The following is a 57,671-nucleotide window of genomic DNA, read 5'->3' as shown; positions in this document are numbered from 1 at the left end:
CTGCTGTAAAACCGTTTTTGCCGACCTTTTATCCAACGCAAGACAAAATGATTTATTCGGTGGTGGATGACATTATTCACTGGATCGAAGAACACCTGTATGACGAAACGATTCGTGTCAGTACCATCACCGGCAAAAGTGGTTATGGTCACTGGCATTTTCAACGTATTTTCCGCGAGGTGACCGGCTATAACCTCGGTGAATATATGCGTCTGCGCCGGGTTATCAGAGCTACTTTCGCCATTATCCACAGCGACAAAACCTTGCTGGAGATTGCGGTGGAAAATGGCTTTACCAGCCAGCAAACCTTCACCCGCGTCTATAAAAAATATATGCATGCCACGCCGGGTGAAATCAGGCTTTTACATGCCAACGATAAGCATGCCTTTTTCAGGATCACCAGGAACCTGATGAAAAAATAACACTTTCATTCAACCTGCCAACACTCGCCGCCAGGCTGGTGTTTTTTTGCGCACAGAATGTGTGGGGCAAAGGCCGCAGTTGCGTTAATTTATTTGTCATCTTTCCCGGTTGTTATTGAATTCCTCTTCACCATTGGCAAGGACTTCTGTTATGAAAAAAATCGGTATTAACGGCTTTGGACGTATCGGTCGGCTGGTTCTGCGTCGCCTGCTGGAGCAAAAAGAACCCGTTGAAATTGTTGCCATTAACGATCTCACCTCACCAGAAATGCTGGCTTACCTGCTGAAGTATGACTCCAACTATGGCGCATTCCCGGCGACCGTGAGCGCGGAGGGGCAAAACCTGGTGGTCGGCGGTAACAACATCAAGGTGTTTGCCGAAAAAGAAGCGAAGAACATTCCCTGGGGCGATCTCGGTGTGGATGTGGTGATTGAATGTACCGGCTTCTACACCTCGGCGGAAAAAGCCCAGGCGCACCTGGATGCCGGGGCCAAAAAAGTGCTGATCTCAGCCCCGGCCGGGGAGATGAAAACCATCGTCTTCAACGTCAATGACGACACCCTGACCGCCGATGACACCATTATCTCGGTGGCATCCTGCACCACCAACTGCCTGGCTCCGATGGCGAAAGCGTTGAACGACAGTTTTGGTATTAAGGTTGGCACCATGACCACCGTGCACGCCTATACCGGTACCCAGGCGCTGGTGGATGGGCCACGGGGTAAAGATTTCCGCGCTTCACGCGCAGCGGTGGAAAACGTGATTCCGCACACCACCGGGGCGGCTAAAGCCATTGGTCTGGTGATCCCGGCGCTGTCCGGCAAGCTAAAGGGCCATGCGCAGCGCGTACCGGTCAAAACCGGTTCTGTGACTGAGCTGGTGTCGGTGCTGGATAAAAAGGTGACGGTGGCGGAGATCAATGCCGCGCTGAAGCTGGCATGTGAAAACAACGAATCCTTTAATTACACCGAAGACCCGATTGTCTCTTCCGATGTGATTGGTCTGCCGTTTGGCTCGATTTTTGATGCCACCCAGACGGAAATCAGCGAAGCGGGCGATGTCCAGCTGGTGAAAACCGTGTCGTGGTACGACAACGAATACGGATTTGTCACCCAGTTGGTGCGGGTGCTGCATAAGTTCTCCAATCTGTAATTGCCTGACGCGCGATAAATCGCGCCGCTACAAACTGGCAGACTTTTAACGCGCGATGCATCGCGCCGCGACAGACTTGCGTAGCGGCGCGATTTTTCGCGCTTTTTTATCACATGATTGTCCACTAAATCGTTACACTGATTGCAGATTGACGTAATTGTTCGGCAAATTTGTTTACCTTAATCTGTGTTCAACGAAGGGAAACAACCCCTTTATCCGGTTAAACACAGAAGATTAAGGAGCAAATCATGATTGAACAACGCCTGTCAGAACAACGTGGTGTCGGTGCCCACGGCTGGTTGCATTCACACCATACCTTCTCATTCGCCAACTATTGGGACCCGAAACAGGTGGGCTTTTCTGACCTGCTGGTGATTAATGATGACCGGGTGGCAAAAGCCCGTGGATTTGGCGCTCACCCGCACAGCAATATGGAGATCATCTCCTATGTGCTGGCAGGGGCGCTGGAACATAAAGACTCAATGGGTACCGGCTCGGTGATTGTCCCCGGTGATGTGCAACTGATGAGCGCCGGAAGCGGCGTGACGCACAGCGAGTTCAACCACTCCAGCGAAGACGGGGTGCACTTCCTGCAAATCTGGGTGGTGCCGGATGAGAAAAATACCCCGCCGGGCTACCAGCAGATCTCGGTGCCAGAGAATGAAAAACGCGGCCATCTGCGGCTGATTGTGTCACCAGAGGGTGAGCAGGGCGCACTCAGCATCCGTCAGGACGTGCGGATTTATGCCGGGTTATTCGATGCCGGCGAGCAGCAAACCATCACGCTGGATGATGATCGTTACGCCTATATTCATGTGGCACGCGGTAACGTCACCGTTAATGGCGTGACCTTCAAAGCCGGAGATGGCGCGCGAGTACGTAATGAGAAGACACTGACGTTTAGCGAGGGTGAGGCCGCAGAAGTGTTGTTGTTTGATCTGCGCCCGCTGGAAGTGAACCATCCTTCCCGTTGATAATGTTCCGTAGCGGCGCGAGTTATCGCGCCGCTACGTATCAGACCTTAACGTTGCAGAAACGCCAGCAGGTCTTCATTCAACTGATCCTGATGAGTCACGGCGAAGCCATGTGGGCCATTGTCGTACACTTTCAGTTCAGCACCGGAAATCATCTCCGCCGCCACTTTACCGGTCGTCGCAAACGGCACAATCTGATCGTTACTGCCGTGGATCACCAGCGTCGGCACATCCACTTTGGCGATATCGGCGCGGAAATCGGTTTCAGAAAACGCCGTTACGCAATCCAGCGTGCCTTTCAGCGAGGCCAGCAGGGCGATATTCAGCGTCTGGGTCAGCACCCCTTCAGAGACAGTCTGGCCGGCATTGGTGCCATAGAAAGGTGCAGCAAAGTCTTTGATAAACTGAGCACGATCTTTACGCAAACCGTCGCGAATACCGGCAAACACCGACAAATCGACGCCTTCCTGGTAATCTGCCGCTTTACCGAAAATAGGGGTAACCGCGCCCAGCAGCACCAGGCTGGTGACGCGCGCGCTGCCGTAGTTGCCGATATAGCGGGTCACATCGCCACCGCCCATCGAGAAACCCACCAGTGTCACTTTATCCAGACCCAGATGGTTGATCAGATCGTTAATGTCGGAGGCAAAGGTATCGTAGTCGTAGCCCTGCCACGGTTGATCGGAACGACCAAAACCGCGACGGTCAAAAGCGATAACACGATAGCCACGTTCGGCCAGAAAATTCATCTGGCTGTCCCACATATCTGCATCCAGCGGCCAGCCGTGACTGAACAGCACCGGCTTACCCTTGCCCCAATCTTTAAAATAAATCTGCGTACCATCTGTGGTTTTAAACGTGCTCATTGCATGGACCTCTTATTGCTGTTGTGGGTTGATATGTCAGGGTTGCGGCGTCATGCCGGAGCAACCAGATAACGAACTTCGGGCAAACTTTCGCCCTGATGGAAGGCGTAAACCCGGCTCTGGATTTTGCGGTCGTTCATGGTGTAGCGCTCCTTTTCACGCAGGTGCTCCATCCACGAACCGACGACAAAGGTTTCCACGAAAATGCCCGGTTGCAGCACGTCTTCATAAATCGACCAGTTGATGGCCCCGCCTCGACGGCGTACCCGGCGCATATCCTGCATACACACCGTGAAATCATGGGCATCTTCATTGCGGATCACATATTCATAGCTGACCATCACCGGGCCACGGTTGTGGTGGATCTCGGGCGTAGGGTTGTTGTCGGTGTCATTAAGGATCTCCAGATTTAAATCCGGGTCCTGATCGAGCCGCCAACGCCAGACGGTCGCGCAGGAAAGAAACATGCCGACGGCGGCGAAGGTCAGCGACAGCGGAATGGAGAAATGAGCCGCCAGTTGTCCCCACACGGCACTGCCGATGGTCATTGAACCGAAAAACACCGTCAGGTAAACCGCCAGCGCCCGCGCTTTCACCCACTTTGCCGCGCTCCGCTGCGCGCCGAGGTTGAGGGTGGAAAGCACCGCAATCCAGGCAAAACCGGTAAAGAACTCACAGGCGTTGAGCCACCAGAAATGGCGGATAAAGGCCAGCGCCAGCATTGTCAGACCAAACAGCATGCTGGCGAGCACCATCAGGCGGTCGGCACTGAATTTTTTGCGTAAGCCGGGCAGCAGCACCGCGCCACAGATGGCACCAACGCCGATACAGGCCAGCATAATGCCGTAACCGCCAGGCCCCAGACCGAGTTCACGCCGGGCGACCAGCGGCAACAATGCCCATCCGGCGCTACCAAACAGGAAGAAGGCAAAGGTGCGTACCAGCACGTTACGAAACACCGGGGCAGCGTGGACGTAGCGCAATCCCACCCGCACCGCCGGGAAGAAGTGTTCTGGCGGCAGGCGTTGGATGCTGGCGGGCGCTTTCCAGCGATACAACACCCAGGCCACGCCCAGCACCGAGAGGGCATTGAGCAGGAACACCATCCACGGACCGGCAAAAGAGAGGATCAGACCACCCAGCGCCGGACCAATGGCGCGGCTGATATTAATGCCGAGCGAGTTAAGCGCGATGGCCGGTCCCAGTTCATGTTTCTCCACCAAATCCGGCACGATGGCCTGAAAGGGCGGTGAACTCATCGCGGCACCGGTACTGAGCAGGAAAGCCGCCACCAGCAACACCCACGGCGTCACCAGACCCAAAAAGGAGAGCAGCGTCAGACCGGCGGCAGCGATAAACACCCACAGTTGCGAAAACAGCAGATATTTACGGCGATCGACGATATCGGCCATCACCCCGGAGGGCAGCGCGAACAGGAACATCGGCAGGCTGCTGGCGGCCTGCACCAGCGCCACCGACAGCGGATCGGCGCTTAACGTCAACATGCTCCAGTTAACGCCGACATCGTTCATCCATGACCCGATGTTGGAAACCACTGTCGCCAGCCACAGCATACGGAAAACCGGCTGCTGCAACGGTTGCCACGGCGAGGCGGCTTGCGCCGGGAGTTCCGTTACCATCGCGCTGTGCATATCATTAACCTGAGCCATGACGCAGCTCCTGTTTTGCTTTGACGCCGATACGCCAGCCACCCGGCCCGGTGAGCGCCAGGGTAGTGAAGATGATCAGCAACAACCAGCCAAACTGGCCGTCAGCAATCGTCCAGTCCGGGTGCACCACCAGCATCGCCACCAGCAGCACGCCGATGATTGGCAGGCAGGCCAGTCGTGACCACCAACCCAGAATGATCAGGATCGGGCAGACAACCTCGGCGATGATCGCCGGGATCAGGCTCATATACGGCCCCATGCCGAACGGGTCTTCAATGCGCGTCAGTTCCTGCTGGAAATGAAACACCTTGGGCAGACCATGTACATGCAGCAGCAACAGGCTGCCGGTCAGGCGCAGGAAGAACAGCCCCAGATCGATCCGGGGCGGGAATGAGAAAACCGATGACGTTTTCATAAGTTTAAAACGCAAAGCAGCTGCAACCGAGCGCGCCCCAGAAGGCGTTGTCTTCGGCTACCGGAACGTTAGCGCCACGGGCGATATCATGCTGGTGGCTGTGCACACCGCAAGGGCCGCTGCAATGGTGCGCCTGCGGCATCATGCCAACGCGGGTGGTGGCACCGGGAGGCGCACTGCGGTAGTGGCCCGGTACCTTCACCACCGGCGACCACTCCGGCAGTACCGGCAGGGTCGGTGGCGCTTCGCTGCTGAACGTCCCGGCGGCATACACCACGTTGCCATCCACCACCGTCAGCACGGATTCGATCCCTTTGATCTCCTCCTCGGGCACGCTGAAGAAGTCTTTGCTCAGCACCGCCATATCCGCCAGTTGGCCGACTTTGATCTGGCCTTTTTTACCTTGCTCACTGGAGAACCAGGCACTGCCTTGCGTCCACAGCATCAGCGCGGTGTCACGGTCGAGACGCGCGTTGACGTCATACATCTGCATGCCACCCACGGTACGACCAGAAACCAGCCAGTACAGCGCGGTCCACGGGTTATAACTGGCGACGCGAGTCGCATCGGTACCCAGACCAACCGGTACGCCGGTTTCCAGCATGCGCGCCACCGGCGGGGTATGGCGGGTAGCTTCAATGCCATAACGTTCCGCAAAGTATTCCCCCTGGAACGCCATACGATGCTGCACCGCAATGCCGCCGCCGAGGGCTTTGATACGGTCGATATTTTTCTGCGTCACCGTTTCGGCATGGTCAAAGAACCAGTGCAGGCCGTTAAACGGAATCTCGCGATCCACCTTCTCAAACACATCCAGCATACGGCTGATGGATTCGTTGTAGGTGGCGTGCAGGCGGAACGGCCAGCGGTGTTCCACCAGATGACGCACCACGCGCTCCAGTTCATCTTCCATACCGGGGGCCAAATCCGGGCGCGGCTCAAGGAAATCTTCGAAGTCGGCGGCGGAGAACACCAACATTTCACCGGCACCGTTATGCCGGAAATAGTCGCTGCCCTGGCCTGGCGTCAGCATATCGGTCCATTTTTCAAAATCTTCCAGTTCATGACCGGGACGCTGGGTAAACAGGTTATAGGCGATACGCACCGTCATCTGCTTTTTGCTGTGCAGCTCGGCGATCACTTCATAATCGTCGGGGTAGTTCTGGAAACCGCCCCCGGCGTCGATGGCGCTGGTCAGGCCAAGACGGTTCAGTTCACGCATAAACTGACGGGTGGAGTTGATTTGCAGCTCCAGCGGCAATTTCGGCCCTTTCGCCAGCGTGGCGTAGAGGATCATCGCATTCGGGCGCGCAATCAGCATGCCGGTCGGGTTGCCGTTGCTGTCGCGCTGGATTTCGCCACCCGGTGGGTTGGGGGTGTCTTTGGTGTATCCCACCACGTTCAGGGCGGCGCGGTTGAGCAGGGCGCGATCGTACAGGTGCAGGATAAACACCGGCGTGTCGGGTGCAGCTTCGTTGATCTCTTCCAGCGTCGGCATGCGGCGTTCAGCAAACTGAAACTCGGTCCAGCCTCCCACTACGCGCACCCACTGCGGCGATGGCGTGCGCAGCGCCTGTTCTTTCAGCATACGCAGTGCATCGGCCAGTGAAGGCACGCCTTCCCAGCGCAGTTCGAGGTTGTAATTGAGACCGCCACGGATCAGGTGCAGATGCGAGTCATTCAGGCCAGGCACCGCAGTATGACCTTTAAGGTCGATCACCTTCGTACCTTCGCAGTGATGTTCCATCACTTCCGCCTGACTGCCCACCGCCAGAAATTTTCCTTCGCGAATCGCTACAGCGTCGGCTACCGGGTTGGCGCGGTCGACGGTGTGGAATTTGCCGTTGATTAAAATCAGCTCTGCCTTACCGAGCGTCACCATAGATCCTCCTGAACTGAGATGTCCGGGTTGGCCGGACGGGGAGTGCGCGGTCGCACCATCAGCTCAGGATTATGGTTAGCGGGGAGAAACACCGTCTAGTTATACAAAGGGATACCTATACGAACGTATACCTATACACAGAGATAATGGTCCGGCCCCCCCATGCCACCTAAACTCAGATCGGACAGTGACCAGCCGGTGACTGCCACTTTTGCTCCGTATCTTTGTTCGCGGAAATCCAGTTACTAACCTCAATGGGTAAATTCATGTCCAACTCAAAACTTGAAGTTCTGACCCCGCTTAACAGCCAGATTATCTTTATCGATCAGCAACCGCAGATGGCGTTTGGCGTACAGTCAATCGACCGTCAGGTGCTGAAAAATAACACCGTCGCGCTGGCGAAAGCGGCCAGGGTGTTTAACATCCCGACGATTATCACCACCGTCGAAACCGAAAGTTTCTCCGGCTATACCTACCCTGAGCTGCTGGACGTGTTCCCGGGGCTGGATATTCTGGAACGTACCTCGATGAACTCATGGGACGACCAGAAAGTACGTGATGCGCTGGCTGCAAACGGTAAGAAGAAAGTGGTGGTGTCTGGCCTGTGGACTGAAGTCTGTAACAACAGCTTTGCGCTGTGCGCCATGCTGGAAGGGGGTTACGAAATCTATATGGTGGCTGATGCGTCTGGCGGCACCTCAAAAGAAGCCCATGACTATGCCATGCAGCGCATGATCCAGGCGGGCGTGATCCCGGTAACCTGGCAACAGGTAATGCTGGAGTGGCAGCGTGACTGGGCACACCGTGATACCTACGACGCAGTGATGAAGATCGCCAAAGAGCATTCCGGCGCATACGGCATTGGCGTGGATTATGCCTACACGATGGTGCACAAAGCACCTTCACGTCAGGAGAGCGAGCACCGCACCCTGGCACCGGTTCCGGCACGCTAATTCCCTGCGGTTGACCGGCACCTGTTGTGCCGGTCACAGGAGGATCATGATGAATCCGTTGATCATTTCTCTGGGGGCGGGCGTGCTGGTGGGGCTGTTTTACGCGCTACTGCGGGTACGATCGCCAGCACCGCCTGCGATTGCGTTAGTCGGCCTGTTGGGCATGATTATTGGTGGGCAGATTATGGCGCATGTCAAGCCACAGCCGCAGGCCAGCACCATCACCACCCACGTTGATAAGGTCGGCTGAACATGTTGAAATCCTACGTTATCTCGTTGGGGGTAGGTGTTCTGGCCGGTGTGATCTACGGCCTGATCGATGTGAATTCCCCGGCGCCACCGGTGATTGCCTTGCTGGGATTGTTTGGCATGCTGGTGGGGGAGCAACTGGTGCCGCTGGCGCAACGGCTGATTCGCCGTCAGCCGGTGACTCTGGCCTGGTTCCGCCACGAATGTGTGCCAAAAATCAGTGGCACACCGCCGCCCGAAGGAGAGAAGGAACCCTAAGGAACATCCTCACGCTTGCGTGAGGATTATCGGAGGATTACAGCATGACGCTGCCACAGCATATCGTTATCGTTGACGACGAACGCTCAGTCCGTAATGGCCTGAGCAATTTACTGCATTCTGACGGATACACCACCAGCCTGTACGAATCAGGCGAAGAACTCCTCTGCGATGACAAAGCGTTAACCGGCGCGGCCATGTTGATCATCGACGTCAGACTGAAGGGGATGAGCGGTTTTGAGCTGTTCGCCATCCTGCAACAACAATCCGTGACCTTACCCGTGATTTTTATCTCCGCGGAGCAGGAAGAGGCGGTGCAATGGTATGCCATTGCGCTCGGCGCGGTGACCTTTTTGCGCAAGCCTATTGATGTTGATACGCTCCTGACCATCATACGTAACGAACTGTCTCACGGGGAAACACGCTAATGGGCATAATCTCGCTCCCGCAGGAAGGCAACGAAGAACAGAAAATCACCTTGCCGGACGAGATGGTGCTGACCCCACTGGCGCAGGATGGCAGCATCGCCTGGCTAATGGGACGAGAGACGACCGGTGAAGCTTTTATAATCGCTACCGCCGCCAGTGACGAACTGGCATTTCAGGGGACGCAGCTACTCAAAAATGAGCTGACGCTGGCCCCGCATCTGGCAACCCGCTGGGCGGTAAAACCCCTCGGCTACACCCGCTATCAGGGACACTATGCGCTGGTGTACCCGGCCTTTCCTTATCGCACGCTGGCGGGGATTATTGCGATGCCGCCCGAGCAGATTGCCGATTACCTGCGTAATGCCATCCAACTCTGTCTGCCATTAAGCCAGGCGCATCATCAGGGCATTGTGCATGGCGATATCAAACCGGCGCATCTGTTCCTGAACAACGATGGATCTTTTCGTCTCGGGGGCTTTGGCCTTGCCTCGGTGACGCTGGATTCGCAACTGAAAAATTCGCTGCGCGCCTCCGGTGGCACGCTGGCATACATGTCGCCAGAACATACCGGGCGCACCCCTTTTCCGGTCAGCAATCTGAGTGATCTCTACAGCCTCGGCGTGGTGCTGTATGAAATGCTGACCGGTAAGTTACCCTTTGGCTCTCCGCAGGCTGGCCAGGCGGAGTGGATCCATCACCATCTGGCCACCGCACCGCGCCCACCTGAAGCGATTCGCCCCGATGTACCGGCCATGCTGTCGGCCATTATCCTGCGTTTGCTGGCAAAATCGCCGCTGGATGGCTACCAAACCATCGATGGTTTAATGGCTGACCTGCGACGCTGCAAAGCGACCCTGACGCCACAAGGCACCATCGCTGCTTTTACCCTCGGACTTCAGGAGCGTTTCACCAGCAATTATCGTGTCGAAACGCTGTTTACCGGCCATGCCCAGGCTCGGGTGTTACTGGATGCGCTGGATGAAGTACAACGCAGCGGCACGCATCATCTGGTAATGATTGGGGGCGCGCCGGGAGCAGGGAAATCAGCAATTATCGCGTCGGCACTGAAAAAGCTGCAACACAAGCCGATTCTGCTCACGGTCGGCAAAGCGGATCAACATTCGCCGCAGGTGCCTTATTCGGCGCTCAGCGCCGCGTTCCGAACGCTCACTTTATATCTGCTTGGCTTGTCTGCCGCCGACGTGATGGTCTGGCGCGCGCGTCTGCTGCGCGCGTTGGGTGATGATTGCGATCTGGCTGTCGAACTGGTGCCGGAATTGCGTCAACTGCTGGATATCCCTCAGACGGTGCTGACCACCGATACATTAAGCGATGCGCGCGAACGTTTTCATCAGATGGCGTGCGCATTGATCAAGGCGTTTGCCTCTTCTGGCAAAGCGCTGGTGATGTTAATTGACGATGTACACTGGGCCGATCAGGCCAGCCTGCAACTGCTGGAAAATGTGTTTCAGCGTAATGACCATCTGCCTTTTTTGCTGGTGATCGCCCACCGTGACGCAGAATCGATGCCTTGCCCGCAGGTAGCGGATTTTCTCACACGTATCCGTGGCGCGGCCGCACGCCTGACTGAGATCACCCCTGAGCCGCTGAATGCCAAAATGGTGGCGCGCTGGCTGGCCGGGATGTTGCATACCCGCAGCAGCGGAACGACTGAACTGGCGCAGCTGATCCATGAGAAAACTGGGGGTAATCCGCTTTTTTTACAGGAATTTTTCAAGCAGGCGATCGCTGACGGGTTGATTTTCTATACCCAGGACCCGCTGAAGTGGCATTACGATCAAGGTGCTTTGCGGGCACGTCATTACACCGATAATGTCGCCAGCCTGGTGGTACGACAACTGGAACGGATGCCAGAGCCGACACGCCAACTGTTGGGGAGCATGGCCTGTCTCGGTGCCAAGGGACAACTGGGACTGCTCAGCCAGATTCTTGGCACCCGCCCGCATCATGTTCAGCAACGGTTAAGACCGGCGCTGGCGGCACGGTTTATCACCATTACCGATAATGACTACGCCTTTACCCACGGTCGAGTTCATGACGCGGCGTTTTTATTGATCGGTCCCAGACAGAAATTGCTTATCCATCAGCAGGCGGCAGCGTTGCTGGCTGCATCCGCACCGCGTGCCGAAGGCAATGAGATGCTGTTCCGCGCGGTGCATCATATTGCGATGGCGGCGGATATGCCGGTAGATGCGGTGCAACATCGTAACTACTTTCAACTGAGCCTGACGGCAGCGCAGCGCGCCAAACGGGCAGGGGATTATGCCTCTGCGTTACGCTATTTGCGCACCGCGCGCGTGTTGAATGATCAGCGCGGCGAGGGCGAGCATTTCCTGCTCGGCTTTGAAGAGGCGGAGTGCCAGTTTTTGCAGGGTAATCTTAACGAGGCGCAAACGCGCTGTACCGCGCTGCTCGGTATGCCCGGCAGTTTGACCGAGAAATCGGCCGTGGCCTGCCTGTCGGCGGAAATTCATATGCGCCAGTCGGACAACTTTCTGGCGCTGGAGACAGCCCTGGCATGGCTTTCGGTATTTGGTGTGCACTTTAATCGCTATCCCGACGAAGAGGAGTGCAATGCGGCCTGGTATGCCCTGAAAGCCCGGCTGGGGCCAGACCCGGCGGCCACACTGGGCGTATTGCCGCTGATGGCGAATCGCGAAAAAGAGTCGGTGCTGAACCTGATGGCCAGCACCATCTTTGCGTCGTCGTACGATTGTCCCCAGCTGCACCTGCTGCTGGTGTGCAAAATCCTCGATATGACGCTGGATCATGGCATTGCCGGGGCCTCGGTGTTCGGTCTGTCGTGGTTTAGCGTGCTGATTACTGACCGCTACCAGGAATATCATTACGGCTTTAAGTCCGGGCTGCTCGCCAGCCAACTGGCTGAGAAACATAATTTTTTACGTTTTAAAGCCCGCACGTTGCTGCCTCTTGATCAAGTGGGGATCTGGACGCAACCGCTGGCCTTCGCAATCGATTGCGCGAAGAAAAGTTTCAATGTGGCGCTGGCGCATGGCGACAAATCCTTTGCCTGTCTTTCATTGCGTCATCAGGTGATGAACTACCTGACGCGTGGCGATCATCTGGAGTCGGTGCAGACCACCATTGAACGGGGGCTGGCGTTTACGCAGAAATCGTTTTATCCCGATGTGGAAAACGTGTTGTTGATGCAAAAGCATCTGGTGATGCATCTGCGCGGCAGCCGTCGGGAAAAATTTAGCGGTGTCGATGCCTTTCCAACTCACCTGGTCGGCAGCGAGCCAGGCCCCGTTTCCGGGCCAAAAGCGATGGTGTTGTTCTGGTCGTGGCTGTATCGCGGTATGGCGCATTTCTATGCCGGTGAATATACGCAGGCCACCCCCTGTTTTGCCGAAGCCGCGTACCTGGTCAAAGCCGTACCGGGTTATATCTACCTGATGGATTTACATTTCTTCAGCGCCCTGACGCTCACCGTCCCACTGGCAAGCGGCCAGGCGAATGCTGCGCTGCACAAAACCGTCCACGCGCATTTTGAGCAGCTGGTGCAGTGGTCGGTGCTGAATCCCGAATTGTTTGCTGACAAGGTGGCACTACTGGCTGCTGAACTGGCGCGCCTGCGTGGTGAAGTGGGCGAGGCGCTGAGTCAGTACGAAATGGCGATCAATCTGTCGCGCAAAGCAGGTTACGTGCATATCAATGCATTGGCTTACGAGCTGGCGGGGGATTGCGCCAAGGCCTGGAACCTGAATGTCCCGGCCGATGCCTATTTAAAAGGGGCCATCAGCGGCTGGGAAAACTGGGGGGCGCTCGCCAAAGTGCGGCAGCTTGAGCAACGCGATCCCCAACTGGCGACGCAAAAACCGGGCAATGCCTTCACCACCATTCCGTTTGAGGATGAATCGATTCGCGACCTCGAGAGCGTGGTCACGGCGGTGCGCGCCCTGACGGAGGAGATCAATCTCGACCGGTTGATCCATATCCTGATGCGTATGCTGCTGGAGCGCGCGGGCGCACAGCGTTGCCTGCTGATTCGCGTGCTGGATGGCAATATCCCGGAAACGGAAGCCTGGGCGGAAGCGAATGCCGATGGCGTCAAAGTCAGGATCGTTAAACAACGCCCGACAGCCAGCGATTTGCCGTTGTCGGTGCTTTCCGCGGTGATCCGCACCGGGCAGGAGATCCGTACCGGCAAACCGGAGGATTTCAGCCCCTTCAGTCAGGACCCGTATCTGGTTTCCTCGGGAGCGGCGGTGATGTGCGTACCGATGTTCAAACAGGCCAATATGGTGGGGGTGTTGTACCTTGAAAACCGCCTGATGCCGGATGTATTTACCGCCGAACAATCACATATCGTGAAAACCCTGAGCGCCCAGGCCGCCGTTTCAATCGAAACCGCCCGTTTATATGCGGAATTGTTGGAGGAGAACATCCATCGCCGCCGGGTGGAGAAGCAATTACGCACCAGCCAGACGTCGCTGATGCTGGGGGAGAAAATCAGTCATACCGGCACCTGGAGCTGGGAGATTGAACAGGATTTAATGTCGGTATCGGATGAGTACCTACGTATTCTCGGTTTGCCGGAACAACCGAAAACGCTGTCGATGGCGGATTTTATGACCTTCGTGCACCCCGATGACCATCAATGTATCAACGACCTGGTCAGCGACAGCGTACAGAACGGCATCAGCATGCAGGCGGAATTTCGTATTATCCGCCCGGATGGTGAATGTCGTTACATCAAAGGGATCGGCGATCCGGTGAATAATTGGCCGGAGGTGAAAGAATATTTCGGCACCATTTCGGACATCACGGTACAACGCCGGGCTGAAGATGCCGCCCGGATGGCGCAGGCGGATTTGGCGCGGGTTTCGCGCGCCACCACCGTCGGTCAGTTAACCGCGTCAATTGCGCATGAAATCAACCAACCGCTGATGTCGATTGTCGCGCATGCCGGTGCCAGCCTGCGCTGGCTGAAACGTGAGCAGAGCCATATTGAGAATGCCTGCTTCAGCCTTGATGAGATTTTGCAGGAAGGCAAACGCGCCGGCGATATTATTCGCGGCTTGCAGGCGTTAACCCGCAAACATGACTCGGTGTATGCCAAAGCCAACCTGCATTTAATTGCGCGCGATATCCTGGCGCTTTCACGGGCGGAGATTGAACGTAAATGGATCTCACTGGAGCTGAAGCTGCACGCCGAGCACGCGGAAGTTTATTGTGACCGCATCCAGATTCAGCAGGTGCTACTGAACCTGGTGGTGAACGCCATTGATGCTATGACCGGCATCGAAGATCGTGGACTGGTCCTGACGCTTGCCACCGCTAACCCCACACCGGGTACCATCCGTTTTGAGGTGCGGGACACCGGTTCAGGTATTCCTGACGCGGTGAAGGAACATATCTTTGATTCGTTCTATACCACGAAAAAAGAGGGGATGGGCATGGGTCTGACCATCAGTCACGGCATCATTAAAAAGCACTGTGGTGAGCTGAAAGGGGAAAACCGGGCTGACTGCGGCAGTGTGTTCTGGTTTACCTTACCCACCGAACCGCCAGCCAGCGTATAAGATTAGCGACGGCGCGTGCTGAGAATATTCAGTCGTTCAGCAGCACGCACCAGGTCGGATAACGAACGGACATTCATTTTTTCCATCACCCGACGTTTGTGTACCTTGGCGGTGATTTCACTGATACCCATCTCAGCGGCGATTTGCTTATTGAGCAGGCCGCTGATCGCCAGCAACATCACCTCACTTTCACGCGGCGTCAGCGATTGATGGCGGGACGTGATGTCGTACTTTTCCTGCGAGGAAGCCAGATTCTCTTCCGCGATCGCCAGCGCCTCGGCCACCGCTTGTAATATGCGATCCGGATCGACCGGCTTGGTCAGGAACTCACAAGCGCCGGTTTTCATCGCCCGAACCGTAACCGGAATGGTGCCGAAACCGGTGAGAAAAATGGTTGGGATAACATAACCACGCGCATTCAGCGCATTCGCCACGGCAAAACCATCGGCACCCGGCATATTAATATCCAGAATCAGACAACCGGGAACCTGTGGAAACGCATAGTCAAGAAAGGCCTGGGCGGTAGAAAAAGCGATAACGTCATAATTTTCTGAGCTAAGTAGGTTACTCAGAGCAGAACGTACCGACTCGTCATCATCAACAACGTAAACTATGTGATTCATAGAAGATCTCTTCTCAACCTGAATTTCACGGATGTTTAAAAGTCGTGCTCAATAGCCAATATAGTGCGAAAAAAGGCAGGTTCAACCTGCGCGAGATGTATGGTAGTTAGAATGCCTGTGCATGTTAGCACAATTGTTAGCATTATCATCAGGTAATGTTGATAGCGGCGTGAATTATCGCGCTGTTTTCTGGCTGGTTTTAATGCCCAGGATAAATCACGCATCAAAGGCCAGGGCGCGCGATAAATCGCGCCGCTACAGGGGAGGTCAACTGTTTTTACTGAGGGCCAGGAATCCGGATTTGAATTTCACTTTACCCACGGTGCGATTGTAATTAATGACCAGTTGCGCTAACTGAAATTGTATGGCGGCATTCAGGTTATCACTATCTTCTTGTGATGGTTTGTTTTTTTCAATTTCAATCGCCATCTTTTGCATTGCCTGAGAAATGTCATCAATACAAACCTGGAAAACGTCTTTATCCAGATTCAAATATTCAGCCTGCACTTTCGCCATATAATCATCAGCGAGTTTACTTAACTCCAGGACTTCAATATTGGTTATGGTTTCATCTTTTTCATATTCAGCAAGTTTTCCTTGCAATGCGGGCACGTCTGACTTGAGAGAGAGTCTCATGTTACACCTCTGGCTTCGGTTATATTTCAACAGCGACACATATTGAAATCTAGTCGGGAAAGTGTGTTTGTCAATCAGGCTTTTTATTGAAAAAATGGTCTATTTTTCATCTATTTAATCAGTCTGGCATGTATTGCAGGCTTATCATATCAATTGCTATTAATTCTTATCATGATAAATAAAATTTGATGCCATTGCGGAATGTTCTTTACAGGAAAACACAATAAAAAACAGGCAGGGAAATATGATTAACTTCCTCTGCCTGATTCATCTGAATTAACCGCTTCGATAATAAAACTAGGCGCGAATAAACGCCAGCAGGTCGGCGTTGATCACATCAGCGTGGGTGGTGTGCATACCGTGAGGGAAGCCGGGGTAAATCTTTAAGATGCTGTTTGGCAGTAACTCATCCTGCAACAAGGCGGCCGCTTTATAGGGCACCACCTGATCGTCATCGCCCTGCAACACCAGGGTGGGAACGGTGATGGCCTTTAAATCTTCCGTCTGATCGGTTTCCGAAAAGGCTTTGATCCCTTCGTAATGCGCTTTGGCGCTGCCGATCATCCCCTGACGCCACCAGTTCTGAATCGTTCCCTGGGAAATCTCTGCACCTGGACGGTTGAAACCATAGAAAGGGCCGGAAGCGACATCAAGGTAGAACTGCGCACGGTTTGCCGCCAGCGCGGCGCGAAAACTATCGAACACCTCCAGCGGGGTGCCATTGGGATTGCTGGCGGTTTTTAACATCAACGGAGGCACCGCGCTGATCAACACCGCTTTGGCAACACGCCCCTGCGGCTGGCCATATTTGGCAACATAGCGGGCCACCTGACCACCACCGGTAGAGTGGCCGATATGCACCGCATGATGCAGGTCAAGATGTTCCGCTACCGCTGACGCATCTGCTGCGTAATGGTCCATATCATGTCCGTCACTGACCTGGTCCGAGCGACCATGACCGCGACGATCAATCGCAATCACCCGGTAACCTTGCGCCAGAAAGAACAGCATCTGATTGTCCCAGTCATCCGCCGTTAACGGCCAACCGTGATGGAAAACAATCGGTTGAGCCTCTTTGGGGCCCCAGTCTTTAAAGAAAATATTCACGCCATCTTTTGTCGTTACAAATGCCATAGAACAGACTCCTCATTGATACTTAAGGTTTTCTTCATCAGCCCCGGGGGTGGCACACGATTTTTCCCCCGCGAAAGTATAGTCAGAGAAGCCTGTCACTGTCGGGACACAAGCCTGTCCCGGCGGCCTTGATTACCGGTTGGCTTAAGGGTTTTTCAATTGTATTTCATAAGGTTGCATTGATTAATGCAGGGCGGGAGCACGGCTCAATTTGTACATGAGAGACGGTGTTACCGGGTGTATTTAATCAACTCTGCGCCAGGCTCGATATGATTCACATAGCGTTCACTGTCGCCTTTCCAGGTGGCCCCGGCTTCTTTCGACTGCATCACGACCCGAGCGGCGGCATCATCCAACAGGGTGCTGCGGGCCGGTGCGCTTTGCGCCACATTGACCACCGAAAATAGCAGGGCAAGACTGGCAATAATAATGTTGAAAGATTTCATGATGATTTCCTGTGTGATCCAATTTATAAGCAGACTTGGCTGCGATTGAATAAATTGTAAACACCGGGGCGAGGTAACAAAATAGCGGATACCTGGCGAAGTCATTCAGATAATTTGAAGGAATAACTGATCATCAGGGCAGCGTGAGCAATTATATCTTCGTATAACTATCCTTCTGTATAACTTACTTTTTTTCCATCCCCCTCAGATAATTGACGCGTTTCTTTCAGGGGAGGGGTAAATGAAGCTCACAACACTGGCGCTGTTAGCACCGTGGATTTTTATCGGCAGCCACGCCTCAGCAGCCGAAATTTATAACAAAGATGGCAACAAATTAGACTTATATGGACTCGTGTCCGGCTTGCGCTATTTTAGCGATGATAAAAGTCAGGACGGCGATCAATCCTATATGCGCGTCGGCTTCAAAGGGCAGACACAGATTTCTGATCTGCTTATCGGCTATGGACAATGGCAAAGCCAGTTCAATACCAATCAGGCCGAAAGTGAAAGCGACTCGATGTTCACTCGCCTGGGGTTTGCCGGGATCAAAGCCGGTAAATATGGTTCCTTTGACTATGGGCGCAACGTCGGGGTGTTATACGATGCACTCAGCCTGACCGATATGCAGCCCGAGTTTGACGCCCTGACCTACAATACCGACCAGTTTATGTTCCGGCGCGGCAACAGCCTGGCGACATACCGCAATACCGGTTTCTTTGGTGCGGTTCAGGGGCTGGATTTTACCCTGCAATATCAGGGTAAAAATGATGGCGGTGGAGAACCCGGCGCGCGCGATGTCCTGCGACAAAATGGCGACGGCTACGGGATGTCGGTTGCCTGGGCGTTTGGCGATGGCTTTAAAGCCGTCGGTGCCTTTACCCATTCCGACCGCACCCGCGAGCAGAACAGCACCGCCAGCGGCATCATGGGGCGGGGCGATCATGCGGAAGCTTACTCGGCCGCACTGAAATATGATGCGCATGGCTGGTATGTCGCCACCATGTACACCCAGGCGTACAACGCTTCACGCTTTGGTTCCCGCAGCGGTTCTGACATCTATGGCTATGCCAACCAGTCGCAAATCTTCGAAGTTTTTGCTCAATACACCTTTGACTCAGGCTTTGTTCCGTTTATCGCCTATAACCAGGCTCGGGCTAAAGATCTCGGTCTGGCGGGCAATGGCAAGCTGTATGGCAATCAGGATCTGGTGAGATTTGTCGATTTCGGTACGTCATATCTTTTCAATCAAAATATGCTCGCCTATGTCGACTATAAGCTGAACCTGATCGATAGCAGCGATTTCACAACCGCAGCGGGTGTCTCCACTGACGATGTCCTCGCCATCGGTCTGGTGTATCAGTTTTAACGTTAAGGAGAAAACGATGAAGTTTGTCACATTAACCTGTAGTTTGCGCAGTGGTTCGGTGAATGCCGCCATCGCCAGTACCTTACCGGAACTGGCTCCTGAGGGCGTGGTGTTTGAGGCACTGGGCTCGCCTGGCGAATTCCCGCATTACAGCATGGACACCGAAATGGCCGGATTCCCGGCGGCGGTGGTCGCGATGGCTGAACAGATTAAGCAGGCCGATGGTCTGGTGATCATTACGCCGGAATACAACCATTCGATACCGGGTTTGCTGAAAAACGCACTCGACTGGTTGTCACGGGTCAATCCCCAGCCACTGGCCGGGAAACCGGTGCTGATTCAATCCGCTTCGCCGGGCAAATTAGGCGGGGTGCGGGCGCAGATGCATCTGCGGCAAATCCTTGGCTATTTCGACGCCAAAGTTCTGAATAAGCCAGAAGCGATGATCGGCGATGTCGGCCATAAGGTGATTGACGGTGTGCTGGTGGATGAAGACACCAAACGCTTCCTGACACGGCAACTGGTGGCCTTTACCGAGTTTGCCGGACACTAATTTTCGTCAATGATGGGTTATGTTGGTGCATAACCCCTGATTTCCTGCCCCATATTGGTTCAACCCCGCCTCCGTTTTTCAACTGCGCCGGTTCTTTCTGACATGAATTATCAGCAAAGATAAAACTGGCACACTTAATGCTTAGTCATTGTTGAACAAACAACACCAGAGGCTCCACTATGAAAACGATGTTACGCATGGCCTGTCTTGCCGCACCTGTGTTTTTCAGCGTGGCCCAGGCTGCCACCCTTGTACCCGGTAGTCTGACCATTGGCTCTGACCTGACGTATCCGCCGTATAACTTCCTCAAACAGGATAAACCAGCGGGCTTTGATGCCGAGTTTATTGACCTGATCGCCTCACCGATGAAACTCAAGCCGGTGGTGAAGGACACCCGTTTTGCCAGCCTGATCCTCGGTCTGAAAAGCAACAAATTCGACGTCGTGGCTTCCACGCTTTACGTCACGCCTGAACGGGCGCAGCAGGTGGATTTCCTGCCGTATATGAAGACCGGGGGTTCGCTGCTGGTGACCGCCAGCTCCAGTTTTGCTCCGCAGAAACCGGAAGATCTGTGCGGTAAGCGGGTAGCATCGATCAAAGGCGGAGCCTGGATCGCCCGGTTGAATAAGGTGTCTGTTGACTACTGTCAGCCTAAAGGGCTGGGGGCTATTTCGGTACGTGAATTCCCGACCTCGCCGGAAGCCACTCAGGCTTTGCTGTCAGCCGCGGTGGATGTGCAGTACGAAGATGCTGCCGTCGCCAAAGCCACCGTCGAAAAAACCGGTAACCGCCTGAAAATCTCTTCTCAGCAGATGATTTATCCCGTGGTGGTGGGGCTGGCGGTGAATAAAGACAATCCACAGCTGTTGAGCGCGCTGAAAGCCTCGTTTGCACAGAAGGTGAGCGACGGTAGCTATCGAGCGCTGTTGCAGAAATACAACCTGCAAATGCCGGATGCCGATGAAACCGCCAAAGCGCTGGCAGGCACGCTGTAACAAGGGTTAGCACTGGAGGAAGCATGCAATTTGACTGGCCTTACCTGATAAGTTTATTTCACTACGCAGACTTCTGGCGGGCCAGTTGGCTGGTGGTACAACTCAGTGTGCTGACCTGGTTAGGCGGAATCGTGCTGGGGCTGGGAGTCGCGCTGGCAAAACAGTCGCGCAATGCCGTGCTGCGTAACGCTGCTGCCTGTTACATCTGGCTGTTCCGCAGTTTGCCACTGTTGGTGCTGCTGATTTTTATCTTTAACCTGCCGCAAATTTTCCCGGCAACCAGCGGCGTGCTTTCTAACCCATTCGCCGCCGGTTTGCTGGCGTTGATTATCAGCGAAACCGCTTATATCGCTGAGATTCACCGTGGTGGCTTGCTGTCCGTGCAGCGTGGGCAGTTTGAAGCGGGCAGGGCGTTAGGACTCAACAACGCCCAGATCCGTTTGAGCATCATCATTCCCCAGGCATTACGCATCTCACTGCCAACGCTGGTGAACGAGTTTATCACCATCGTGAAGATGACCTCGTTGGTGTCGGTGATCTCGCTATCAGAAATTCTGATGGTGGGTGAGCGTCTGTATACCGACAACTTCAAGGTGATGGAAACGCTGCTGGCGGTGGCCTGTTACTACGTTCTGATTGTCACCCTGTTCGAACGGCTATTCGGCTGGCTGGAGCGTCGTTGGGATGTGCAGAATCGCACCCCGGCAGCTTTTGATGTCGCCCAGGCCAGAGCCCGTTTACCGGCTCCGCAGGTGCAGACACGTAAAAGCCATAGCGCGTCAGCCAAACCGATTCTGCAATTAACCGGCCTGAGCAAAGCCTTTAATGGCAAGACGGTGCTGCGGGATATCAACCTTAGCGTCCAGCCCGGCGAAGTGATCTCAATTATCGGTCCTTCAGGCTCCGGCAAAACCACCTTGATCCGCATGGTCAATGGTCTGGAGACGATGGACCAGGGCAGCGTGGAACTGCTGGGGCAAGAATTTATCCGTGCCGGTCAGCGTGAAAATGCCTTGCCTTATCGGGCGCAGATCACCCGACTTGGCATGGTATTCCAGGGCTTCAATCTGTTCCCGCACAAAACGGTGCTGGAGAACCTGATGTTGGCTCCGCGTCTGCACAACCTCGATAGCCGTGAAGATCTGCATCAACGCAGTCTGGCGATGCTGGATAAAGTCGGCATGTTGGAACATGCCACCAAATATCCGCATCAGTTATCCGGCGGCCAGCAGCAGCGAGTGGCGATTGCACGTACTCTGGTGATGAAACCGGCGGTGGTGTTATTTGATGAGCCGACCTCCGCGCTGGACCCGGAGCGCGTCAGCGAAGTGTTGCAGGTGATTGAAAAGCTGGCAGAGGAGGGGATTACCATGCTGATCGTCACCCATGAGATGAAGTTTGCTTTTGCCATTTCTGATCGTGTGGTGTTTATGGAGCAAGGGCGCATTGAAATTGACGCTTCACCGGCTGAGATTCGTCAAATGCGCGATCACCGCATCTTCCGTTTTATTGACGATATGGCCACGGCCTGAGGGCAAAGCATGAAAGGTTTTGCCGGAGAAACCCGTACCTTAACCATTGAAATTCCAGAACATCTTGATCTATCGGGTTTGCCTGCCTTTGAGCGGATTTCGATTTTGCTGCGAGAAAATATCATCAGCGGCAACCTGGTTGCGGGACAGGCATTGGCGGAGATCGAACTGGCAGCGTTATGCGATAGCTCGCGTAACACGCTTCGCGAAGCGCTGCGCTTTTTACATGGCGAAGGGCTGGTGAATTATCACCAGAATCGCGGGGTGTTTGTTCGTCAGCTCGATAAGCGCGATGTGCGTGACATTTTCAAGGCGCGTCGGCATCTGGAAGTACTGGCGCTGACGGTCAACAGCCCGATCAGTGATTTTCACCTGGCGCGTATGGCGCAGCATCTGGATAACGCCGCCCAAGCTGCGGCGAACGAGGCGTGGCGCAGCGTCGGTACCCACAGTCTGCGTTTTCATCAAAGCATCGTGCAGATGCTGGGTTGTGCGCGTTTTAATGATTTTTTCAGCGTGCTGCTGGCGCAATTACGTCTGCTGTTTTGCAGCGGAGCCGGCGAACGTGACTTTCAGTTGCCGTGGATTGCGCGTGACCGCGAAATCCTGGCATTACTGAGCCAACAACAAAGTGAGGCGGCGTGTCGTGCGCTGATTGACTATCTCGATTACTCGGAGCGTCAACTGACCGCCACCTTTAGCCATCCTCTTTCTCAAGGAGAATCATACTGATGTCGAATTATCCTGCCGCTTATCAGAGCACATCCGGCTCTGCACTGGATGTTGATCGCGCGTTTTATCAGGCGCTGGCCGAAGGGCCACGCGAGTTGACCGCATCCCATTTGATCCCGATCCGTACGGGTTTTGCCTGGGAAGTCCCGGCCGGACATCTGTTCCGTATCACCACGCCAGAAGGCCCGCAGGTAGGGGATTTGAATATCTGGAACCGCCGCGATCCGCGTGAAAGAATGTGGGTTTCCCGCACACGCCAGCTACAACGGGCGCATCTTTCTACTTATGATCGTCTGTGGTCAAACTTGCCGTTTATCCGGCCTATGGCGACCATTACCGCAGATTCACTGGCGGATTATGGTATCGATAGCGACGGTGGGCGCGTGCATGATCTGCTGGGCACACGTTGCGATCCTTATGTTAACAAGCTGCTGACCGGTGAGGATTTTGATTTCCATTGTCATTCAAACCTGGTGCGTGCCGTGCAGCCGTGGGGGCTGACGGAATTTGATGTTCATGATGTGATGAACGTTTTCCAGTGCACTGGTCTGAATGATGATGACCAATATTTTATGAAAGCCTGTCCGGCGCAGAAAGGCGACTACCTTGAGTTCTTTGCCGAGATCGATCTGTTATGCGCGCTGTCAACCTGTCCGGGTGGCGATCTGTCATTGCCAATGTGGGGTGATGAAGCAGAGGATACGCTGAAAGTGTGCCGTCCGTTGGGGGTAGAAATCTATAAACCGCAGGAAGCGTTACTGACAAACTGGAAGCCATCAGAATCGCCGAATTATCGGGGTAATCATGGTATGCAGTTGAAGCCAGTGAGCTGGTAATTGCCACAAGCAAGAGCCAGCCGCGGGGGCTGGTTCTTAACATAATCTGAATTTCTGGTCTGGGGATAAAATCACGATCAATGGCGCATAATGTATATTATGTTAAATGCGATATCCGGCTAACCCCGCAACGCCACCCCATCCCGTAGCGGCGCGATTTATCGCGCAGGTTTTACGTCACCACTGCTGGATGATGCGCGATAAATCGCGCCGCTACGAAATAACCGGAACACACCTGGCAGCGCTACGCAAAATCTCCCGCCCAATCCCCCTGCGCTTCTCTCAGAATTCACGTAGCGATGCCTGATCTAAACCTTATATCTCATCACTTCCCTGATATTTTTCTGAACGGCAATGGAGACAACTCATCCTCATGCTATGTTTTCATGTCTCGACATAAACCAATGGAGAAAAATAATGAGGTCATCATTTCAATTCCTCCTGATGCCCCTTTTGGCTGTTACACGTATTGCCAGTCAGCCCAATGAGAATAATGATGGCAATATGGTTTCATCTATGAAGTTTATAAATAATGATCGTGGTAACAGCATGGTGTCTAATCAGGGCGTGGCTTCCTGCTCCACATCATATTCCGAATTTATTAAGTCTTTTGGTATGCCCCAGGATGTTTGCGAACAAAACATTAAAACCAGCCAGGAATGGTTGTCGCGTAAAGAGTCAGCAAAAGTTGACGCAACGTCAGGCATCCTGAAAAAAGCCAATAAAATAGTAGAAAATGAGATAACGCAGCGCTGCGCCAGGTCAACAAAAAATGAAAGGGATATCTTAACCACCGCAATACGACATAAGACAATAGCCTGTGATACCTTACGGGAAATCATTAGCGAAATAAAAAACGTCAGACTCACCAACGTCAGGCTTCCTGACGGGGAAATTGTAAATGCCAGTCCGGACTTAAAAAGCATCTCATTCGAAAGATGTTTCAACACCGCAGGCGATGAAATTAATAATAAAATACTGGAATGCAGGAAATACCTTCAGACATTCAAAGCGAATAATAAGTATGGCGACCAGTCCATTGTAAAACAAAACAATGTTTTCATAAATAATATTATCGATGACCTTGATTTATTGGAGAATCTATTTCGACAAGTTGAAAGTAAGGAGGCGGATATCGTGAGCAATTTACAGAGGCATTGCAACAGTGAAAGATTTAGTCCCGTCTGGGATCAATTCGACGCTGCTACACTCACGCTTAACAAGCTAAATAAGGTTGTTACCCAACTGGAAGAGAATCTCCAGTCGTTAAACACCCTCGTCATCCCACCTCCTGGCCCAATACGGGCGTAATCCCCTCGCCCACTTCCGGCGCGATCAATCGCGCCGTTACCCATCAGTGCAATTACGCAGTAGCATCAAAAATCACATACAACTTACGCATTGGCGTCTCCATCACCCAGGTGCCCTGCGTGTTGGCTTCAAAGAAAAAGCTGTCGCCCGGTTTGAAGGTTAAAGTGGCCTCACCGTCTGGCGTAAAGCTGCCAATCCCTTCGAGGAAATGCATGACCTCCGCCTGTTTCACGCCACGACGATAGCTTCCCGCGGTGCAGGCAAAGATGCCGCAATCAATGTCTTCCTTACCAGCAATCACCGTCTGAATACCGGAAAGCTGAATGGCGGCAGTGCCGGGTAAACCCTCAACGCTGCCCCAATCTTCCAACTGTTTAATGGCCGCTGGCTGCGTTAATTTTTGCACTTTCATATAAAAAATTTCCTCATTTTCAACTTGTTAGGCTGAAGTCAGCTTAAACAATGCATGCGCGAAATGGCGGCAGTTTTCACGCGCCAGAAGAAACTTTTGGGTGTAAATCCGCAGGGGTTTAGCAGAAACTTTTGTCAGGCGACAAAAAAGTCATAGCCGTCAAGCTATGACTTTATCAATGGCGTTTACAGCGAAGAGATTACGTCAGTGCGCAGGTTAATGATGTGCTTACGAATTGAGGCGAGGCTTTTTTCCCGGTCGCCTTCACGCATGGCATTCAACAGATCAAGGTGCTCAGCGTGATTTTCCTGCTGCCGGTGCAACGGGCTGTGCAGACGAAACAGACGCACGTTCACCCGCAATCCCTTCAATACCTGCGCCAGCACCAGATTGCCGCTGGCTTCGGCAATGGTGTTATGCAGCTTTTCATCGAAGCGCCAGTAAAGATGCTCCTGCTCAGTTTCGCTGGCGATCAACTCCTGCAACTCTTTAATCAGGTTGTCGAGGGTGGCGGCACTGATTTTGTCCAGCGCCTTACCCACCGCCTCTGCCTCCAGCACCTCACGCAGCGCCATAGTATCCAGATACTCTTTGATATCGATGGTGCGCACGGTATAAGAACGGGCACCGCGGCGTTCCAGCAGATTTTCACCTGCCAGGCGCACCAGTGCCTCACGCATCGGCGTGCGGGATACCTGTAACTCTTCCGCCAGGCGCGACTCCAGCATTTCACTGCTGCCGGGGATCTTACGCTCCAGAATTAACTCTTTCAGCAATGCATAAACCTGTTCAGACAGACTGGCTGATTTCATATACAACGGCTTCGCAGCCATAATCGCAGCAAGAGTATGATCCTGATAGTCGGTCATCTTTATGCAGTTTCCAGGAGTAAAATTGGGTGTGAGTTTACCGGATTATCCTCTCACAGGGAAAGGCACCGCGCAGGGCAGAAACGCCCCACTGCCCGCTCTGCCGTGATATTGCCCTTCTGACCAGACTTTTTCACCGCGCGAAAGCGTGAGGGCGGGCCACGCCTGCACCCGTTTGCCTTCATACGGAGTGTGATCAGCATTGGTATGCAAATCATTGTTAGTAATGGTTTTATCGAGATCGGTATCCCAGATAACCAGGTCCGCATCTGAACCCACCGCGATGCTGCCTTTCTGCGGATAAAGTCCGTAGAGTTTTGCCGGTGCGGTGGCGGTCAAATCGACAAAACGCTGTGCCGAGATACGGTTTTGCAATACGCCTTCACTCATCAACAGCGGCAAACGCGTTTCCAGCCCGGCAATACCGTTCGGCACCAGGTCGAAAGAGGCATTGTCGCCGTGTAATTTCTTGCCGCGAGGATCATCAAAATTAAACGGGCAATGATCCGAGGAAAAAATAGTGAAGGTGCCGTTGGCTAAGGCATTCCACACCGCATTCTGACTATCGGTATCCCGCGGTGGCGGGCTACAAATGCATTTCGCGCCGTGGAAACTGTCATCAATACCGAGATCTTCAGCGGTCAGAAACAAATATTGCGGGCAGGTTTCGGAGAAAATATTGATGCCCTGACCCCGCGCCCAGTAAATCTGTTCTATGGCGGCGCGGCTTGATACATGAACTAACAGAATTGGCACATCAACCAACTCCGCCAGAGAAATAGCGCGGTGCGTCGCTTCGCGCTCACCAATGGGCGAATGCGCCAGCGCATGATAACGCGGTGCAGTTTTCCCCTGTTTTTTCAGTCGTTCCGTCAGCCAACTGATGCAATCATCATTCTCTGCGTGAATCATCGAAATCGCACCCGCCTCGCGTGCGGCTTCCAGCACATTGAGGATGTGATGATCGGTCAGTTTTAACGCGTCATACGTCATATAAATCTTGAACGAGGTATAACCCTGCGCAATCACTTCCGGGATCTCGTCAATCACCGCCTGGCTGGCATCGGTAATAATGACGTGGAACGCATAATCGATACTGGCTTTGCCTTCCGCCCGTTGATGATAATCGGCGATCGCCTGCTTCAGGCTCTGCCCCTTAAACTGCATGGCGAACGGAATGATGGTGGTGGTGCCGCCACAGGCTGCTGAACGGGTACCGCTGATAAAGTCATCGGCCCCCACCGAGCCATCGGTGGAAGGTTGGTCGAGATGGCAATGGGCATCGACACCCCCAGGCGTCACCATGCGGCCTTCAGCATCAATCACCTGCTGTGCCTGCGCGGCATCCAGCTCAGCCGCGATCACGCTGATGCGGCCATTATGGATACCAATATCACCCCGATAGCGTTCGGATGCCGTCACGATATCGGCATTTTTCACAATCAGATCAAAGGATTTCATGGCTGCGTCTCCCTGGTGTAAGCGCTGGACACTTCTTTAAAGCTCGGCTGTGCCGGTTCACTGGTGTGGGTGGCACTCTGGTAGGCTTTGGCGTAATGACGTTCGATCTTGCGCTGAATAAAGTCCCACAAGGTGGTGAGGAGCAGGTAATAGGTGGCGGCAACCATAAATAGCTCCAACACCATGAACTGTTCCTGCATCAGGATTTGCGTACGACGTAACAACTCCTCCACGGAAATCACCGAGGCAATCGAGGTGGTTTTCAGTAACCCGTTAAAACTGTTCCCCAAAGAGGGCAGAATTAAGCGCATGGTTTGCGGGAAAATCACATAGCGCGCCACATTCAGATGGTTAAAACCAAGCGCTTTGGCAGCATTGATTTGCCCTTTCGGCAACGCCTGCACACCACCGCGAATGATCTCCGCCAGGTAAGCGGCTTCATTCAATACCAGGCCCATCACCACCGCCTCAATCACGCCAAAGCGGATACCGATTTGTGGCAGGCCGGTATAGATAATAATCAGCTGCACCAGTAACGGCGTGCCGCGAAAAACCCAGATATAAGCCCGTGCGATCTGATTAATCCAGGACCAGGGCGAGAGCCGGGCAAAGGCCAGTAATATTCCCAGTACCAGCCCGCCAGCCATACCCGCCAGGGTTAACAGGACGGTGTTCACCGCCCCCATGAAAATGAAATAGTTGGTGAGATAATGGAAGTACCCTTCCCAGCTCCAGCCCTGAATCATAATGAAATTTCCTTCGCTTAAGAGTTAGGACCCTGAACACTAAAGGTTCCGGTGATCATCTTCGCGCCATACTTATTAAACAGCGCAGGTAAGCTGCCATCGGCATTCATCTGGTTCAGCACTTTGGCGGTGGCGTCAGCCAGATGGGCATCTTTAAAGGCGATGGCCACCGGCGTGGGTTCGAGGCCAGAGAGCACCTGTTTGAACATGCCTTTGTGCTGATAATCGGCTGCGACTGCATCGATACTGATCACCGCGCTCACCTGTTGTGCACGCAATGCCTGGAACGCCACGGTAAAGTTATCAAAGGTATGGATATCTACCGGTTTCAGGCCTTTCGCTTCCAGTTCTTTGCTGATCTTACGGATGGTAGTCTCTTCAAAGCCGCCGATTTCTACCCCGACGCTTTTACCTGCCAGATCTTCAACCTTCTGGATCTTGCCGCTATCGGCGGGTGCCACCGAAACGCTGATGGCCTGGCTTTCATACGGGATCATGTACATCATTTTGGCGCGCGCCGGGGTGAAGAAAATGCCGGTGTTGATCATGTCCCAGCGGCCACCCTGCAAACCGGGCACCATTGCGGAGAATTCGATGCGGGTATAGTCAGGTTTCAGGCACAGGCGCCTGGCAATCTCCTCGCCCAGCTCAATACGCATTCCTTTTAATTGTCCTTCACCGTCAACATATTGCAGTGGCGGCAGTGTCGGGTTGGTGGACATTTTTAACTCACCCGCGGTCACCAGCGTTGCGCCCTGCACCGGGGTACAGGCGGCAAAACTGGTCTGTGCAAACAGGCTACCGGTCAGAAGAGACGCAGCCGCAATCAGGGTTAATTTCGCGTTCATTTACATTCTCCGAATAAGTAACAATCAGGCCGGTTATCAGTGCTTGAAGCTGTTCAGCACGTTGAGTTTTTCTAATTCATGTCGCAGCACCTGTTCCAGGTTGCTGGCAAGCGGCAGACGTGGAGCGCGCGGGATCCCCACCTCCAGTCCCATCATCGCCAGACCCGCTTTGCTGGCGGCCACGTAATGTGGCCCGCCAACGGCACGCACCACGGGCAGAATTTTGTGGTACAGCGCCAGCGCTTCATTGCGGTCAAGACGATCGCACGCGGCTTCAAACATCTGTGCGCATTGCGCCGGTAACAGGTTGGACGCCACCGCCACCCAGCCGCAGGCACCCAGCCAGAAAGATTCGTAACCCAGAATGCCCGCGAAAACGTTCATGCGATCGCCGCACAGTTCGATGATGTCGCGTACACGCGTCACCTCAAGGGTGGATTCCTTGATGTAGCTGACGGTGTCGATTTCCGATAAACGCGCCACGGTTTTCGGCAGCAGATCGACATTGGCGGTGGCCGGGTTGTTGTAAATCATGATCGGAATCGAGATGGCCTCACCCACTGCACGATAATGGGCAAACAACTCGTCTTCGTTCGGGCAGCTATAAAACGGCGGGATAATCATCACGCCATCCGCGCCCATCGCTTCGGCTTCTTTACTCAATTCAACGCATTCCGGCGTCCATTCTGCGCCAGTACCCATCAACACCGGCACACGCCCTCTGGCGGTGCGAATCACCGTTTCGGTGACCAGTTGTCGTTCCTCACGCGTCATGGATAAAAATTCACCGGTACTGCCCAGCGGGATAAGCCCATGAATTCCTTGTTCAATTTGCCAATCGACTAATTTTTCCAGGGCTGGCACGTCAATTGCTAAACCATCCTGAGTAAAGGGGGTAATCAACACCGTATAAGTACCGCGAAACGCTGCCATATTGAGTTCCTTAAGAAAATACTTGATGCATACCGTTTGTATACCGTATACATACTGTATACACAAGCGTTGCTGGATCACAAGCGTTATGGAACTCAAATCACCAAATATCACTCCTGCGGGCGACCGCCTGACCATCTGGTTTGATGGCAAAGCCGTACCGGCGCTGCCTGACGAAACCATTGCTGCTGCCCTTGCGCGGCAAAATATTGTGGCAATCCGCGAGGAAACACCGGGCGAAAAACGCGGCTTATGGTGTGGCATGGGGGCGTGCTACGAATGCGTGGTGCAGGTGGATGGCAAAGGATCGCAACGCAGTTGCATGACGTTAGTGCAGGACGGTATGCAGGTGCACAGCCAGCGCGCCGACCAACCCCCGGCCATTCCTCTGACATCGGTGCCAGACAACATCGCACCGGAAACACGCGAGTACGATTTGCTGGTGCTGGGTGCCGGACCCGCCGGACTTTCAGCCGCCCGCGTCGCGGCCAGTGCGGGTGCAACGGTGCTGGTGATTGATGAGCGACCACAAAGCGGCGGCCAGTTTTTTAAACCGCTGGCCCCTTCTCATACCTTGCACGGCAAAGCGCCGCAGCAGTGGCGTGATGGCGAGCAGTTATTGTCAGCAACCCTGGCAGCCGGGGTTGAGATCCTGCAACAGGCCACGGTCTGGGCCGCCTTCTCCGCACAGGAGATCGGGGTTATCTGGCGTGACACGTCATTATTGATTCGCCCGAAGCAATTGATTATCGCTACCGGTGCGTATGAACGCCCGGTGCCCTTTCCCGGCTGGACTTTGCCTGGGGTGATGACCACCGGCGCAGGCCAGACGCTGGCAAAAGCTTATCGGGTGATCCCCGGCGAAAAAGTGGTGGTAAGTGGCAACGGGCCGCTGAATCTCCAGTTTGCCGCTGAACTGGTTGCCAGCGAAGGTCAGGTGGTTGAGGTGCTGGAACGCGCAGCAAAACCCGGCATCCGCTTGCTGCGCCAGATCCTCACCATGACCAAAGTAGCCCCTGAGTTGTTGCTCAAGGGCCAGTACTATCTCTCCATCCTGAAGAAAAACCGCGTGCCGGTAAGCTGGGGTTATGAAGTGGTTGCCGCACACGGGCAGGATCGCCTCGAACGCATTACCGTAATGCGGGTGGATGCAGCCGGACAACGCATTCCTGGCTCCAGTCGCGAAATCCCGTGCGATGTGCTGTGCCTGGGACACGGTTTTATTCCCTCCACCGATTTAGCGCGTTCGCTGGGTTGTGAACAGCAACTCGCCAGCACACCTTTCAGCACCCCGACGATCAAAACCGACGCCGAGGGCGCAACCAGCGTGACCGGCGTGTACGTTGTCGGTGATGGCGCACGGCTGGGTGGCGCGCAGATTGCCCAGGCTCGCGGTCAGCTGGCCGGTTATCGCGCACTCAGCGCGCTGGGGAAAACGGCGAGCGGCATCGATACGCATAAGTTGAAAAAACAGGTTGCCCGTGCCGAATCATTCCAGCAGGCATTGTGGCAGGTGTACCAGGCACCGCCGGTCACCCTGCAAGCGCAACCCGATGAGACGGTGATTTGCCGTTGTGAAAATATCACCCTTGGCCGCTTGCGCAGCGCGATCCGTCAGGGTATCGACACACCCGCCGCGCTGAAACGTAACCTGCGCGTCGGGATGGGATTATGCCAGGGGCGCACCTGCGCCGGGATGGTGGCGCAACTGGTGAGCGAAATGACCGGGCGTCACCACCACACCGCCGGGTTTTATGCCCCGCGCTTCCCGGTTCGTCCGGTGCCGATCGCCGCGCTGACGTTTGAGAAACAGGAATGGGGCGGCCACAAACCGGCTATCACCCCTAACCTGGCGCGCCCGGTCGAAAATTCACCGATAGCGCCGCAAAAAACGGATGTGCTGGTGATCGGCGGCGGCGTCATGGGCAATTGTCTTGGCTATTACCTTGCCGCTGGCGGCGCGGATACCCTGGTGGTGGAGCGCGACGACATCAATTTACAGGCTTCCGGCGCCAACGCGGGCAGCCTGCATGTCCAGCTGCTGTCGTTTGATTTTGGTGCCAAAGCCGAGCAAGGAGGTGGTCCCGCTGCGCAAACGCTACCACTTGGGCCGCTCTCGGTGCGGCTGTGGCAGGAACTGGAAGCGGCGAGCGGTGAGTCGCTGGAGATCAAAATCACCGGTGGTCTGATGGTGGCGGAAACCGCGCAGGAGATGCGTTTTCTTGAGCAGAAGATCGCGCTGGAACGCCGCTTTGGCATCGACGCGACGCTGCTGGATGCCAGTGAACTGGCACGGCTTTCCCCTCACCTTTCCCCGCAGCTGATCGGCGCTGAATTCTGCCCAATGGAGGGCAAAATCAACCCACTGCGCGCCACTTATGTGGTGAACAAACTGGCGCGTGCCCAGGGGGCACGCTTTCAGCGCGGCACCGATGTGACAGCGATTGAACGCATGTCACATGGCGGGTATCGGGTACAGACCAGCCGTGGCGTGATTGAAGCCCAACGGGTGATTAACGCAGCCGGTGCCTGGGCGGCCAAAGTGGGTGAAATGGTCGGCATCAATGTGCCGGTGAAAGGCGCACCGCTGCAAATGATCGTCACCGAACGTGCCGTGCCGCTGGTCGATCATCTGATTGCCCACGCCGGGCGTCACCTCAGCCTGAAGCAAACCGCCCACGGCAGTTTATTAATTGGCGGCGGCTGGAGCGCGCAATTTAACCCGGCGATGCGCCTGAATCAGCCGTGTCGCGAAAGTATCGAAGGCAATTTATGGGTCGCCAATCGCGTCCTGCCTGCCTTAAGTGGCCTGCATATGGTACGTAGCTGGGCCGGGATGAATATCAATATTGATGGCGCGCCGATCATTGGCGACGTCCCCGGCCTGCCCGGTTTTTACAACGCCGTCACTTCTAATGGTTACACCCTATCGCCAGTGGTGGCCCACAGTCTGGCGCAGCTCATTTTGCGCGGCAGCAGCGACATCGATCTGTCGCCTTTCCACCTTTCCCGTTTCGATAATCACAGGACCGCAGTCAATGAGTAAACAACGTGTCGCCACATGGATTGAAAGTCACTTCTCCCAACAGGTTGAGATGTTAAAACGTCTGGTGCAGACGCCTTCCGACAACCCACCGGGCGATTGCACCCCACATGCGCTGGTCACCGCGCAGCTACTGCGCGACGTTGGACTGGAGGTTGAAACCTTTACCGTGCCAGATGAGGTGGTACTGGCAGCCGGGATGCGCAGCGCCACTAACCTGATCGTGCGCCATCGTTTCGGACCGGGGCCGACGATCGCGCTGAATGCGCACGGCGATGTCGTGCCGCCGGGCGGCGGCTGGAGCAAAGATCCTTACGGTGCGGAAATTGAAAATGGCTGGCTGTATGGACGCGGTGCGGCGGTGTCTAAATCGGATATCACCACCTACACCTATGCCTTGCTGGCGTTGATCCACAGCGGGGCGGCGTTAAACGGCACCATCGAACTGCACATCACATACGATGAGGAGACGGGCGGCGCCACCGGTCCCGGCTGGCTGCTGGAGAATGGCATCAGTAAACCCGATTACGCGGTGTGCGCCGCGCTGAGCTACTTTGTCGTTACCGCACATAATGGGTGTTTGCATCTGGAAATTGCCGTGCAGGGCAAATCCGCCCATGCCGCCTTCCCGTCCAGCGGCTGTGACGCCATTGAAGCCGGTAACCGTTTAATGACCGCGTTGTATCGCTATCGCGACACGCTGGCGGAAAAACATTCTGCGGTAGCGGGTATCGATTCCCCCACGCTGGTGATTGGCCTGGTTGAGGGCGGCATCAACACCAACGTGGTGTCGGATAACCTGGTGATCCGCCTCGATCGTCGCATTATCCCGGAAGAGCAGCCGGAAGCGGTTGAAGCGGAGTTGCTGGCGTTGATTCGGGATGTTGAACAACAGCTCAGCGGTATCACCTGTGATGTGAAACGTATTTTGCTGGCGCGTCCGTTCACCTCATCGCCTGCCAGTATCGAACTGGCGAACATTTTCAGCCAGCAGGCCGAAGCTATCCTGCAAGAACCTATCCCGTTAGTGGGTCTGCCGCTGTATACCGATGCCCGTCTGTATAGTGCCGCCGGTATTCCCACCATTATGTACGGGGCCGGGCCGCGCAGTTTCCTTGAGGCCAACGGACATCGCGCCGATGAGCGCGTACACCTGGATGATTTACATCGTGCCACGCAGATTGTGGCGAACAGCCTGTTAACCCTTTTGCAGGAGAAATCTGCATGATCGCCATTAATAATCTGTCGAAATATTATGGTCAGTTGCCGGTGTTAAAAAATTGCACCCTCAATATCAAAAAAGGCGAAGTGGTGGTGATTTGCGGCCCGTCTGGTTCCGGTAAATCGACCTTAATTAAATGCATCAATGCGCTGGAACCGTTTCAGCGCGGCGAAATCAATGTTGATGGCATGATGTTAAGTGATAAAAAAACCAATCTCACCAGCCTGCGTCAGCAAGTCGGTATGGTGTTTCAGTCGTTCGAGCTGTTTCCACATATGACGGTGCTGGATAATTTGCTGGTGCCGCAGATGCGGATTTTGAAACGCCAGCGCGCGGAGGCGTTAAATAAGGCCCAGGAATTATTGCAACGCGTCGGACTGGAGCGGCACGGCCACAAATACCCGGCGCAGCTCTCGGGCGGTCAGCAGCAGCGTGTGGCAATTGCCCGCGCGCTGGCGATGAACCCTAAAGTGATGCTGTTTGATGAGCCAACCTCAGCGCTGGACCCGGAAATGGTCGCCGAAGTGCTGGCGGTGATGGCGGAACTGGCGGCGGAAGGCATGACCATGTGTTGTGTCACCCACGAACTGGGCTTTGCGCGTAAAATTGCCGATCGCGTTATCTTTATGGACGGCGGCGAAATTATTGAAGATGCTGAGGCAGAAACCTTCTTCACCGCACCGGTATCACCCCGGGCGAGGAACTTCCTCGATCAAATCATCCAACATTAAATAGCACAAGGATCAGCATGAAAGTACGCCACTTGCAGGAAAACTCGGTACGTTACTTCCTTGAAGTGGTGCGCTCCGGCTCACTCAGCCTGGCGGCTCAGAAACTGAATGTCGCCGCTTCGGCGATCAGTCGCCAGATTAGCGGGCTGGAGGATCGGCTGGGCGAAACGCTGTTTGAACGTCGCAAGGAAGGGATGATCCCCACCGCTGCCGGTGAACTGCTGGCGGCGTGGGCGATCCGCACGCAACTGGAAAGTGAAAAAGTGCTGCACGAGCTGGCGGAACTCAATGGATTACGGAAAGGCGAGGTGCGTATCGACAGCTCCGCCGGTTTCAGCGTCGATTTTTTGCCGATGATGATCGCCTCCTTTCGCCGCCACTATCCCGATATCCATTTTCGCCTGCATGTTACCCACGCCGAAGAGGTGGTGCGGCGATTACGCGAGGGGGAAAGCGATCTCGGGCTGACCTTCAGCCAGATCCCGGAAGAGAATATTCACGTTGCCTGGCGTTTGCAGTCACGGCTGGTGGCGGTGATGCCACCGGACCATGTGCTGGCGAAACGCAGCGGCCTGCAATTGTCGCAGCTCAGTGGCTATCCGCTGGGTTTGCCGGAACGGCCGATCATGTTGCGCCGCCTGTTTGACGCTTGCTGTAGCCGCCAGGGCATCACCATCTCCCCGGTGTTTGTCACCAACTCCATCAGCGCCCTGCTGGCTTTTGTGCGTTATGAGCAAGGCATGGTGGTGGCCTCCGAAATGACGGTGCGGGAATATATTCGTACCCATAATTTGTGTGCCGTACCGCTGGTGGGTCAGGATCTGCACGGCATCAATATCGAACTAAATACCCTCGCGGGACGCAGTATGCCGAAAGCGGTAACCGCGTTTATCGATCATTTTATTCGCGAAATGGACGCCTTTCCGTTTATTTCCGCCGTCACATCATAACCGCCACTTATTAAAAATCGCGCTGAGGGGCTGATTTTGCCCCTTCAGGATAACCATGACTTATCATGGCGTTATCTTTGCCTTTTTGATATCGCTGGCGTGAAAAAGTTGAAATGGTGATAACCCTGAACGCATGGCAGGATGAATTTGCGTTGCGAAATTCAATTCACCGGTTATTAAGGAACAGCCATGCGAGATTCATCGTTCTACCGGCACTGGGTGGTTATTTTGCTGTATATCGCCTGGTGTATCGCTTTTATTGATCGCGTTGTCTTGAGTATGGGCGCACCGGCGCTCACCGCTGAGATGCATCTCAGCCCGTCTGAGCTGGGTTTGGTGTTAAGTGTGTTCTATTTTGGCTTCTGGCTGATGCAACTGCCGGGCGGCTGGCTGGCCGATCGCTACGGTGCCAAGATGGTGGTGATTATGGCGATTGGCTTCTGGTCGCTGTTCACCCTGCTGACCGGACTGGCCTGGTCACTGGCCTCGCTGCTGGTGATTCGCCTGCTGTTTGGTCTGGGCGAAGGTGCCTTTCCTTCTGCGGCGATCAAAAACGCGGCGGAAAACTACACCACGGAACAAAAACCGAAAATCACCTCGCTGCTGGTCTCGTCAAATTACATCGGCAGCATGATCGCCCCGCTACTGATTGCCCCACTGCTGCTGCATTTTCACTGGCGTCACACCTTTATGCTGATTGGGATTTTGGGCCTGGCGTTTGTCCTGATATACAGTCTGACGGTGCGTAACACCCCGGCCAGTGACAGTCAGCAACGTAGCCGCATCAACCTGGGTGACGTCAAAAGCGTCATGAAACATCCGCTGTTGTGGAAGATTGCTGCGGTGTGGTTTGGCCTCAGCCTGATCAACAAAGGCCTCGACTCCTGGATGCCGGTGTATCTGATGACGGAACGCCATCTTGACCTCAAAGCCGTCGGCGTATTGTTGCCGATCCCCTATCTGATGGCCGGTATCGCCACTGCCATCGGCGGTTGGGTGATGGTGAAATTCTTCAATGGCCGCGAAAACCTGATGTTGCTGTTCAGCGCGTTATTTACCGCCATTGCCATCGGCTGCATGTACCGGGCGGAAACCCTCACCGGGGTGATTATCGCCCAGGCGTTTACCTACTTCTTTAAATCCTTTGTGCTGGCGATCGCCGTCGCGCTTCCGACCAAAATTCTGGCGCCGCGCATGGTGGGTTCGGGCATCGGGGTGATCAACTTTGGCGGCCAGGCGGCTGGATTTATCGCCCCACTGGCGATCGGCCTGATGGTGCAACATTTCAGCTTCGGGTCGGCATTTCTGTTCCTGATGGGCGCAGCGCTGTTCTCAACCCTGATGAGCCTGACCATCCGCACCGAGAAAACAAGCACCCAGGCAATTATGCCGACTCCGTAACGGCGCGATAAATCGCGCGGGTTTAATTGATAAAGGATCTGACGATGGAAACGTTATGTGATCTCCCGGCGAGCGAAGCCCGTCGGTTAATTGGGGAAAAAAGCATTGCCCCAAGTGAATTACTGGAAAGCTGCATCAACCGTATTGAAGAGGTCAACCCCGCGGTTAACGCGATGGTCGCCTGTGATTTCGCCGCCGCGCGTGCCACGGCACAGGCGCAGGACAAGGCGGTACTGCGCGGCGAACCGCTTGGCCCGCTGCACGGTTTACCGCTCGGCGTCAAAGATATGATTGATGCGGCCGGCCTGCCTACCACCTTTGGCAGCGTGGCGAAGCGCCATAACCTCGCACCCCAGGATGAGCGTCTGGTGGCAGTGCTGCGTGCCGCCGGTGCCAACGTGGTGGGTAAAACCAACGTACCAGAATGGGGTGCAGGCGGTAACTCGCGCAACGCGGTGTATGGCACCACCGGCAACCCGTTCGATACCACCCGTTCAGCGGCAGGATCGTCTGGCGGTTCAGCGGCAGCGTTGGCCTGCGGCATGGTGTCGCTGGCGACCGGTTCCGACACCGGCGGTTCGCTGCGTAACCCGGCGGCGTTTAATGGCGTGGTGGGATTTCGCCCCACGGCAGGTTTGATTCCGGCAGAAAAACGCGGCTGTGCCTGGCTGCAAATCTCCACCCTTGGCCCGATGGGACGCACGGTAGCGGATGCCGCGCTGATGTTAAGCGTGATGCAGGGCGAGGATGCGCGCGATCCGCTCTCCCATGTGGTGCCGGGGCGTCAGCTACGCCAGCCACAGGAGTTTTTCCCGCTACCCACAACCGATTTGTCGTCGCTGCGCCTTGCCTGGAGTAGCGATTTTGGTTTCGCGCCTACTGAGCAAGGCGTTGCTGACAGCTTCCGTCAGAAGATGACGCATATCGCCCCACTGTTCGCCAGTGCCGAGCAAGCGACGCCCGATTGTCACGGCGCAAATGAAGCCTTTGAAACGCTGCGCTCGCTGCTGTTTCTCACCGGCACGCGGGAGCTATATCAGCAGAATCCCCAACTGGTGGGGGAAAATGTTCGGATGAACATTGAGGAAGGCTTGCGCTACAGCGCGCTGAATATTTCCCGTGGGCTGGATCTGCAAACCCAGTTGTATCGTCGTTGGGAAGCCTTCTTCCACGACTATGATTATATGGTGTCACCGGCGGTGACCATCAGCCCGCGTCCGTGGACCGAACTTTACCCGCGAGAAATCAACGGCCAGCCGACGCGCACCTATTATCACTGGCTGGCGTTGGCCTATGTCACCTCGCTGGCGGGGCTGCCTTCCCTCTCCTTACCCGTTGGCAAGGATGCACTGGGAATGCCGTTTGGTTTACAGATTATCGGCAAGCGCGGTGATGACAGCGGTGTACTCCGCGTGGCGCAGGCGCTGGAACAGAAGTTTAAGCACGATTCGCAGTTGGCGCGGCCAGTGCCGGACCTTGACGCACTGCGTCAGGCGCGCCCCATCGCCAGCATGGCGGATTTTTATCTCCCTTTAGGCCAGTAAACGAGGATCGTATGAATTTACCTTTTTCCAAAGTGCGTCTGGTCGGTGACCAGGTGTGGTTATCCGGCGTGATCGGTTTTGAAGAAGATGGCACGCTGGCGGCGGAAGTCAGCCGTCAGACCGACCGCGTCATGTCAACTATCGAAGCCACGCTGCAAGAACAGGGTTGCACGCTGGCGGATATCTTCTCCTGCACCGTTTATTTAACTGACGCGGACTTGTTTGCACCCTTTAACCTGGCTTATGCCAAATGGTTTAGCGATCCATTGCCGGTGCGAACCACGGTACTGGCTGGATTAGTGTTGCAGGAGGCGCTGCTGGAAATTACCGTGGTGGCACAGAAACCCAAAACGGAGTGAAGCGATGGCACATGATGTGTTAGTGCTGGGCGCGGGAATGGTCGGCGTCAGTTGCGCCCTCCACCTGCAACAGCGCGGCTACGATGTGGCGCTGCTGGACCGGCGCGAACCCGGCGAGGAAACCTCTTACGGTAACGCGGGGATCATCCAGCGGGAGGCGGTGCATCCTTACGCCTTCCCGCGTGATATCAAGACGCTACTTAGCGTGGCAGGCAACCGTCGGCTGGATGTACGCTATCATCCGCGTGCCATTCCGGCGCTGGCGTCACCGCTGCTGCGCTACTATGCTCGCTCAGCACCCCGCGCTTATGCCCCGATTGCGGCGGCTTACGCCTCGTTGATTGCGTTGTCGATCGACACCCATGAAGCCCTGCTCGATGCGGCTAATGCCCGCCATCTGTTAGGCGAACGTGGCTGGCTGATGCTGTTTCGCAGCGATAAACAGCGTGATGCGGCCTTTGTTGAGGCTGATAACCTGCTGGCGCTGGGGGTGAATCATCGCAAACTGGATGCAGCCCAACTGCGCGCCACCGAGCCCGCGCTGCGGGCTGAACTGAGTGGTGCGGTGTACTGGAGCGATCCCCTGACGGTGCGCGATCCGGGCGCGTTGGTAAAAGCCTATGCCGCCTTGTTATTTGCTCGTGGCGCAGCCTGGCATCAGGGCAACGCGCAGACGTTGCGTCAGACAACTGAGGGTGGCTGGCAGGTTGATAATCAGCATGGTGAAGCGGTGAAAGCGCGTCAGGTGGTGGTGGCTCTCGGTCCCTGGAGTCCACAGCTTACCGGTGATTTCGGTTACCGTCCGCCGCTGTTTGTGAAGCGCGGCTACCATCAACATTTCCAGCCGGTCGCTGGCGCTACGCCACGTCACTGGATGCTGGATGAAGAGCGCGGCTATCTGGTGGCCCCGATGGCACGCGGGTTGCGTATCACCACCGGGGCGGAACTGGCGCATATTGATGCCCCCGCCACCCCTCATCAGCTCAGAGCGGTGGAACAGGTGGCGCGGCAGTTGTTGCCGCTGGGAGAGGCGGTCGAAGCGGAACCCTGGAAAGGTGCCCGTCCCTGCATGCCGGATATGAAACCGGTAATTGGCGCAGTTCCGGGACAACGCGGCATGTGGTGCGCCTTTGGTCATGGACATCAGGGATTTACCCTCGGCCCGGCCACCGGGATGCTGCTGGCAGAGATGATGCACGGTGAACGCAGCAGCATTGCGATGGAGCCGTTTAGCCCGGCCAGACGCTTCTGAATCCGTCGCGGCGCGATTTAACACTTCACCACTTCCGTCGCGGCGCGATTTATCACTTCACCACTTCCGTCGCGGCGCGATTTATCACTTCACCACTTCCGTAGCTGCGCGATTTATCGCGCGGTTTTTTCTGGCAGCGCGCTCAGAATCGCGCCGCTACCGGGGGGATGGCTTTCAATAACTCCCGCAGAATATTCCTGACCCCGGCCACCGCCGGGTCCCTCAGGCTGTCAGTTCGCCAGGATAACTCGATCGGATAATCGGGTAAGGCAATTGGACAGTGAACCAGCCGCAAATCAAACATCATCGCCATAGCCTGAGCGGCATGGCTGGGTAACGTCACAATCGAGCGCGAACCTTTGATCAGATAAGGCACCGCCGAAAAGTGGGTCGCCGCCGCTTCAACCGTGCGTTTCAGGCCCAGCTCAGCCAACACTTCATCAACGATCCCCACCACGCCCCCCGAAGAGATCAGAATATGTTGCAGTTGGGTGTAGTCACTCAGCGTCAATTCACCGGTTGGCGGTGCAAAGTCCAGTACACAGGCGTAACCATTGACCCCGACCAACTCTTTACTCAACGCCGCCGAGTTGCCACTGCCAGAAGTCACGGCCAAATCGACCATCCGGTTCATCAACATCCCGGCAGCGATGCGGCTGTGAATTTGTCGGAAGATCAGCCGCAGTCCGGGATACGCCTCTGCCACACGGTTGATCAACTGGCGTGCCAGCGCGATTTCATAATCGTCGGACCAGCCTAACACCAGGGTTCTGCCCTCGAATTCCGCCTGTTCCCGCTGCGCCAGCGCCAGACTCTGACGACAGCGATTTAACGCTTCACTGACAATGGGTTTTAATTCCTCCGCACGACGGCTCGGGCGTAAGCCGCGTCCCGTGCGTTCAAACATAGGGTCACCATAAATTTTCCGCAACCGGCCCAGCGCGGCACTGACGGCCGACTGGGTGATGCCAAGACGCAGCGCAGCACGGCTGGCGCTGCCCTCTTCATACAACGCTTCGAAAACTTTAAACAAATTCAGGTCAAGCGACTCGATATTAATTGTATTCATATCTGATAGTCATTTTTGAGGATTGATTCATAGCACTATACCAAGGTATACCTTGGCTTCAACTCCCCGCTCACAGGTAAATTGCCATGACATCCTCAACCGTGGCGGTGCTACAAATTGGCTCCGCACCTGAAGGTAAAGCGCAGACGTTAGAGAAGATTCTGTCTTATGAACAACAAATTACTGCCAGCCAGGCGCGCCTGGTGGTGATGCCCGAAGCCCTGCTTGGCGGCTATCCGAAAGGTGAAACCTTTGGCACCCAATTGGGCTATCGTCTGCCACAGGGACGTGAAACCTGGGCAGAATATTTTGCCAACGCCATTGATGTGCCGGGTAAAGAAACGGAGGCGCTGGCCGCACTGGCACACCGCACCCAGGCCGCACTGGTGATTGGTGTGATTGAACGTGAAGGCAGCACCCTGTATTGCAGCGCGTTATTTTTCGAACCGGAAAATGGTCTGGTGGCAAAACATCGCAAGCTGATGCCAACCGGAACCGAACGCCTGATTTGGGGCCAGGGCGATGGTTCTACGCTGCCGGTGGTGGATACTCAGGCCGGACGTATCGGTGCCGCCATCTGCTGGGAAAACCATATGCCGTTGCTGCGTACCGCCATGTATGCCAAAGGGGTAGAAATCTGGTGCGCGCCCACGGTAGATGAACGTGATGTATGGCAGGCATCAATGCGGCATATCGCCCACGAAGGTCGCTGTTTTGTGTTAAGCGCCTGCCAGTTGCAACCCTCGCCAGCCGAATTGGGTATAGAGATCCCCGGCTGGGACAGCCAGCGCCCGCTGATTCAGGGGGGAAGTGTGATTATCGGTCCACTTGGGGATGTGCTGGCAGGACCGTTGCGCGGCAGCGAAGGATTACTCACGGCCCAAATCGACACCGATGAACTGATTCGCGCCCGCTATGATTTTGACGTGGTCGGACATTATGCCCGCCCGGATGTGTTCTCGTTGGCGGTTGACCAAAAACCCAAAAAAACCGTCACTTTTCAATAAATCACCGTAGCGGCGCGATTTATCGCGCAGATTCTGTGCGCGATGCCGGAAAAAGATCGCGCGATAAATCTCGCCGCTACAATGGGGAATTATTCCATGTATGTGCCAATACGGCGGTTAACCTCGGCACGCAGATACAATAACTTCTGCGCATCGGCCGGCCACGCTTTGAAGGTAATACGCATCCCCATCACGTCATCAACCAACGCCTCAACGGCCGCACGACCTTGCAACGCTTCCAGACATTGCAGGGCGCGCAAGTCCTGCATCGCTTCCAGCAGCACCTTAAGGCGAATCGAAGGCAGCGGCGTGAAGTCTTTGCCGGGATAAACAAGGAATGGATCACCCGCCGGGAATGCCTGCAAACCATCGGTAACGGCAAAAGGATCGATTGCCTCACGCGACAATTCGCTGTTGTAGAAGTTAAAGCCCCAGTGCAGAAACCCTTCAATCCGGTATAGCCAAAGCTGCACCCCGAGGATACGGTTACGCAGCGACGGTTGCGCCATAAAACGGTTAGCCACATCGAGATACTGGGCGCAGCAATAATACGTCCACAGCCCTGGCACCTGATTTTCCAGGAATGGCTCCAGATGGTCAGAGGCGGTGACCGGTTTTTCCACCAGGCCAAGGCGATAAAAGTCATAATCGGACAAGGCATCCAGCGTACGGTAGCCGGGAATTAACGGCCGCAGCAGATCGCTGGCTTTACGGTAATTTTCCAGATGTTGATCGGTCGGTTCATCGGAAATATGGAACCACACCCGATCACGCAGACCCTGCTCATCAAACCACGCCGTCAGTTGTGGTAAGAAGGCGCTCAGGAATTGCCGCCACTGCTCACCAAAGGCATCGGTATGCCAGCCAAAACGTGGCTCACGGCTGCCATCCGGCAGTTGTACCGCAATATGCGGCGCATGCGCCGCTCCCCATTGGGTAAAAAAGTGGGCGATCTCAAAATCGCGGATGCCCTCGGTACGGCATAAATCTACCCAGCGAGCCAGCCGTTCAAAGCCAAAGCGATAGCCACCCTGCCCGTCATCAAAGACGTCAATCAGTTGCACCTCAGTACGTACCGTCCCTGGCGCGGTATCGAGCGGTGGCGTAAACAGCGGCGTCAACATCATATTGACGCCATGCGCCACGGCACTTTGCACAAATTTGCGCACCGCCTGCCAGTACTCCTCGCTGAACACCGTCAGTTGATAATAATTCGCCAGGCAATCGGTATGAATCCATTCGGTATGGTAAAGCTGTTGTGCAGGCAGAGTGGCAGGTAACACCGTCACCACCAGTGCCGCTTCACTCATCACGCTGTTCTCGGCTTCTTCATAGAAGCGCAGCGTTATTGTATGTTCGCCAGGCGGTAAACCTTCCGGCGGCGGTGTCAGGCACAGCCACAACGCGCCCTGATAATTGCAGGTGATTTGCATGGTCGGGCCGGTCAACGGCATCAGCAGATCGGGAAACAGACCTGGCTCCGTGGTCAGATAATGGTCATCCACGGTGTTGTAGCAGGGTAAATGTCCCGGCACAGACGTGACCTGATACACCTGCAACCACGGTGCTAACTCCCCTTCAACCGACCAATGCAAGGTGCGTCGCGTTTTGCGCTCGGTGGAAGGTAGAAAATATTGCGCCTGAAATGAGAGTGTCTCATTGGCGAGAATGCTGGTTGTTGCCAGTTGCTTTACGTCGGCAATTGTTTTTTGGTGAAACATTTTTTCCAGCGACGAAGTCAGCCGCAGATGTAACGTCATGGTTCATCCCTTACAGTGTCAGAAATTTTGCAATTTAATAACACGCAAACAGACAAGAAAAAATAGAAAAAAAAGGTAATAAGAAAATAAGATGACGCAGCTCGCAAAACATAATATTTTCCTGCCAATAGCGAAAGCAGCGCGAAAATAAAGGCGTCAGCCTGGTTTTAATTACAATTATCAACCTCCGGTAAAACCTCTTAACAGCGTCAAAAAAAAGCCTTGCTAATTAGATCATTAGCCCTCGCCAGGCCTTTCGATTCGTTCTTTCTGTTACGAAAACAGTGCTGTAAACCCGCAAAAAACCTTTCGATTTCGAAAGATCGAAAGGAAAATCATGGGTTGTGCTTACACTTTTTCGTTGTTGACAGCCAGATTACGGATGGTTTACAAAATCATTTATCCACACCGGGTCTTTCCAGAGAAATACTTCTTATTGATGAGGGTTGTGTCATGCTGTCTGCTAAAAACAATAAGTCTCACGCCAGACCAGTAATTTCCGGAATTGCATTAGCTGTCGCACTTTTAATTCCTGCACTCAGCCACGCCGCAGATAAAATAACCTTACGTTATGCAATATGGGATCGTAATCAACTTCCTGCGGAAGAAAAAATTGCGCAATCATTTGAGAAGGCCAACCCGGATATCAATATTGATATTGAAGTGGTGCCTGCATCTCAGTATTTCGTCAAACTGGACTCTGCCGTCGCAGGGGGCGTCGCACCGGACATCTTTTGGGTCAACATGCCCTACTTTATTCAGTATGCGCAGAACCACGTCCTGGCCCCACTGAACGGCTACCTGAACGATAAATCAGTCGATCTTAACAACATCGTTGCCAGTTCGGTGAAGGCCTATCAGTTTGACGGCAACCAACTGGCGATTCCGCGTGATGTGGATGCCATCGCTGTCTGGTACAACAAAAAACTGTTTGATCAGGCTGGCGTCAGTTATCCGAAAAAAGGCTGGACCTGGGATGATCTGAAAACCACCGCCACCGCGCTGAAAGCCAAACTGAAGGGCGATGCTTTCCCGCTGTATATGGACCTGAGCAATGACGGTCAGGAAAGCTACCTGAACCTGCTGTATCAGAAAGGCGTCCATATTGTTCCGACCAATGGCCAACCGACGGATATCGCCAGCGATAACGCCATTTGGGTTTACCAACAGTTGCAGCAAATGATGAAAGGCGGCTTGCTGCCGACTGCCAACCAGATGAGCGAGCTGAAAACCGACTCGGTGTTTACCTCCAACCGCGCGGCAATGGTGTACGCCGGTTCCTGGCAGGCGGCCCCGTTCGCCAGCAACCCACAGATTAATGATCATATCGGCGTGATCGAAATGCCACGCATCGATAAAGAAGCGGGTGTTGCGCACAGCCTCGGCTTCGCCCTGTATGCCAACGGCAAGCATAAAGATGCCGCCTGGCGTTATGTCTCCTTTATGGCGCAGAAATCCTCACAGGAGGAACTGGCCGCCGCGGTGATCCCCGCCAACAAACAGGCGATGCCTGCCTGGGCCGCCAATATTAAGCAGGTCGATGTTACTGCCTATCTCACTGCGCTGGACCACGCCACCGCTTACCCGACGGCAGGCACCAATACACCGAAGTGGCAAAACATGTGGATCAGCAGCCTGAAGAAAATCTTTATGGGTGCGGATGCCAAAGAAGAGATGGATAAATCGGTGAAGAAAATTAGCCGGGTGATGGAAAAGTAAGACGCAATCCGTAACGGTGCGATTTATCGCGCCGTTACGACAACCTGCGCGTTAAATCGCGCCGCTACCGAGCCGATAAAGATGGAAAATATCTCTCCCGTCACCGTAAATCTTCCTGCGGTTAAAACGGTAAAAAATGTCAGTAGTCTGGAACGAGCCGAGCGTTTCTGGGGCTGGATAATGATCGCTCCGCTGGTTATCGGCCTGCTGGTATTTTATTTCATCCCTTTTCTCCAGACGCTATTTTACAGCTTTACCGACCTCAACCAGTTTATGAACTGGACTGAAGTCAGTCTGGATAATTATCGTGATCTGTTCAGCGATGATGATTTTTATACTGCTGCCTTCAATACCCTGTTCTATGTGGTGGTGTGCGTGCCCGTCAGTCTGGCGCTCTCGCTGCTGCTGGCGATTGGCCTGAATCAACCCATTCGCGGCAAGACGCTGTTCCGCACCCTGCTGTTTCTGCCCGCCATCACCATGCCTGCGGCGGTGGCGATGGTGTGGCAATGGTTGTTCAACGGTGATTTTGGTCTGGTGAATCACCTGCTGGGATTTATTGGCCTGCCCTCAGTTGACTGGCTGTCCGACCCCAAAGTGGTTCATCTTAGCGTGTCGATTATTATCATCTGGTCATCACTGGCGCTAAAAATCATTATCCTGCTGGCCGGTTTACAGAATATTCCCCGTCAGGTCTATGAAGCCGCCGATATTGATGGCATTGGCACCTTACGCCGCTTCTTCTTTATTACGCTGCCGCTGATGCTACCCACGCTGTTTTTCGTCTCGATTATGAGTTTTATCGAAGTGCTGCAAATCTTCGACGTCATCTTTCTCATGTTCGACCGCTCGATGATTGAAAGCGATGCCATGACCGTGACCTTCCTGTTCTACAAATACGCGTTTTATTTACAGGAAAAAGGCTATGCCTCAGCGATTGCCGTGGTGCTGTTTGTCGTGACCCTGGTGATTAGCCTGGTTCAGATGTTTATTGGCAAAAAAATTAAAGTGACCTGAGGAAGCCAGTCATGAGCACGTTACCCCAATCCGAAGAACTGGCGTGGTTCCGCCGTCAACATCAGGAAAAATTGCGCCGCCTGACCGTCTATGCCCTGATGACGCTCGCCAGCCTGATTTCGCTGGTACCCTTTATCTGGATGCTGCTGACCTCACTGAAAACGCAGCCGGAAAGCATTCAGATTCCTATGGCGATCCTGCCTGCACATCCCTCGATGCAGGCTTATCACCGCATTTTGACCGAGATTCCGTTCACCACCTTTTATATCAACTCGTTTCTCTACACCTTCTTTACCGTCACGCTGCAAATGTTGATTGCTGCTATGGCCGCCTACGGCTTTTCGCGCCTGACCTTTCGCGGGCGCGATACGGTGTTTATGTTGTGCGTCTCGATTCTGATGGTGCCAGCACAATCCTTTCTGATCCCACAGTTTCTGATTGTGCAAAAGCTCGGCCTGGTGAACACCCTGAGCGGTCTGATCCTGCCTGGCATTTTCAGTATCTACGCCACCTTTCTGCTGCGGCAGTTCTTCCTTGGCGTACCGCGCGAGCTGGAAGAGGCAGCGTTACTTGACGGCTACAACCACTTCACCATTTTCTGGCGCATTTTGTTGCCGTTGATTCGTCCGGGTTTGATTGCCTGCACCATCATCAATGGTCTGTGGGCGTGGAATAACCTGATGTGGCCACTGATCGTCAATACCAGCGTCAATAAACTCACGTTACCCGTTGGCCTGGCGTCCCTTGCCAGCCGTGCCGGTGTGCCCTATCCGATGTTGATGGCAGGTGCACTGATGGCGGTATTACCGATGTTGATTTTATTCATCTTTTTCCAACGCTATTTCATCCAGGGCATTGCCAGCGCCGGTGTGAAAGGCTAATTCACCACTCAGAGGAAGCAGCTATGTCTGGTATTCAATTACATGATGTGAAGAAAATTTATCCCAACGGCTTCCAGGCGCTGCACGGTATTGAGCTGTCGATTCAGGAAGGCGAATTTATGGTGTTTGTCGGGCCATCAGGCTGCGCCAAATCGACGCTGCTGCGCATGATTGCCGGACTGGAAAGCGTCAGCGAAGGCGAGATCGTGATCCAGAACCGGTGCGTAAATCAGGTATTACCCAAGGACCGCGAAGTGGCGATGGTGTTCCAGAACTACGCGCTCTACCCCCATATGACGGTGTACAAAAATATGGCGTTTAGCCTGCAAGGCAAAATGCCGCGTGATGAGATCGATCGCCGGGTGCGTGAAGCGGCAGAAAATCTGGAGATCAGTCACCTGCTGGAGCGTAAACCGGGCCAGTTATCTGGCGGCCAGTGCCAACGTGTCGCGCTGGGCCGCGCCATCGTACGCCGCCCCCGCGTGTTTTTATTTGATGAACCGCTTTCCAACCTCGATGCCAAACTGCGCGTCTCGATGCGCCTGCAACTGATCAATCTGCATCAGCAACTGAAAGCGGAAGGACTTCCCTCTACCATGATTTACGTCACGCACGATCAGGTGGAAGCGATGACGATGGGCGACCGTATCTGCGTCCTGGATCGCGGGGTGATTCAGCAGGTTGATAAGCCGGTGACCCTCTATCATCAGCCAGCAAACAAATTCGTGGCCGCGTTTATCGGCAGCCCGGCTATGAACCTGCATGATGTAACTATTATGCGTAACGCGGATGCGTTAACGCTCTCCTTTGGCGATGCCGGACATTTACCGCTGCCAGCCAGCGTCGCCGAGCGTCTTAACGACTATAACGAGGAACAGATTTGCCTCGGTATTCGCCCGGAACATGTGGCAATCACCACGGCAGATGCCCCCGCCGCGCTGCCCGCAACGGTGCAGACGCTGGAACATATGGGGAATGAGGAGATCGTTCATTGCGATGTCGCAGGTCGTCACTTTGTCGCGCGCTTCCCCTCCTCGCCCGGCTGGTCGCTGCAACCCGGTGAGCGTATCGGCCTGCACCTGGCGCTGGAGCACGCGCATTTGTTTGATATCAATCACGGGCGCGTACTCCGCCCGATGGCGAGATAACACCGATGCGCTACGGCTTTGATATCGGCGGCACCAAAATTGAAATCGCCGCCTTTGATGACAGCATGCAACCGCTGTTTCGCCAACGGGTGCCGACCCCTGGTGAGGATTACTCCGCCTTTCTGCATTGCCTGGTGAAGCTCACACAGGAGGCGGATCAGCAATTTGGAGGAAAAGGGAAAGTGGGGATCGGTTTGCCGGGTATCACTGACCCGCATACCCGGCAGCAACTGGCGGCCAACGTTCCCTGTCTGACCGGACGCAACCTGAAACGCGATATCGAGACGCTGCTCAACCGCCCAGTGGCAATCGCCAATGACTGCCACTGCTTTGCCCTGTCAGAGGCGCATTCGCCGCAGACGCAGGATTATTCGGTGGTGTTTGGCGCGATTATTGGCACCGGCGCCGGTGGCGGTCTGGTGGTGGATAAGCAGTTGTTCCGCGGTAAACACGGCCTGGCCGGTGAGTGGGGGCATTTGCCGGTGCCCGCGCAGTTGTTCCGACGTTACGCACTGCCCTCGTTCAGTTGCAACTGCGGCCTGACCGATTGTTACGAGCGCTATGTCTCCGGTCGCGGCCTGCTGGCGCTGAGTCAGCACTTTGGTCATCCGGCCAGCAACCTGCCGGAACTGATGCACAGCTATCGTGACAGCGATGCGTTGGCACAGCAGATATTCCATCGCTTTATCGCCGTGCTTGCCAGTGCGTTGGCGGGGTTACAAATGCTGCTGGATATTGACGCCTTTGTGCTGGGCGGCGGTTTGTCGAATATTCCTGAAATCTACCCGTTGCTGCCGGAAGCGATGCGCGAAAATTTATTTGCCATCTGTCCTCCGGCGGCGATTCTGGCCCCGGTTTTTGGTGACAGCAGCGGCGTACGCGGTGCTGCCCTCCTCAACGATGCTGAAAGAGAGTCCCTATGATCAATACCGAGCAACGTCGTGAATCGATTATTGAGCAGTTGAGGCGCGAAGGTGTGGTACGGGTGGAAGATCTCAGCGCCCTGTACAACGTCAGTTCCGTCACCATCCGCAATGATTTGCGCTGGCTGGAGAAAAGTGGCTGCGCCATTCGCGGCTATGGCGGCGCGCAGCTCAATCGCCAGTTTGTCTTTGATCGCCCGCTGGAAGACAAAGGCAAAATCAATCGCGACGTCAAATTCGCTATCGCTAAAGCCGCCGCCGCCCTGATCAACGACGGAGAGGCGGTGATTATCGATTCCGGCTCCACCACCAGTCTGATGACCAAGCATCTGGAGAGCAAAAAGGAGCTGGTAGTGATGACCAATGCCATCAACATCGCTTATGAACTGGCCAGCCGCGAGAACATCCATCTGATGGTGCTGGGTGGTAACGTGCGCAGCGCCTCATGGTCAATTGATGGTCCCACCGCCGAGCAACATATCCGTCAGTACCGTTTCGACAAACTGTTTCTCGGTGTCGATGGCTTTGACCTCGCCGCCGGAATCACCACGCCACAGTTGGGCGAAGCGCAGATTAACCGGGCGATGTGCGATGTCTCGCGTGAAATCATCGCCGTAGCCGACTCCAGCAAGTTTGGCCGTACCAGTTTCTGTCTGATCCGCGAAGTGGAACGCATTCACCGGCTGGTCACTGACAGCGCCATATCCGAACAATACGTGCGCGCCCTGGAGAAAATGGGCGTCGACATCATTATCGCCGATCGCTAAAACGCGGGAGAACGTCATGAAAGTGGGCATTATTGGATTAGGATTTCGTCTCGGCTACCTCGGGCATGTGTTCAGCAGCCTGTCGCCAGACTTCACCATCGTCGGCTATGTCGACCCGGCTCCTGCCGGGCTGGCAACGCTGCAACAACATGGTATTGATGCCGGTGTTGCTTATGACACACCCGAAGCCTTGCTGGCGGCGCAACAGCTTGACCTGCTGATGATTGGCTCCCCCAACCATCTGCATCTTGAGCATATCCGTATCGGGCTGGCGGCAGGTGTGAAGGTGTTCTGCGAAAAACCGGTGGTCGCCAGCATGGAGCAAAGCTTCCAACTGGCGGAGCTGCTGGCCCGGTATGGTCAGGAGCAGTTGTTGATCGGCCTGGTGCTGCGCTATGCCCCCATGTATCGCGATGTGATGCAGGCCCGTCAGTCAGGGGCGTTAGGCAATATCGTCTCGGTGGAAGCGTCGGAACATATCTATCCATACCACGGCGCGTTTTTTATGCGTGACTGGCGACGCTACTCGCGCTACTCCGGCAGTTTTATGCTGGAGAAATGCTGCCACGACCTCGATCTGTACAACAGCCTGATCGGTTCGCGCCCGATGCGCGTCGCCAGCTTCGGTGGTCGCCGCAACTTTGTGCCGGAAAACGATCCGCGTCAGCAAGGGGTGGACGATATGGCGCTGTTTCATCAAAAACCCTCGGGTTGGCTGGGTGATGACAAGGTGTTCGACAGCGATGGTGACATTGTCGACCACCAGGTTGCGATTGTGGAATACGCCAACGGCGTCGCGCTGAATTTCCACACCAATCTCAACGCGCCGGACCAGTTCCGCCGCTTCTGTATCATGGGTTCACGCGGTCAGGCTGAGGGCGATTTTATTCGCGGCTTCCTGTGGGTGCACGATGTGATGAGCGGCAAGAAAACCGTCGACAACACCTATGCCACCCGCACCGCATTGTCGCAACATTATGGGGCCGATGAACAGATGGCGCAGGAAGTGATGGATCATGTGCTGCGGGGCGGCCCGCTGCCGGTGTCGCCGCAGGATGCGATCGAAGCGGGGATTCTGGCACTGGCGATGGATGAAGCACGCGAACAGCGTAAGTTGGTGGACCTGGCACCGGTGTGGGAAAAACTCGATCGTTTGCTGACTGCACCGCAGCCAGCCTGAGTCGTGACGCGGGCAGATCCATGCCCGCGCCATTTACTGGCTGACCAGCACTACATCAATCCCCGCTTTGCGCAGCCCTTCGAGGCTGTTTTGCGGAATGCTGTCGTCAGTGATGATCATGTGGATGCGTTGGGTATCAATGATTTTGTGCAGGCTGGAGCGGTTAAATTTGCTGGAATCCGTCACCACGATGATGCGTTCTGCCACTTCACACATGCGGCGGTTCAGACGCGCTTCGTCTTCATTGTGGGTACTGATGCCGCGCTCCAGGTCGATGGCATCCACGCCAAGGAACAGCAGATCAAAATGGTAATTCTGCAACGATTGATCGGCCTGGTCGCCATAGAAGGACAGCGACTGGCGACGCAAATGGCCGCCGGTCATCAGCACCTCGACCCCTTCCGCTTCAACCAGCGCATTGGCGACGTTCATACCATTGGTCATGGCGATCACATCCTGATGCTGACGCATATGACGCGCAATCTCGAAGGTGGTGGTGCCGGAATCGAGGATCACCCGGTGGCCCGGTTTAATCAGCTCAGCGGCAACGCTGGCGATGCTGCGTTTCGCCGACACATTAAGCGCACTTTTATCTTTGACCGAAGGTTCCGCCGCCGTGCCGTTATCGCAGATCAGCGCACCGCCATACACCCGCACCGCGATGCCCTGCTTCTCCAGAAACGCCAGATCGTTACGGATGGTCACGGTCGAAACACCGTATAGGGTGGCGAGGTCATTCACCTGCACACTGCCATGCTGGCGTAATTTCTGAATGATCTGCTCGCGACGCTCGCTGGTGGCCGCCACGCTTTTTTCCATTGGGTTATCGGAATGCTGCATTGAGTTTACCTGCCAGTTTGGTCTTTTAAGACTGGTAGCGGCGCGATTTATCGCGCCGCTATGGATTGTGCCATTAGTTAATCCAGTCTTTCGTTTTATTTCGATTGCGCTATTAACACCTTTCTTTCGGTGAAATGCAACCTCTGTCAGCGCAACAGTAAGCCACAACAACCTACACACCTTGCGTTATCTTTTCCTTGCCTTTCTGTTACGACCTCTGATAGCTTTCATTTTGTTTTCATAAGTCGCTACCCGGCACATAACGAAAGATTATGAAAGGTGAATGGGTGGCATCTGACCCTGTGGAGCCTAAAGTGAAACTATTAACTGAAATCATCGAACGTCATCGCCAGGGTGAGCAGAACGGAATCTTCTCCGTCTGTTCCGCCCATCCGTTAGTACTGGAAGCGGCGCTGTGCTTTGCCCGTGACCATCAGCAACCGCTTCTGGTTGAAGCCACCTCCAATCAGGTCGATCAGACCGGCGGTTACACCGGGATGACCCCCGCTGACTTTCGAGATTTTCTCTGGCAACTGGCGGATAGCTGCCAGTTCCCGCGTGAGCAGCTGATTCTGGGTGGGGATCATCTCGGCCCGAATCGCTGGCAAAAACAGCCTGCCGAGGTTGCGATGCAGCACGCGGAGGTGTTGATTGCGCATTATGTGCAGGCGGGGTTCAAGAAGATCCACCTGGATTGCAGCATGTCCTGCGCTGATGATCCGGTGCCGCTGACCGATGCAATCGTGGCACAGCGCGCCGCCCGCCTGGCGGCGATTGCCGAAGCCACCTGCCAGCAGCACTTTGGTTGCCGCGACCTGGTGTATGTAATTGGCACTGAAGTCCCGGTACCCGGCGGCGCGCACGAAACATTGACCGAATTAGCCGTCACCACCCCGGAAGCGGCACAGGCGACGCTGATGGCGCACCATCAGGCATTTGAGCAGCACGGGTTGTCAGCACTCTGGCCGCGTATCATCGGCCTGGTGGTACAGCCTGGCGTCGAGTTTGACCATACCCATATCATTGATTATCAGCCACAAAAAGCCCAACAGTTGTGCCAGTGGGCGGAAAGCGCCGGACGCCCGTTGTTTGAAGCCCACTCCACCGATTATCAAACCCCGCAAGCCTTGCGGCAGTTGGTGATCGACCATTTCGCCATCCTTAAAGTCGGGCCTGCACTGACGTTTGCCCTGCGGGAAGCGCTGTTTGCCCTGGCGGGTATTGAAGAAGAACTACTGAGCGCTAAAGCCTGCTCTCACCTGCGCACTGTTCTGGATGGCGTGATGCTCGACAAACCGGACTACTGGCATAGCCATTATCACGGCGACAGTGCCACCCGCCGTCTGGCTCGTGGCTTCAGCTATTCAGACCGCGTGCGTTATTACTGGCCAGATGCGCAGATTGCCGAGGCGTTTAAGGTGCTGATCCGCAATCTGGCCGATACCGCGCTACCGTTACCGCTGATCAGCCAATATCTGCCGTTACAGTATGGCAAGGTGCGCCAGGGCCAGTTGGCGGCATCGCCCCATGCCCTGCTGATCGACCATATCCAGGATGTGTTGCAGCAGTATCACCAGGCCTGTCAGCCAGCATAAGGAGATCCACTGATGGAACAGATCATTCGCGCGCGGCGGTTGCTGTGTGAAGGTGGCTGGCGCGACGATCAGCAACTCCATATCGTTGATGGCATCATCACCGTCATTCAGCCGATTGCCGTGGGCGATAGCCGACGCGATGTCGAGCTGTTAAGTCCGGCGTATATCGATACCCACGTTCACGGCGGCGCGGGCGTCGATGTGATGGATGACGATCCGGCGGTGCTCACCACCCTGGCACGACACAAAGCGTGTGAAGGTGTGGGGGCATGGCTGGCGACGACGGTCACCGCCCCGCTGGCGGAAATTGACGCGGCGTTACGACGGATTGCCGTTTACCGGCATGATCCCCGGGGTGCACAGTTACTTGGCAGCTACCTCGAGGGGCCGTGGTTTACGCCCGAAAACCGTGGCGCGCATCTGCCTGAGTGGTTTCGCGAGCTGGCGGTGGCCGAAATTGATCAGTTGATCGAGGCCGCGCAAGGCACGCTGCGTATGGTGGCGCTGGCACCGGAAAAACCTGATGCACTGACGGCGATTCGCCACCTGAAAGCGCGGGGTATTCGCGTGATGCTGGGCCACAGTGCCGCCAGTTACGCTCAGACGCAGTCGGCGCTGGATGCCGGTGCCGATGGGCTGGTGCACTGCTTCAACGGTATGAGTGGTTTACACCATCGCGAACCTGGTATGGTCGGAGCCGGGTTGAGTGATTCCCGCGCCTGGCTGGAGTTGATTGCGGATGGTCATCATGTCCATCCGGCGGTAATGCGTGTCACCTGCCAGTGCGCCGCGCACCGCATCATCCTGATAACCGATGCCATGCGCGCCGCGGGCATGCCCGATGGGTTATACGCCATCTGCGGCCACAACGTGGAGATGCGTGCAGGCGTGGTGCGCAGCGCAGCGGGCGGTCTGGCGGGGAGTACACTGGCGCTGGATGCGGCGGTGCGCAATATGGTGAGCTATGGCGGCGTCAGTAGCGAACAGGCGATTCACATGGCAAGCCTGTATCCGGCACGTCTGCTGGGCCTGTCTCACCAGTTGGGCACCCTCGCGCCTGGAAAACAGGCCAATATTCTGGCGCTGGATAATCAATTGATTCCACAGCAGCTCTGGGTAAAAGGCGTTGCGGTTGCCTGACTGAATACGGCAAGGCGGGATAAATCACGCCGCGACATAACACTTTGTAGCGGCGCGATTTATCGCGAAAATATTTATTGAAGTTTGGGACGATGATATTGATAGTTAATTTTTACCTGCAATCTACGGGCACTTGAAATAAAATAGCCTTCCGCTTTGACTGACAGAATTAATGAAATCCATGACCATGCATAACATGCTAACCCTCGCCGTTGCTGCTTTTTGTTCACTGTTGCTGACCAATGGTATTGCCGCGTTCCGTACCATCGTCAACGCCACGCACGAAGAGAAGCGTGAAAAAATTCAGGTGGGTCATATGCATATGACCATGCGCCGATATATGACGGGTGAAGGCATCGGCTATATTCTGACGTCGGCAGTCACTATTATGAGTTGGTTATTGTTCATTACCCGTTAATCAATACGAAATTATTATGGTGATATTGTTATCGCCAGGTTAAATATAATAATTTATTATTTCTCCTTTGCCTGCCTGTTAATTATTTTCTCTCCATTGGGCGTTGCGCGATAAATCGCGCCGCTACGATTGTTGGCTGCATCTCACGGCGTTGCGCGATAAATCGCGCCGCTACGGTTGTTGGCTGCATCTCACGACGTTGCGCGATAAATCGCGCGGCTACAATTGTTGGCTGCATCTCACGACGTTGCGCAATAAATCGCGCCGCTACGATTGTTGGCTGCATCTCACGGTATTGCGCGATAAATCGCGCCGCTACGGTTGTTGGCTGCATCTCACGGCGTTGCGCGATAAATCGCGCTGCTACGGTTGTTGGCTGCATCTCACGGCGTTGCGCGATAAATCGCGCCGCTACGATTGTTGGCTGCATCTCACGGCGTTGCGCGATAAATCGCGCCGCTACAATTGTTGGCTGCATCTCACGGCGTTGCGCGATAAATCGCGCGGCTACAATTGTTGGCTGCATCTCACGGCGTTGCGTGATAAATCGCGCCGCTACTTCCGCATGATCCGTAGCGGCGTGATTTATCACGCGGTTTCGGCACATCCTAATTATTATCACCTTTCGTTTTCTTCCTTTTTCATGTTGTGCTTTCACTTTCTTTCTTGTAGATTGCATTATTAATTGAAATAACAAAAACACCGCAAAAAGAAAGGTAGTGAAACCATCTGATTGCCTTTCTGTCACGGCTTAATCTTAAGGATAGTGTTATGAATGAAACCCTTGCGGCCAACACGTCGGGCACTCAAACCTGGACCGAAGAAGAGATTCGCCAGCAACCGACCAGTTGGATGACCGCCCTGCACCATCTCGACAACCAGCGTGCAGAACTGGATGACTGGCTGAACACCTTCTATGCGCAACCTGGCGGGAAAATTATTCTGACCGGCGCGGGTTCCTCCGCCTTTATCGGCGACATTATCGCGCCTTGCCTGGCACGTCAGTTACAAGCCAACGTGGTGGCCATCCCCACCACCGACCTCGTCACCAACCCGATGGATTACTTTCACGCTGAGCAACCCTTGCTGCTGGTTTCATTTGCCCGTTCCGGCAACAGTCCGGAAAGCGTGGCTGCGGTGCAACTGGCAAATCAGTTTGTGGCGAATTGCCGTCACCTGATTATCACCTGCAACGCGACCGGCGATCTGTATCATTACGCCTGCGAGCATGACAACGCGCGGGTGCGCCTGATGCCCGCAGAGACTCACGATCGTGGTTTTGCCATGACCAGCAGCATCAGCACCATGATGCTGAGTTGTCTGGCGATTTTTGCCCCTCAACTGTTCAACAGCCACAGCTTTGCCAGCGTAGCGGCATGCTGTGAGGCGATCATTGCCAGCCACGGCGATTTCAGCCAGTCGGCGTTTGGCGATC

The 57,671-nt window shown here is 54.9% G+C and carries 53 protein-coding genes (2 of these 53 running past the window's edge); 35 read left to right on the top strand and 18 right to left on the bottom strand.

Annotated features, from left to right (window positions below; genetic code table 11):
• The 3 genes from CTZ24_RS10135 to CTZ24_RS10125 all read left to right on the top strand — a co-directional run.
• A protein-coding gene (locus tag CTZ24_RS10135; protein ID WP_021183223.1) for a helix-turn-helix domain-containing protein crosses the window boundary here: on the top strand, nt 1-422 show its 3' portion. It extends 13 nt beyond the left edge of the window; the window shows 422 of its 435 coding nt (coding positions 14-435); its start codon lies off the left edge, out of view; it ends in the stop codon at nt 420-422.
• 151 nt (nt 423-573) lie between these two features.
• The gene (gene gap / locus CTZ24_RS10130; RefSeq protein ID WP_021183224.1) at nt 574-1,575 is read left to right on the top strand and encodes a type I glyceraldehyde-3-phosphate dehydrogenase; all 1,002 of its coding nucleotides are present in this window, start codon (nt 574-576) and stop codon (nt 1,573-1,575) included.
• A 248-nt stretch (nt 1,576-1,823) separates the two neighbouring features.
• Nucleotides 1,824-2,549 carry a pirin family protein gene (locus tag CTZ24_RS10125; RefSeq protein WP_208723442.1) on the top strand — a complete coding sequence of 242 codons (726 nt, stop codon included), beginning with the start codon at nt 1,824-1,826 and terminating at the stop codon, nt 2,547-2,549.
• A 47-nt stretch (nt 2,550-2,596) separates the two neighbouring features.
• Here CTZ24_RS10125 and CTZ24_RS10120 read toward each other — a convergent pair whose 3' ends face one another.
• The 4 genes from CTZ24_RS10120 to CTZ24_RS10105 are packed head-to-tail and all read right to left on the bottom strand — an operon-like array spanning nt 2,597 to nt 7,382.
• Complete coding sequence (locus CTZ24_RS10120; protein ID WP_208723441.1) at nt 2,597-3,415, bottom strand: alpha/beta fold hydrolase; 819 nt, start codon at nt 3,413-3,415, stop codon at nt 2,597-2,599.
• 50 nt (nt 3,416-3,465) lie between these two features.
• Complete coding sequence (locus CTZ24_RS10115; RefSeq protein ID WP_208723440.1) at nt 3,466-5,085, bottom strand: MFS transporter; 1,620 nt, start codon at nt 5,083-5,085, stop codon at nt 3,466-3,468.
• A complete protein-coding gene (locus CTZ24_RS10110; protein ID WP_021183228.1) occupies nt 5,072-5,500 on the bottom strand; it encodes a DoxX family protein in 429 nt (142 codons plus the stop codon). Before CTZ24_RS10110 ends, CTZ24_RS10115 begins: the two co-directional genes overlap by 14 nt.
• Before the next feature lie 4 nt (nt 5,501-5,504).
• Nucleotides 5,505-7,382: an amidohydrolase gene (locus CTZ24_RS10105; protein WP_208723439.1), complete on the bottom strand. Its 1,878-nt coding sequence runs from the start codon at nt 7,380-7,382 to the stop codon at nt 5,505-5,507.
• A 266-nt stretch (nt 7,383-7,648) separates the two neighbouring features.
• On the opposite strand from CTZ24_RS10105, the gene CTZ24_RS10100 reads away from it, so the two are divergent.
• From CTZ24_RS10100 to CTZ24_RS10080, 5 genes are read left to right on the top strand one after another with little or no spacing between them, the layout of a single operon-like run.
• Complete coding sequence (locus CTZ24_RS10100; RefSeq protein ID WP_036625330.1) at nt 7,649-8,335, top strand: hydrolase; 687 nt, start codon at nt 7,649-7,651, stop codon at nt 8,333-8,335.
• 49 nt (nt 8,336-8,384) lie between these two features.
• Nucleotides 8,385-8,585 (top strand): DUF1427 family protein, encoded by a 201-nt coding sequence (locus CTZ24_RS10095; protein ID WP_036625194.1) that lies wholly within the window; start codon nt 8,385-8,387, stop codon nt 8,583-8,585.
• Nucleotides 8,586-8,587: 2 nt separating this feature from the next.
• On the top strand, nt 8,588-8,842 hold the full coding sequence (locus CTZ24_RS10090) for a XapX domain-containing protein (RefSeq protein ID WP_021183232.1): 255 nt from the start codon (nt 8,588-8,590) through the stop codon (nt 8,840-8,842).
• A 44-nt stretch (nt 8,843-8,886) separates the two neighbouring features.
• A complete protein-coding gene (locus tag CTZ24_RS10085; protein ID WP_021183233.1) occupies nt 8,887-9,270 on the top strand; it encodes a response regulator transcription factor in 384 nt (127 codons plus the stop codon).
• Entirely contained in the window at nt 9,270-14,837 is a 5,568-nt protein-coding gene (locus CTZ24_RS10080; protein WP_208725474.1) for an ATP-binding sensor histidine kinase, read from the top strand. Before CTZ24_RS10085 ends, CTZ24_RS10080 begins: the two co-directional genes overlap by 1 nt.
• 2 nt (nt 14,838-14,839) lie before the next feature.
• Here the strand turns inward: CTZ24_RS10080 and CTZ24_RS10075 are convergent, their stop codons facing one another.
• The 4 genes from CTZ24_RS10075 to CTZ24_RS10060 all read right to left on the bottom strand — a co-directional run bounded on the left by CTZ24_RS10075 (nt 14,840) and on the right by CTZ24_RS10060 (nt 17,676).
• Nucleotides 14,840-15,460 (bottom strand): response regulator transcription factor, encoded by a 621-nt coding sequence (locus CTZ24_RS10075; RefSeq protein WP_208725473.1) that lies wholly within the window; start codon nt 15,458-15,460, stop codon nt 14,840-14,842.
• A 267-nt stretch (nt 15,461-15,727) separates the two neighbouring features.
• The gene (locus tag CTZ24_RS10070; RefSeq protein ID WP_021183236.1) at nt 15,728-16,096 is read right to left on the bottom strand and encodes a hypothetical protein; all 369 of its coding nucleotides are present in this window, start codon (nt 16,094-16,096) and stop codon (nt 15,728-15,730) included.
• Between the two features lie 297 nt (nt 16,097-16,393).
• A complete protein-coding gene (locus tag CTZ24_RS10065; RefSeq protein ID WP_208725472.1) occupies nt 16,394-17,230 on the bottom strand; it encodes an alpha/beta fold hydrolase in 837 nt (278 codons plus the stop codon).
• A 230-nt stretch (nt 17,231-17,460) separates the two neighbouring features.
• Complete coding sequence (locus CTZ24_RS10060; RefSeq protein ID WP_208725471.1) at nt 17,461-17,676, bottom strand: hypothetical protein; 216 nt, start codon at nt 17,674-17,676, stop codon at nt 17,461-17,463.
• Between the two features lie 241 nt (nt 17,677-17,917).
• Here CTZ24_RS10060 and CTZ24_RS10055 point away from each other — a divergent pair, with 241 nt between their 5' ends.
• The 7 genes from CTZ24_RS10055 (at nt 17,918) to CTZ24_RS10025 (ending at nt 25,001) form a co-directional block, all read left to right on the top strand.
• Complete coding sequence (locus CTZ24_RS10055; protein WP_208725470.1) at nt 17,918-19,042, top strand: porin; 1,125 nt, start codon at nt 17,918-17,920, stop codon at nt 19,040-19,042.
• Nucleotides 19,043-19,058: 16 nt separating this feature from the next.
• A complete protein-coding gene (locus tag CTZ24_RS10050; protein WP_021183239.1) occupies nt 19,059-19,595 on the top strand; it encodes an NADPH-dependent FMN reductase in 537 nt (178 codons plus the stop codon).
• Nucleotides 19,596-19,774: 179 nt separating this feature from the next.
• Nucleotides 19,775-20,590 carry an ABC transporter substrate-binding protein gene (locus tag CTZ24_RS10045; protein WP_208725468.1) on the top strand — a complete coding sequence of 272 codons (816 nt, stop codon included), beginning with the start codon at nt 19,775-19,777 and terminating at the stop codon, nt 20,588-20,590.
• A 23-nt stretch (nt 20,591-20,613) separates the two neighbouring features.
• Nucleotides 20,614-22,122: an amino acid ABC transporter permease/ATP-binding protein gene (locus CTZ24_RS10040; protein ID WP_021183241.1), complete on the top strand. Its 1,509-nt coding sequence runs from the start codon at nt 20,614-20,616 to the stop codon at nt 22,120-22,122.
• Nucleotides 22,123-22,131: 9 nt separating this feature from the next.
• Complete coding sequence (locus tag CTZ24_RS10035) at nt 22,132-22,854, top strand: GntR family transcriptional regulator (protein WP_208725467.1); 723 nt, start codon at nt 22,132-22,134, stop codon at nt 22,852-22,854.
• Nucleotides 22,854-23,690, top strand: coding sequence for an urea carboxylase-associated family protein (locus CTZ24_RS10030; protein ID WP_208725466.1), 837 nt, complete (start codon nt 22,854-22,856; stop codon nt 23,688-23,690). Before CTZ24_RS10035 ends, CTZ24_RS10030 begins: the two co-directional genes overlap by 1 nt.
• A gap of 417 nt (nt 23,691-24,107) precedes the next feature.
• Nucleotides 24,108-25,001, top strand: coding sequence for a hypothetical protein (locus tag CTZ24_RS10025; protein WP_208725465.1), 894 nt, complete (start codon nt 24,108-24,110; stop codon nt 24,999-25,001).
• Nucleotides 25,002-25,053: 52 nt separating this feature from the next.
• On the opposite strand, the gene CTZ24_RS10020 is transcribed toward CTZ24_RS10025, so the two are convergent.
• The 6 genes from CTZ24_RS10020 to CTZ24_RS09995 form a co-directional block, all read right to left on the bottom strand.
• Nucleotides 25,054-25,413: a cupin domain-containing protein gene (locus CTZ24_RS10020; protein WP_208725464.1), complete on the bottom strand. Its 360-nt coding sequence runs from the start codon at nt 25,411-25,413 to the stop codon at nt 25,054-25,056.
• A gap of 185 nt (nt 25,414-25,598) precedes the next feature.
• Nucleotides 25,599-26,282: a GntR family transcriptional regulator gene (locus CTZ24_RS10015; RefSeq protein ID WP_021183246.1), complete on the bottom strand. Its 684-nt coding sequence runs from the start codon at nt 26,280-26,282 to the stop codon at nt 25,599-25,601.
• Between the two features lie 45 nt (nt 26,283-26,327).
• The gene (hydA, locus tag CTZ24_RS10010) at nt 26,328-27,743 is read right to left on the bottom strand and encodes a dihydropyrimidinase (protein WP_208725463.1); all 1,416 of its coding nucleotides are present in this window, start codon (nt 27,741-27,743) and stop codon (nt 26,328-26,330) included.
• Nucleotides 27,740-28,489, bottom strand: coding sequence for an amino acid ABC transporter permease (locus tag CTZ24_RS10005; protein WP_021183248.1), 750 nt, complete (start codon nt 28,487-28,489; stop codon nt 27,740-27,742). Before CTZ24_RS10005 ends, hydA begins: the two co-directional genes overlap by 4 nt.
• Before the next feature lie 17 nt (nt 28,490-28,506).
• Nucleotides 28,507-29,337: an ABC transporter substrate-binding protein gene (locus CTZ24_RS10000; RefSeq protein WP_208725462.1), complete on the bottom strand. Its 831-nt coding sequence runs from the start codon at nt 29,335-29,337 to the stop codon at nt 28,507-28,509.
• 36 nt (nt 29,338-29,373) lie between these two features.
• Complete coding sequence (locus CTZ24_RS09995) at nt 29,374-30,270, bottom strand: dihydrodipicolinate synthase family protein (RefSeq protein ID WP_021183250.1); 897 nt, start codon at nt 30,268-30,270, stop codon at nt 29,374-29,376.
• A gap of 88 nt (nt 30,271-30,358) precedes the next feature.
• On the opposite strand from CTZ24_RS09995, the gene CTZ24_RS09990 reads away from it, so the two are divergent.
• From CTZ24_RS09990 to CTZ24_RS09955, 8 genes are all read left to right on the top strand, one after another.
• On the top strand, nt 30,359-33,316 hold the full coding sequence (locus CTZ24_RS09990; protein WP_208725461.1) for an FAD-dependent oxidoreductase: 2,958 nt from the start codon (nt 30,359-30,361) through the stop codon (nt 33,314-33,316).
• On the top strand, nt 33,309-34,541 hold the full coding sequence (locus CTZ24_RS09985) for a M20/M25/M40 family metallo-hydrolase (protein WP_208725460.1): 1,233 nt from the start codon (nt 33,309-33,311) through the stop codon (nt 34,539-34,541). The genes CTZ24_RS09990 and CTZ24_RS09985 overlap by 8 nt, the downstream gene beginning before the upstream one ends.
• Nucleotides 34,538-35,266: an amino acid ABC transporter ATP-binding protein gene (locus CTZ24_RS09980; RefSeq protein ID WP_021183253.1), complete on the top strand. Its 729-nt coding sequence runs from the start codon at nt 34,538-34,540 to the stop codon at nt 35,264-35,266. Before CTZ24_RS09985 ends, CTZ24_RS09980 begins: the two co-directional genes overlap by 4 nt.
• A gap of 17 nt (nt 35,267-35,283) precedes the next feature.
• Nucleotides 35,284-36,216, top strand: coding sequence for a LysR family transcriptional regulator (locus CTZ24_RS09975; RefSeq protein ID WP_208725459.1), 933 nt, complete (start codon nt 35,284-35,286; stop codon nt 36,214-36,216).
• A gap of 189 nt (nt 36,217-36,405) precedes the next feature.
• A complete protein-coding gene (locus CTZ24_RS09970) occupies nt 36,406-37,617 on the top strand; it encodes an MFS transporter (protein ID WP_208725458.1) in 1,212 nt (403 codons plus the stop codon).
• Nucleotides 37,618-37,661: 44 nt separating this feature from the next.
• The gene (locus CTZ24_RS09965) at nt 37,662-39,161 is read left to right on the top strand and encodes an amidase (protein WP_208725457.1); all 1,500 of its coding nucleotides are present in this window, start codon (nt 37,662-37,664) and stop codon (nt 39,159-39,161) included.
• Nucleotides 39,162-39,172: 11 nt separating this feature from the next.
• The gene (locus tag CTZ24_RS09960) at nt 39,173-39,520 is read left to right on the top strand and encodes a RidA family protein (protein ID WP_021183257.1); all 348 of its coding nucleotides are present in this window, start codon (nt 39,173-39,175) and stop codon (nt 39,518-39,520) included.
• A 4-nt stretch (nt 39,521-39,524) separates the two neighbouring features.
• Nucleotides 39,525-40,772, top strand: a complete 1,248-nt coding sequence (locus tag CTZ24_RS09955) for an NAD(P)/FAD-dependent oxidoreductase (protein ID WP_208725456.1) — start codon at nt 39,525-39,527, stop codon at nt 40,770-40,772.
• A 142-nt stretch (nt 40,773-40,914) separates the two neighbouring features.
• Here the strand turns inward: CTZ24_RS09955 and CTZ24_RS09950 are convergent, their stop codons facing one another.
• Entirely contained in the window at nt 40,915-41,841 is a 927-nt protein-coding gene (locus CTZ24_RS09950) for a LysR family transcriptional regulator (RefSeq protein ID WP_208725455.1), read from the bottom strand.
• Nucleotides 41,842-41,927: 86 nt separating this feature from the next.
• Here CTZ24_RS09950 and CTZ24_RS09945 point away from each other — a divergent pair, with 86 nt between their 5' ends.
• Nucleotides 41,928-42,848: a carbon-nitrogen hydrolase family protein gene (locus CTZ24_RS09945; protein ID WP_208725454.1), complete on the top strand. Its 921-nt coding sequence runs from the start codon at nt 41,928-41,930 to the stop codon at nt 42,846-42,848.
• Nucleotides 42,849-42,937: 89 nt separating this feature from the next.
• On the opposite strand, the gene CTZ24_RS09940 is transcribed toward CTZ24_RS09945, so the two are convergent.
• On the bottom strand, nt 42,938-44,608 hold the full coding sequence (locus CTZ24_RS09940) for a DUF4091 domain-containing protein (protein WP_208725453.1): 1,671 nt from the start codon (nt 44,606-44,608) through the stop codon (nt 42,938-42,940).
• Nucleotides 44,609-45,061: 453 nt separating this feature from the next.
• On the opposite strand from CTZ24_RS09940, the gene CTZ24_RS09935 reads away from it, so the two are divergent.
• The 7 genes from CTZ24_RS09935 (at nt 45,062) to CTZ24_RS09905 (ending at nt 52,243) form a co-directional block, all read left to right on the top strand.
• Nucleotides 45,062-46,327, top strand: coding sequence for an ABC transporter substrate-binding protein (locus CTZ24_RS09935; protein ID WP_051337939.1), 1,266 nt, complete (start codon nt 45,062-45,064; stop codon nt 46,325-46,327).
• A gap of 81 nt (nt 46,328-46,408) precedes the next feature.
• Complete coding sequence (locus tag CTZ24_RS09930; protein WP_208725452.1) at nt 46,409-47,344, top strand: carbohydrate ABC transporter permease; 936 nt, start codon at nt 46,409-46,411, stop codon at nt 47,342-47,344.
• Nucleotides 47,345-47,442: 98 nt separating this feature from the next.
• Complete coding sequence (locus tag CTZ24_RS09925) at nt 47,443-48,225, top strand: carbohydrate ABC transporter permease (RefSeq protein WP_208725539.1); 783 nt, start codon at nt 47,443-47,445, stop codon at nt 48,223-48,225.
• A gap of 23 nt (nt 48,226-48,248) precedes the next feature.
• Nucleotides 48,249-49,373, top strand: a complete 1,125-nt coding sequence (locus CTZ24_RS09920) for an ABC transporter ATP-binding protein (RefSeq protein WP_208725451.1) — start codon at nt 48,249-48,251, stop codon at nt 49,371-49,373.
• A 5-nt stretch (nt 49,374-49,378) separates the two neighbouring features.
• The gene (locus CTZ24_RS09915) at nt 49,379-50,296 is read left to right on the top strand and encodes an ROK family protein (RefSeq protein WP_208725450.1); all 918 of its coding nucleotides are present in this window, start codon (nt 49,379-49,381) and stop codon (nt 50,294-50,296) included.
• The gene (gene agaR, locus CTZ24_RS09910; RefSeq protein ID WP_021183270.1) at nt 50,293-51,063 is read left to right on the top strand and encodes a transcriptional repressor AgaR; all 771 of its coding nucleotides are present in this window, start codon (nt 50,293-50,295) and stop codon (nt 51,061-51,063) included. The genes CTZ24_RS09915 and agaR overlap by 4 nt, the downstream gene beginning before the upstream one ends.
• Nucleotides 51,064-51,079: 16 nt before the next feature.
• Complete coding sequence (locus CTZ24_RS09905; protein WP_208725449.1) at nt 51,080-52,243, top strand: Gfo/Idh/MocA family protein; 1,164 nt, start codon at nt 51,080-51,082, stop codon at nt 52,241-52,243.
• A 33-nt stretch (nt 52,244-52,276) separates the two neighbouring features.
• Here the strand turns inward: CTZ24_RS09905 and CTZ24_RS09900 are convergent, their stop codons facing one another.
• Nucleotides 52,277-53,083: a DeoR family transcriptional regulator gene (locus CTZ24_RS09900; protein WP_208725448.1), complete on the bottom strand. Its 807-nt coding sequence runs from the start codon at nt 53,081-53,083 to the stop codon at nt 52,277-52,279.
• Nucleotides 53,084-53,397: 314 nt separating this feature from the next.
• On the opposite strand from CTZ24_RS09900, the gene kbaZ reads away from it, so the two are divergent.
• The 3 genes from kbaZ to CTZ24_RS09885 all read left to right on the top strand — a co-directional run bounded on the left by kbaZ (nt 53,398) and on the right by CTZ24_RS09885 (nt 56,236).
• On the top strand, nt 53,398-54,678 hold the full coding sequence (gene kbaZ / locus CTZ24_RS09895) for a tagatose-bisphosphate aldolase subunit KbaZ (RefSeq protein WP_208725447.1): 1,281 nt from the start codon (nt 53,398-53,400) through the stop codon (nt 54,676-54,678).
• Between the two features lie 12 nt (nt 54,679-54,690).
• Nucleotides 54,691-55,818: an N-acetylglucosamine-6-phosphate deacetylase gene (gene nagA, locus CTZ24_RS09890; RefSeq protein ID WP_208725446.1), complete on the top strand. Its 1,128-nt coding sequence runs from the start codon at nt 54,691-54,693 to the stop codon at nt 55,816-55,818.
• Between the two features lie 181 nt (nt 55,819-55,999).
• Complete coding sequence (locus tag CTZ24_RS09885) at nt 56,000-56,236, top strand: hypothetical protein (RefSeq protein ID WP_021183275.1); 237 nt, start codon at nt 56,000-56,002, stop codon at nt 56,234-56,236.
• Between the two features lie 82 nt (nt 56,237-56,318).
• Here CTZ24_RS09885 and CTZ24_RS09880 read toward each other — a convergent pair whose 3' ends face one another.
• Nucleotides 56,319-56,843, bottom strand: a complete 525-nt coding sequence (locus tag CTZ24_RS09880; RefSeq protein ID WP_209012099.1) for a hypothetical protein — start codon at nt 56,841-56,843, stop codon at nt 56,319-56,321.
• 164 nt (nt 56,844-57,007) lie between these two features.
• Here CTZ24_RS09880 and CTZ24_RS09875 point away from each other — a divergent pair, with 164 nt between their 5' ends.
• A protein-coding gene (locus CTZ24_RS09875; protein WP_208725444.1) for an SIS domain-containing protein crosses the window boundary here: on the top strand, nt 57,008-57,671 show its 5' portion. The gene runs 497 nt beyond the window's last position; 664 of the gene's 1,161 nt are visible here — the first part of the coding sequence; its start codon is at nt 57,008-57,010; the stop codon falls past the right edge of the window.

The organism is Pantoea phytobeneficialis (assembly GCF_009728735.1).
In the GTDB taxonomy this organism is placed as follows: Bacteria; Pseudomonadota; Gammaproteobacteria; order Enterobacterales; family Enterobacteriaceae; genus Pantoea; species Pantoea phytobeneficialis.
The sequence above is the reverse complement of the archived record's forward strand: the minus strand, read 5'-3'. Positions and strand labels throughout refer to the sequence as shown.

Coding starts and splice junctions, on each gene's coding strand:
- gap (WP_021183224.1), top strand. CDS start 574: ATGAAAAAAATCGGTATTAACGGCTTTGGACGTATCGGTCGGCTGGTT.
- CTZ24_RS10125 (WP_208723442.1), top strand. CDS start 1,824: ATGATTGAACAACGCCTGTCAGAACAACGTGGTGTCGGTGCCCACGGC.
- CTZ24_RS10120 (WP_208723441.1), bottom strand. CDS start 3,415: ATGAGCACGTTTAAAACCACAGATGGTACGCAGATTTATTTTAAAGAT.
- CTZ24_RS10115 (WP_208723440.1), bottom strand. CDS start 5,085: ATGGCTCAGGTTAATGATATGCACAGCGCGATGGTAACGGAACTCCCG.
- CTZ24_RS10110 (WP_021183228.1), bottom strand. CDS start 5,500: ATGAAAACGTCATCGGTTTTCTCATTCCCGCCCCGGATCGATCTGGGG.
- CTZ24_RS10105 (WP_208723439.1), bottom strand. CDS start 7,382: ATGGTGACGCTCGGTAAGGCAGAGCTGATTTTAATCAACGGCAAATTC.
- CTZ24_RS10100 (WP_036625330.1), top strand. CDS start 7,649: ATGTCCAACTCAAAACTTGAAGTTCTGACCCCGCTTAACAGCCAGATT.
- CTZ24_RS10095 (WP_036625194.1), top strand. CDS start 8,385: ATGAATCCGTTGATCATTTCTCTGGGGGCGGGCGTGCTGGTGGGGCTG.
- CTZ24_RS10090 (WP_021183232.1), top strand. CDS start 8,588: ATGTTGAAATCCTACGTTATCTCGTTGGGGGTAGGTGTTCTGGCCGGT.
- CTZ24_RS10085 (WP_021183233.1), top strand. CDS start 8,887: ATGACGCTGCCACAGCATATCGTTATCGTTGACGACGAACGCTCAGTC.
- CTZ24_RS10080 (WP_208725474.1), top strand. CDS start 9,270: ATGGGCATAATCTCGCTCCCGCAGGAAGGCAACGAAGAACAGAAAATC.
- CTZ24_RS10075 (WP_208725473.1), bottom strand. CDS start 15,460: ATGAATCACATAGTTTACGTTGTTGATGATGACGAGTCGGTACGTTCT.
- CTZ24_RS10070 (WP_021183236.1), bottom strand. CDS start 16,096: ATGAGACTCTCTCTCAAGTCAGACGTGCCCGCATTGCAAGGAAAACTT.
- CTZ24_RS10065 (WP_208725472.1), bottom strand. CDS start 17,230: ATGGCATTTGTAACGACAAAAGATGGCGTGAATATTTTCTTTAAAGAC.
- CTZ24_RS10060 (WP_208725471.1), bottom strand. CDS start 17,676: ATGAAATCTTTCAACATTATTATTGCCAGTCTTGCCCTGCTATTTTCG.
- CTZ24_RS10055 (WP_208725470.1), top strand. CDS start 17,918: ATGAAGCTCACAACACTGGCGCTGTTAGCACCGTGGATTTTTATCGGC.
- CTZ24_RS10050 (WP_021183239.1), top strand. CDS start 19,059: ATGAAGTTTGTCACATTAACCTGTAGTTTGCGCAGTGGTTCGGTGAAT.
- CTZ24_RS10045 (WP_208725468.1), top strand. CDS start 19,775: ATGAAAACGATGTTACGCATGGCCTGTCTTGCCGCACCTGTGTTTTTC.
- CTZ24_RS10040 (WP_021183241.1), top strand. CDS start 20,614: ATGCAATTTGACTGGCCTTACCTGATAAGTTTATTTCACTACGCAGAC.
- CTZ24_RS10035 (WP_208725467.1), top strand. CDS start 22,132: ATGAAAGGTTTTGCCGGAGAAACCCGTACCTTAACCATTGAAATTCCA.
- CTZ24_RS10030 (WP_208725466.1), top strand. CDS start 22,854: ATGTCGAATTATCCTGCCGCTTATCAGAGCACATCCGGCTCTGCACTG.
- CTZ24_RS10025 (WP_208725465.1), top strand. CDS start 24,108: ATGAGGTCATCATTTCAATTCCTCCTGATGCCCCTTTTGGCTGTTACA.
- CTZ24_RS10020 (WP_208725464.1), bottom strand. CDS start 25,413: ATGAAAGTGCAAAAATTAACGCAGCCAGCGGCCATTAAACAGTTGGAA.
- CTZ24_RS10015 (WP_021183246.1), bottom strand. CDS start 26,282: ATGACCGACTATCAGGATCATACTCTTGCTGCGATTATGGCTGCGAAG.
- hydA (WP_208725463.1), bottom strand. CDS start 27,743: ATGAAATCCTTTGATCTGATTGTGAAAAATGCCGATATCGTGACGGCA.
- CTZ24_RS10005 (WP_021183248.1), bottom strand. CDS start 28,489: ATGATTCAGGGCTGGAGCTGGGAAGGGTACTTCCATTATCTCACCAAC.
- CTZ24_RS10000 (WP_208725462.1), bottom strand. CDS start 29,337: ATGAACGCGAAATTAACCCTGATTGCGGCTGCGTCTCTTCTGACCGGT.
- CTZ24_RS09995 (WP_021183250.1), bottom strand. CDS start 30,270: ATGGCAGCGTTTCGCGGTACTTATACGGTGTTGATTACCCCCTTTACT.
- CTZ24_RS09990 (WP_208725461.1), top strand. CDS start 30,359: ATGGAACTCAAATCACCAAATATCACTCCTGCGGGCGACCGCCTGACC.
- CTZ24_RS09985 (WP_208725460.1), top strand. CDS start 33,309: ATGAGTAAACAACGTGTCGCCACATGGATTGAAAGTCACTTCTCCCAA.
- CTZ24_RS09980 (WP_021183253.1), top strand. CDS start 34,538: ATGATCGCCATTAATAATCTGTCGAAATATTATGGTCAGTTGCCGGTG.
- CTZ24_RS09975 (WP_208725459.1), top strand. CDS start 35,284: ATGAAAGTACGCCACTTGCAGGAAAACTCGGTACGTTACTTCCTTGAA.
- CTZ24_RS09970 (WP_208725458.1), top strand. CDS start 36,406: ATGCGAGATTCATCGTTCTACCGGCACTGGGTGGTTATTTTGCTGTAT.
- CTZ24_RS09965 (WP_208725457.1), top strand. CDS start 37,662: ATGGAAACGTTATGTGATCTCCCGGCGAGCGAAGCCCGTCGGTTAATT.
- CTZ24_RS09960 (WP_021183257.1), top strand. CDS start 39,173: ATGAATTTACCTTTTTCCAAAGTGCGTCTGGTCGGTGACCAGGTGTGG.
- CTZ24_RS09955 (WP_208725456.1), top strand. CDS start 39,525: ATGGCACATGATGTGTTAGTGCTGGGCGCGGGAATGGTCGGCGTCAGT.
- CTZ24_RS09950 (WP_208725455.1), bottom strand. CDS start 41,841: ATGAATACAATTAATATCGAGTCGCTTGACCTGAATTTGTTTAAAGTT.
- CTZ24_RS09945 (WP_208725454.1), top strand. CDS start 41,928: ATGACATCCTCAACCGTGGCGGTGCTACAAATTGGCTCCGCACCTGAA.
- CTZ24_RS09940 (WP_208725453.1), bottom strand. CDS start 44,608: ATGACGTTACATCTGCGGCTGACTTCGTCGCTGGAAAAAATGTTTCAC.
- CTZ24_RS09935 (WP_051337939.1), top strand. CDS start 45,062: ATGCTGTCTGCTAAAAACAATAAGTCTCACGCCAGACCAGTAATTTCC.
- CTZ24_RS09930 (WP_208725452.1), top strand. CDS start 46,409: ATGGAAAATATCTCTCCCGTCACCGTAAATCTTCCTGCGGTTAAAACG.
- CTZ24_RS09925 (WP_208725539.1), top strand. CDS start 47,443: ATGACGCTCGCCAGCCTGATTTCGCTGGTACCCTTTATCTGGATGCTG.
- CTZ24_RS09920 (WP_208725451.1), top strand. CDS start 48,249: ATGTCTGGTATTCAATTACATGATGTGAAGAAAATTTATCCCAACGGC.
- CTZ24_RS09915 (WP_208725450.1), top strand. CDS start 49,379: ATGCGCTACGGCTTTGATATCGGCGGCACCAAAATTGAAATCGCCGCC.
- agaR (WP_021183270.1), top strand. CDS start 50,293: ATGATCAATACCGAGCAACGTCGTGAATCGATTATTGAGCAGTTGAGG.
- CTZ24_RS09905 (WP_208725449.1), top strand. CDS start 51,080: ATGAAAGTGGGCATTATTGGATTAGGATTTCGTCTCGGCTACCTCGGG.
- CTZ24_RS09900 (WP_208725448.1), bottom strand. CDS start 53,083: ATGCAGCATTCCGATAACCCAATGGAAAAAAGCGTGGCGGCCACCAGC.
- nagA (WP_208725446.1), top strand. CDS start 54,691: ATGGAACAGATCATTCGCGCGCGGCGGTTGCTGTGTGAAGGTGGCTGG.
- CTZ24_RS09885 (WP_021183275.1), top strand. CDS start 56,000: ATGACCATGCATAACATGCTAACCCTCGCCGTTGCTGCTTTTTGTTCA.
- CTZ24_RS09880 (WP_209012099.1), bottom strand. CDS start 56,843: ATGTGCCGAAACCGCGTGATAAATCACGCCGCTACGGATCATGCGGAA.